Origin of the sequence: Martelella alba (assembly GCF_006516955.1) — a bacterium.
Lineage (GTDB): Bacteria > Pseudomonadota > Alphaproteobacteria > Rhizobiales > Rhizobiaceae > Martelella > Martelella alba.
On the sequence record NZ_VHLG01000003.1, the window covers coordinates 110,285 to 167,601 of the forward strand.

A 57,317-nucleotide genomic window follows, 5' to 3' on the forward strand; every position below is an offset into this window, starting at 1 on the left:
CAGCACGCAGTCCGCCTGAGCTTTTTGTTGCAGGGAGCGCCCGGGCGGGGAAGCGGGAATGGCTGGCCATGATTCGAAAACGTCCTGACTTGTTGAAATGCGGCGCAATGGCGATTGCGCGAAAACGGTCTTACCAATGAATGGCGGAGACTTCAAAGCCGTTCGTGGCAGATCGGTTCGGACAATTTAGGGCAGAAAATCCGGCCTGAGACGATTTGACGCTGCAAATGGCGGCACGCTATGGCATAATTGTGACGGAGGACGTGAAATCAGGATCGCTGGAGCCGCCACAGACGCATGACAGAAGGCAGGGGATGGCCTTTCTGTGCTATATGCTGTCTGGGCCTGCTGACCCGGATACCTTGCTAGCAGTCATATGGCGATCCCGGTTTGATTGAGGTCAACTGAAGGAGGGAAAGATGATCGTATTGCGCCGGGCTTTTGCCGCCGTCGCGGGATTGGTCTGTCTTTCGGCAGCGGGATTTGCGCGGGCCGCGCAGCCGAAGCCATGGGAGACGGATCTTCAGCCGGCTGCCTCACCGATCATGCATCAGATCCGCTGGTTCGAGCATTATACGCTCTGGTTCATCGTGCCGGTGGTGCTGTTCGTGCTGGCGCTTTTGGTGTTCGTTATTTTGCGTTTTCGCGCCGGACGCGGTCATGAAGCCTCGCGGACCAGCCATCATACCGCGCTGGAAGTGGCCTGGACGATCCTGCCTGTGGTGATCCTCGTTTTTCTTGCCGTGCCCTCCTTCAAGCTTCTGGATGATCAGCTGATCATGCCGGAAGATCCCGGCCTCACAGTCAAGGCAACGGCGACGCAATGGCTGTGGTCTTATGATTATCCAGACATCGAGGATGGCGATATTTCCTATTCCTCCTATCTGCTGGCCGATGATCAGCGCGCGAAATATGGCAAGGAAAACCGGTCCATCTACCCGCGTCTGCTGGCGGTGGATAACGAGATGGTGGTGCCGGTCGGCAAGACGGTGCGCCTGCTGGTGACGGCCGCACCCACCGATGTGATTCATTCTTTCGCCATGCCTGCCTTTGGCATCAAGATTGATGCCGTGCCGGGGCGGCTGAACGAGACCTGGTTCCGTGCGGAAGCGGAAGGGATCTATTACGGACAATGTTCCGAATTGTGCGGCAAGGACCATGCCTTCATGCCGATAGCGATCCGCGCGGTGAGCGAGAACGCGTTCGAAAACTGGACCTTGGCGGCAAAGACGGATATCGATGCCGCCAACAAGGCGCTGATGGCGTCGATCAACAGCAAGAAAGGCGAGGGCCAGGTGCTGCTCGCCGACAGCGAATAGGTGTGCGGGAGGCGAGCATGGCAGGAACAGACATGACCGGCGATCACGCAGCCGACCACAAGCCGTCCTTTTTCAAGCGGTGGTTCTTTTCGACCAACCACAAGGATATCGGCACGCTTTACCTGATTTTCGCGATCTGTGCGGGCATTATCGGCGGCGCGCTGTCGGTTGCCATGCGCATGGAGCTGCAGGAACCCGGCATCCAGATCTTCCACGGTCTGGCGTCGATGCTCTACGGCTCCAGCGGCGATGCTGCGATCGATCAGGCCAAGCACCTCTACAACGTCTTCACCACGGCCCATGGGCTGATCATGATCTTCTTCATGGTCATGCCGGCGCTGATCGGCGGTTTTGCCAACTGGATGATCCCGATCATGATCGGCGCGCCGGACATGGCCTTTCCGCGGCTCAACAATATTTCCTTCTGGCTGCTGGTTCCCGCCTTCTTGCTGCTGATCCTGTCGATGTTTGTTGAAGGGCCGGCGGGCGGTTACGGTGTCGGCGGCGGCTGGACGCTCTATCCGCCCTTTTCGACAACCGGGCAGCCGGGGCCAGCGGTCGATCTGGCGATCTTCGCGCTGCATGTGGCCGGTATTTCCTCGATCCTTGGCGCGATCAATTTTATCACCACGATCCTCAATATGCGCGCGCCCGGCATGACACTGCACAAGATGCCGCTGTTTGCCTGGTCGGTTCTGGTAACAGCCTTCCTGCTGCTGCTGTCGCTGCCGGTGCTGGCGGGCGGCATCACCATGCTGCTGACGGACCGGAATTTCGGCACCACCTTCTTCTCACCCGATGGCGGCGGTGATCCTATCCTCTATCAGCATCTGTTCTGGTTTTTCGGTCACCCGGAAGTCTATATCCTGATCCTGCCGGCCTTCGGCATCATCAGCCAGATTGTCGCCACCTTCTCGAAAAAGCCGGTCTTCGGTTATCTCGGCATGGCCTATGCCATGGTGGCGATCGGCGCGGTCGGCTTCATCGTCTGGGCCCATCACATGTATACGGTTGGCCTGTCGCTGCAGACCCAGCGCTATTTCGTCTTTGCCACCATGGTGATTGCGGTGCCGACGGGGGTGAAGGTGTTTTCCTGGATCGCCACCATGTGGGGCGGCTCGATCTCCTTCCGCGCACCGATGGTCTGGGCCATTGGCTTCATCTTCCTGTTTACCGTTGGCGGTGTCACGGGGGTGCAGCTGGCCAATGCCGGTCTCGACCGTTCGCTGCATGATACCTATTATGTGGTTGCGCATTTCCATTACGTGCTGTCGCTCGGCGCGGTCTTCGGCATCTTTGCCGGCTGGTATTACTGGTTCCCGAAGATGTTCGGCTACATGTACAACGAGCGGCTCGCGATCGCCCATTTCTGGATCATGTTCATCGGCGTGAATCTGGTTTTCTTCCCGCAGCATTTCCTCGGGCTTTCCGGCATGCCGCGGCGCTATATCGATTACCCGGATGCCTTTGCCGGCTGGAACTTCGTGTCCTCGATCGGTTCCTACATTTCTGCCTTTGGGGTAATCGTGTTCCTCTATTGCGTCCTTGACGCTTTTTTGAAAAAGAGAGTGGCCGGAGCCAATCCGTGGGGCGAGGGCGCCACGACGCTGGAATGGCAGCTGTCATCGCCACCGCCCTATCATCAGTGGTCGGAGCTGCCGCGGATCCGGTAACGAAGACCATATACGGGGTTTGGGAGAGCCCTTTTTGAGACCGAGTTGAAGAGAAAAGAATGACGGTAATCGATAGTGACGCATCGCTGACATCGGCCGAGATCGGGTTTTCCGAGGCCTCACCGCGTGATTATTTCGCGCTTTTGAAGCCGCGCGTGATGTCGCTGGTCGTCTTTACCGCCTTTGCCGGTCTCTATCTGGCACCGGGCCACATCAATCCGGTGATCGGGCTGATCGCGATCCTCTGCATCGCCGTTGGCGCAGGAGCTTCGGGCGCGCTGAACATGTGGTACGACGCCGATATCGATGCGGTGATGAGCCGCACGGCCAAGCGTCCCATTCCCGCCGGACGGGTCTCGCGGCCGGAAGCGCTTGCCTTCGGCATTGCGCTTTCCTGCTTTTCGGTTGCGGTGCTGGGGCTTGCCGTCAACTGGGTTGCTGCCTTCCTGCTGGCCTTCACCATCTTCTATTACGCCGTGATCTATACGATGTGGCTGAAGCGCTCGACGCCGCAGAACATCGTCATCGGCGGTGCGGCCGGTGCTTTTCCGCCCATGGTCGGCTGGGCCTGCGTCACCGGTAATGTCTCGCTCGACAGCATCATCCTGTTTTCGATCACCTTCCTCTGGACGCCGCCGCATTTCTGGGCGCTGGCGCTGTTCAAGATGCGCGATTATGGCGATGTCGGTATCCCGATGATGCCGAATGTCGTTGGTGAGAAATCGACCAAGCGGCAGATGCTGGTCTATGCTGTGCTGACGGCTGTTGCCGGTGCGGCGCCCGCCATGACCGGGCTTGCAAGCCCGGTCTATGCGATCTTCGCGACCGTCATGGGCGCCTATTTCGTTTATGCCACCGTCAAGGTCTGGCGGATGCCGGAGGGGGACGAGAAAATGGTGCCGGCCAAGAAGCTGTTCGGCTTCTCCATCTTTTATCTCTTCACCATCTTCCTCGCGCTGATCGCCGATCGCGCGGTGATGCAGTTTGTGATGTGAGGGCACATGGTCGAAACCGTCCGGCTGAACGAGAATCAGAAAAAGGCCCGGCGCGGGCGTAATATCGCGCTGGGTCTGGTTCTGGCCGGGCTGGTGGCGCTGTTCTACATCATCACCATTATAAAATTCGGACTGACGTAAAAGGGGAATGTGCAGCCAGGGAGGAGAGAATGGCTGGAGAGACACCGGAAGAGGGCATGAAGGGCCGCAATCAGGCGGTGGTTTTCCTGTGTCTCGTCTTTGTCTTCGGCATGGTCGGCATGAGCTTTGCCGCGGTTCCGCTCTACCGCATCTTCTGTCAGGTCACCGGCTATAACGGCACGGCCCAGCGGGTCGAGCAATATTCCAACACCATTCTCGACAAGCGCATCCGCGTGACCTTCGATGCCAATGTGGCACCGGGCCTCGACTGGTCGTTCACACCGGATCAGAAATCCGTGGATCCGCGTATCGGCGAGACGGTCCGGGTCTCCTTCACCGCCGTCAATCGCGCAACGGCGCCGGTCACTGGGCAGGCGATTTTCAATGTCACGCCGCTGTCAGCCGGGGCCTATTTCAACAAGGTCGAATGTTTCTGTTTCACCGAGACGGTGTTGCAGCCGGGCGAAACACTCGACATGCCGGTGGTTTTCTTCGTCGATCCGGCGATTGCCAGCGCGCCGGAGACCAAGGATATCCGCGTTCTGACACTGTCCTACACCTTTTTTGAGCATGCAGGTACCACGAGTGCTGCGGCAAAGCCGGAGCGGTCGGCGGCGGCACTTTGAGAGAAAATGCGCGGGGGGATTGAAAGGCCGGGAAATTCAACGCACTCTGCTTTTTTAAGGGAGAGGCAGGAGAAGAGGGACGGGGACAGATGGCTGAGGCAAAGAACCACGACTATCACATTATCGAGCCGAGCCCGTGGCCGCTCGTCGGCTCCATCGGCGTGTTTCTGACCGCCTTTGGCGGTGTCTGTTTCATGCGTTACCTGAGCGGCAGCTCGTTCAAGCTTCTGGGGCTGGAACTGGCGCAGCCCTGGATCCTGCTGATGGGGATCGTCGTTGTCGGCTATGTCATGCATGGCTGGTGGTCGGATACGATCCGCGAGGGGCAGGAGGGGCATCACACGCCTGTTGTCTCGCTGCATCTGCGCTATGGCATGATCATGTTCATCGCCTCGGAGGTGATGTTCTTCGTTGCCTGGTTCTGGGCCTTTTTCGATGCCTCGTTGTTTACCGGCGAAGCTATTCAGGCGGCGCGCGTCGAGGCCACAGGCGGCACCTGGCCGCCAGCGGGCATTGCGGTCATCGATCCCTGGCATTTCCCGCTTTACAACACCATCGTGCTGCTCTTGTCGGGAACAACGGTCACCTGGGCGCATGGTGCGCTGCTGAAGGGCGACCGCAAGGGCCTCATCCAGGGGCTGACGCTGACTATTCTGCTCGGCGTTCTGTTTACCTGTGTGCAGGCCTTTGAATATTTCGAAGCGCCGTTTGCCTTCAAGAACTCCATTTATGGCGCAACCTTCTTTATGGCGACCGGCTTTCACGGGGCGCATGTCATCATCGGCACGATCTTTCTGTTCGTCTGCCTGATGCGTTCACTCAACGGAGCCTTCACGCCGGAGAAGCATTTCGGGCTGGAGGCGGCAGCCTGGTACTGGCACTTTGTCGATGTCGTCTGGCTGTTTCTGTTTTTCGCCATCTATATCTGGGGCGGCTGGGGTGCGACGCTGGCGGAGACCGGACATTGACTGTTTGAAACCTGAAAGGTGAGATTGTGGAGTTTTCGGAAGAAAAATCGGCGGCCGGTGGGCGTTATGTCACCGTCGTCGACGGTCATGAGGCGGAGATGCATTATTCCCGCGCTTCCGAAAAACTGATCATCATCGATCATACCGGCGTGCCGGATGCGTTGCGCGGCCTCGGTGTCGGCGTGGCGCTTGCCGAACACGCCGTGGCTGAGGCGCGCGCCGGCGGCTGGAAGATCTTTCCGCTCTGCCCCTTCTTCAAGGCGCAGAGCCTGAAACATGCCGAATGGGATGATGTGATTTCCGGCGGGCCTGTCCGCAAACAGGCTTAAGGGGCGGGGCATGGCGGAGCATGGAACAGGAAAGCTCTCGCCATTTTCGACCGGCCTTGCCGGGCGCTGCCCGAAATGCGGCAGGGCCGGCATGTTTTCGGGCTTTCTGACGCTCAAACCGCGCTGTGAGGCCTGCGGGCTTGACTATGGCTTTGCCGACAGCGCCGATGGTCCCGCCGTGTTTGTCATTCTGATTGTCGGCTTCATCGTTATCGGCCTGGTTCTGTGGGCGGAGGTCACCTATCAGCCGCCACTCTGGCTGCATGCCGTCATCTTCCTGCCGCTGGCCGTGCTTCTGTCGCTTGGCGGCCTGCGGCTTGCCAAGGGGCTGCTGATTGCGCTGCAGTTCCATCACCGGGCGGGCGAGAGCTGGCGGGACGATGGCCGTTAGCCTGGTCCGAAGCCGGTTCTGGAAGGTGGCCGGGCTGGGACTTGCCCTGATCGCCTTCGTGTCGCTGATCCTGCTTGGCAACTGGCAGCTTCGCCGTCTCGCCTGGAAGGAGGATCTGCTCGCAACGATCGAGGCTCGGCTTGCCGCCCCACCGGTGCCGCTGGCTGATATCGAGGCCATTCATGCGACAGGCGGGGATATCGAATATCGCCCTGTCACGGTTTCCGGCACTTTCGAACATGATGGCGAGCAGGACTATTTCGCCACATATGAAGGCCAGTCAGGCTATTACATCTACACGCCGCAGCGGCTGGCAGATGGTCGCGCCATTTTCGTCAATCGCGGCTTTGTCCCCTTCGATCGGAAGAACAGAGCCAGCAGGGCGGAAGGCGAGGTTTCAGGTCCGGCCATCGTGACAGGTCTGGCGCGGGGAGCGCCGCAACGAAAGCCATCCTTCCTTGTGCCGGAAAATGATCCGGCACAGAATATCTTTTACTGGAAGGACCTTGCGGCCATGCGACAGGCTGCGGGGCTGGATGCGGCTGAGACCGTGCCCTTCTTCATCGATGCCAATGATGCGCCAAATCCGGGTGGCCTTCCGGTTGGCGGGGTGACGCGGATTTCCTTTCCCAATGATCACCTGCAATATGCCATCACATGGTATGGACTGGCCGTCGCGCTCGCTGTGACTGTCGCGCTTCTATACGGGCGGGGACGGCGGTCCTGAACGGTTGTTTTCACCCGGTCTTGCGTCTAAATGTGTCTGCGAACGGGGTTGTCCCCGATTGAGCATTCAAGCCAGGCAGGTCCGATGACAACATCAGCCGAAAATCCGGCGCTTACCATTCGCCTTTGCGGCCCGCGCGGTTTCTGCGCCGGGGTCGACCGCGCCATCCAGATTGTGGTGCTGGCGCTGAAGCGTTATGGCGCGCCGGTCTATGTCCGCCATGAGATCGTGCATAATCGCTATGTGGTCGAGGGGCTGGAGCAGAAGGGCGCAATCTTTGTCGAGGAGCTTGATGAGATACCGGCCGAGCACCGTGATCAGCCGGTGGTCTTTTCCGCCCATGGCGTGCCGAAATCGGTGCCCGCCGATGCGCAGACCCGCAATCTTTTCTATCTTGATGCAACCTGCCCGCTGGTCTCCAAGGTTCACAAGCAGGCCATGCGGCATGAACGCCTCGGCCGCCATGTCATTCTGATTGGTCATGCCGGGCATCCGGAAGTGATCGGCACGATGGGGCAATTGCCGCAAGGGGCGGTGTCGCTGGTGGAAACCGTTGCCGACGCCGAAGCCTATCAGCCGGAAGATCCCGACAATCTTGGCTATGTGACCCAGACGACATTGTCGGTGCAGGACACGGCGGAGGTGATTGCGAAACTCTCCGAGCGCTTTCCGAATCTGACGCCGCCATCGGCCGATTCGATCTGCTATGCGACGACAAACCGGCAGGAAGCGGTTTCGGCCGCCGCTCCGGGCTGTGACCTTTTCATCATTGTCGGTGCGCCGAATTCCTCCAATTCCAGGCGGCTTGTCGAGGTGGCGTCCCGTGCCGGTGCTGTGCGCTCCATGTTGGTGCAGCGTGCCTCAGAGCTTGATTTTGATGCGATCGGGCCGATCAAAACGCTTGGCATTTCCGCTGGCGCCTCGGCGCCGGAAGTGGTCGTGAACGAAATTATCGAGGCCTTCAAGGCACGTTTTGCCGCGAAGGTGGAGCTTGCCGTGACGACGGTCGAGGACGAGCATTTCCTCGTCAATCGCGAGCTGCGCGATGTCGAACTGACCGTCGATGATATGGCCTTTGTGAACGGAAAATAATCCTGTGGCTGTCTATACCGAAATCAACGAGGTCGATCTCAAGGACTTCCTCAAAGCCTATGAAGCGGGTGAGCTTCTGTCCTTCAAGGGCATTGCCGAAGGCGTCGAAAACTCCAATTTCCTGCTGCACACCACCAGCGCACCGCTGATTCTGACGCTGTATGAAAAGCGTGTCGATGAGGGCGATCTGCCCTTCTATCTCGGGCTGATGCAGCATCTGTCGGATCGCGGCCTGTCATGCCCGTTGCCGCTGCCGCGTGCAGACGGGGCGCTTTATGGCCGGCTTTGCGGCCGTCCGGCGGCGCTGATTTCCTTTCTTGAAGGCATGTGGCTGAGAAGGCCCGGCGCTGAACATTGCCATGAGCTTGGCATGGCGCTGGCGAAAATGCATCTCGCCGGGCAGGATTTTGCCATCCGGCGCGAGAATGCCTTGTCGCTGAAGGGCTGGGTTGAACTGTGGGACAAGGCCGGCCCACGCGCCGATGAGATGCAGAGCGGGCTGGAACAGGAAATTTCCGAGGAGCTTGCCTTTCTTGAGGATCGCTGGCCGGTCGATCTGCCGGAAGGCGTGATCCATGCCGATCTGTTTCCCGATAATGTCTTCTTCATCGGCGACAAGCTTTCGGGCCTGATCGACTTCTATTTCGCCTGCAATGATTTTCTCGCCTATGATCTGTCGATCTGCCTCAATGCCTGGTGCTTTGAGAAGGATGGGGCTTTCAACGTCACCAAGGCGCGGGCGCTGATTTCCGGTTATCAAAGCGTGCGTCCGCTATCGGATGCCGAGGTTGAGGCCCTGCCGCTCCTGTGCCGCGGGTCGGCGCTGCGGTTTTTTCTGACCCGGCTTTACGACTGGCAGATGACGCCGCCTGGCGCCTTCGTGGTCAAGAAGGATCCGCTGGAATATCTGCGCTATTCGCGCTTTCATCGCTCGGTTGCCCATGCCAGCGAATACGGGCTGGAGTGATCATGAAAGAAGTCGAGATTTTTACCGATGGCGCCTGTTCCGGCAATCCCGGTCCCGGCGGCTGGGGCGCGATCCTGCGTTATGGCGAGAAAGAGCGGGAGCTTTTCGGCGGTGAAGCGGAGACCACCAATAACCGCATGGAACTGATGGCGGCGATTGAATCGCTGAAAGCCCTGAAAGAGCCCTGCAAGGTCGCGCTTTATACCGACAGCGTCTATCTGAAGGACGGGATTTCCAAGTGGATCCATGGCTGGAAGAAAAATGGTTGGAAAACCGCCGCAAAAAAGCCGGTCAAGAATGTTGAGCTCTGGCAGGCGTTGGAGGAACAACGAAACCGGCATGATGTCGATCTGCACTGGGTCAAGGGCCATGCCGGCCATGACGAGAATGAACGCGCTGATGAGCTGGCGCGCAAGGGCATGGAGCCCTACAAGAAATAAGCGGGTCGGTGTGATCTGTTGAAACGGACGGTGCGGGGGCACTGTCGGGGGAGGAACTATATGATACTGCATTGCGTTTTCATCCGCTTCAGGCCGGAAATCGACCGGGCTGCGAAGGCGGAGATCTATCATGAGATCGAGATGCTGGGGCCGCTTGTTCCCGGCATGATCGGGGTCAAGGCCGGCGAGAATGTCTCACCGGAGGGGCTCCATTGCGGCTATGATGATGGTTTCATCGTCACCTTTGAAGACGCCGCCGCCCGCGATGCCTATCTGGTGCATCCGGCGCATAAGGAGGTCGGTGCAAAAATCGTTGCCGCCGCCGTCGGCGGCACGGCCGGTCTTCTGGTGTTCGATCTGAAGGCCTGATCAGGCAAGGCTGCGGGCAAGCATCCGGCCCAGCGGCAGAAGCGCAAACCGCCAGGATAAGCGGATGGCCCTGAAGCCGAACCAGGCGGCCCCTGCCAGCCAGGTCAGGAAGGTCGCGCTCCATCCGGCCGCCGCCGTCACCCAGCCGAAACCGGCAATGGCGCCGGAGCCGAGCAGGGCCAGTACCGCGCGGAACCTCTTGCTGAAGCCGGAGGATAATTTGCCAAGCTTGGCAATATCGGCCGGTTTGTCGGCAATCTTCAGCACGTCGGTCCCGGCGCGCACACCGTTCTTGGTCATCACCGTACCGAGTTCTGTTGCGGATTTCTGCATGGTGGAAAGCGGTGCAGCATTGAAGGCACCAGTGGCCACCTTGCTGGCGCGCGAGAAATCTCCGGCCTTCAGCAGCGGCAGCGTCTCGCCAAGCGCCTTGGTGTTGACGGTTCTGGTGGAAAGCCGCGCAAAGGATTTCAGCAGCGATTTGTTGATCTTGCCTGCCTTGCCAGCCGCCTTGATGGCGGCAACGCCGAGCCGTGGCGGCGAGGCTGTACCCACCGAGAGCATGACCGCGCCGGTCATCGTCAGGCCGGCAATGGACAGGCCGAGGATCAGCGGGTCGAAATGTTCGCCATTGAGATAGGCCTCGCCCTGCATGAGAATGTCACGGACATCGCCGATAGTGGTGAAATCAAGCGCTACTGCGCCTGCAAGCCCTGCTGCGCTGTCGGCCTTGCCGGTGATCGCGCCGTTCCAGATTTCGCCGAGCTGGTAGGAGAGCCCGCTTTTCCCCGCCGTTTCGGTGTCAACCCGGTCGAGAAGACTGCCGGGAAGCATGACATCGCGTTGGTCTGCCAGATCAACAAGGCTTGCCGCAAGGTCGGTGTCGCCGTCCTGAAGTGCCGCGTCAATGGCGGTTTCATAATCGGCGGGCGTGAGGCGGGCCAGGCGGATATCGGCGAATTTCACCGGATCCTCACGCGCGGCAATGAGCTGAAAGGTCTCGATCCCGTTGGGGACGACATAGGGTGCGGAAATCACAAGAACGGCGGCAAGTCCGGCTGCCAAGCTGCGCTTGACCTTTGCTGTCCGTAGCGTTTCTCTGATGGATCGCACTGTCATGCGTGGCCCGTCGATTGCCCCTGTCCCTTATTCAAATGTTATAGGCAAAAAGCGGCGGGCTTGCCAATGGCGACGGCGGCCCTTCTTCACGGGCCGCCGCGTCTCATTCAAAGTTGGCCGAGAATGGTGGCAGCGGCCGAAACCGTTGCCTGGCCGGAATTTTCCTCGACATTCAGCTGCTTGACCACGCCGTCTTCAAGCAGCATGGAGAAGCGCTTGGAGCGGATGCCGAGTCCGCCGCCGGAAAGGTCGAGTTCCATGCCGATGGCCTTGGTGAAGGCGCCATCGGGATCGGCGAGGAAGCGGATCTTGCCTTCACCGCCGGTTGCTTTCGCCCAACCGCCCATGACGAAGGCGTCGTTGACGGAAATCACGGCGATTTCATCAACGCCGCGTGCCAGGATCGCATCGTAGTTTTCCAGATAGCCCGGCAGGTGGTTCAAAGAGCATGTCGGGGTGAACGCGCCCGGCACGGCAAACAGGACAGTCCGCTTGCCCTTGAAAACCTCGCTGCTGGAAAGCTTGACCGGCCCGTCTTCGGTCTTTTCCATCAGCGTGACGTCGGGAAGAGTGTCTCCAATTGCGATTGCCATCGCTTCAATCCTTTTCGGTTATGAAAAACTGCTGAGCGGAGTCTAGAATTGCGTCCTGCTAAAAACAAGCGGGCATTCGCGGCGATCTCGTGTCATTCCTTTGCTGCGGTTACAACACCGATGATCGGGCCGAGCGGAAACAGCCGGTCGTTGCGGCCGAGCTCTGGCGCATAGAGGCTCGAGATCGTGCCATCGAGAAACAGCGCATTGTCGCAGCCAAGGTCATCGCGGAAGACGAGCGCGAAATCGTAAAAGCGTACCGCCTGGCGCGAGATCACAAAGACGAGCTTGCCATCGGCATTAACGCCGACGCCATTGCGGCGCTTGAAGCTGTCGCTGTCAGGCAGAAACCGCGGGTGAAGCTTGCCGTCAATGACCAGCATCGGACCTGATTGCGTGGCAAAATCGGCTTTGAATCCGGAGGCAAGATAGGCTCGGGTTTCCTCGACCACGGCCTTGCCGCCGCCAAGGGCAAAAACACCGTTTGGCAGCAGATGAAAATTGCCATAGCCTTTGCGTGTCGAAGCGGGTTTCGACTGAACGCCGTTTTCGACATAGAGCCCGATCGGCTTGCCATCATCGTCAAACATGCCGCCATTCATGGCAAAGGCGAGCTCAAACCCTTGAGACGAAAGCACTTTTTCGACATTGTTGAAAGACCGATAGGGCATGCCTCCGGCGTCGAGACTGAAAAGCCTGATATCATCGCTTGCCGGATCAAAGGTGCAGACGATGTAGTCAAGGCCGTTGTAGCGCTCATTGTCGCATGCCGCCTTGGCCGGTGTGACACCGACTAGCAGCATGGTCAGAAAGCCGAGCCATCCCGCCAGCCATGCCGATTGGTTGAAGTGCCAGGTCCTCGCCATGCGATCGTCCCTCAGGCCCGGATTTCAGTTCTGTTGCGGTGCTTGCGTCAGCGAAAACGCAGCTTCCATCGCCCGTCCGTCGCTCTTGGCAAGCAGTTGCCATGCGCCATCATCAGCCTTGAAGGGGGAGGGGATGTCGGTGAGTGGTATCGTGACGCGATATTGGCCATCATCACCCCATATGCCGTCTGGCGCTTCGATGACAAAGCCTTTCGAATTGGCGAGGATAAGCTGAGGTAGCGTTGCGTTTCCGGCGTTCGGCATCACCAGAGCGATGGCGATGGAACTGTCCTTAAGCGTTGCGCTTTTCACCGCAAAATCGGCGGAGGGGTTTTCCGGAAGGGTGCTCCTGGCGGCAGCCATGATGGCCTGCAGCACCGGCGTTGCGCTGTAGCTTTCGCTGTCCGGCGCAATGTTGAAATCGGCCTGGAAGGGAATGCAGATATCGTGACAAAGCCCCAGAAAGACAGAAACATCAAGGGATGGCAGCGTGCCGGCGTCAGCGGTGAGTGTCAGCGGAAAGGTGACCGGTGCGTTATAGCCCATATCCCAGCCGCCGGCGATATTGAGTTTTTCGGGGACGGGGAAATCGATCTGCTGAAGCGCAGCGCCGTCGCTGCCGGTGACTGTCACGCTGGGCGGAATGCCGCTGTCGCCCGGCTCGCGCCAATAGGTGATCCAGCCGGGCTCCGGTTCAACCTGCAAGGCGGCACGGATCGTGCCGTCCTGTTCCGGCGGTAAAACGATAATTCGCGCCCTTCCGCCAGCATCCGAGACCCAGTCGGTCGGTGCGGCAAAAGCAGGTGCGGCTGCGGCTAAACACAGGCAGAAGGTCGAGGATAAGCGGAGGACAAGATTTTTTTTCATCGCGATCGTTTACAGTGCACTTTTGTTTTCTGCCACTCTGTGTGCATTATTTTAAGGACAAATTGAGTTGAACATCGCGTGAGGCACGCCATACTTTAAGATATGAGCATTTCAAATAACCCAAAGAGAAACGGTCTGGAGGCGCATGTGCTGACAAATTTGACGACCCGACGCGAACGCGGCCCCTTCGACGGCCAGTTTCTCATCGCGATGCCACAGCTGGAAGATGATAATTTTCAGCGCAGCGTTGTCTATATCTGCGCCCATTCACCGGAAGGAACGATGGGCTTTGTTCTCAATCGTGTACTTGATGTCTCTTTCTCGGAGGTCCTGGCCCAGGTCAAGCTGATGGATGGTGATCAGGCGAAGGGTCTGCCGCGTCATATCGCGGATTTCAAGGTTCAGTTTGGCGGCCCGGTGGAGCGTGGCCGCGGCTTTGTGCTGCATTCGGATGACTATGCCTGCGAGACGAGTATTCCGGTGAGTGACGATCTGTGCCTGACGGCAACGCTGGACGTATTGCGCGGCATTGCCGAGGGGCGGGGACCTGAGCGGGCCGCTCTCTATCTCGGTTATGCCAGCTGGGGAGCGGGACAGCTGGAGGCGGAAATCGCCAATAATGACTGGCTGACCTGCCCGGCAACCGACAGCATCATTTTTGATGATGATCTTGACAGCAAATATGAGCGTGCCCTGCTCACCATGGGGGTTGAGCCCTCACTGCTTTCAAGCAAGATCGGCCACGCCTGAAGCCGAACTCCTTGCAGCCGTTCAAGGAACCTGCGCGGCAGGAAATGCGTTTTGTAAACGTATTCTTGCGGCACGGGCGAACCTGGGGCTCCGGCAATGCCGCGCGAGGGGTAAGCGAGGAGCAATGAAACTTTTTTCCTGTGACCATTGCGGTCAGACGGTTTATTTCGACAATCAAAACTGTGTTGCCTGCGGCCATCGCCTGGGGTTCGATCCTCAGGAGATGCGCATGCATGCACTGGAAGGTGAAGCGGAGGCACTGTGGCGGAGCCGGTCTGTTGGCGGGGGCCTGTTCCGCTTCTGCGCCAATGCCGGTGCCGGGGTGTGTAACTGGCTGGTTCCGTGTGAGGGGGCTGACGTCTATTGCCATGCCTGCCGCCACAACCGGCTGATGCCCGACATCGCCACAGCAGAAGGGCTGACGCGCTGGAAGCAGATCACCGCAGCCGAGCGGCATCTGTTTTACTCGCTGATGCGTTTCAGAATTCTAACGCCAACGCTGGCAGAGGAGCCGGACGGCGGTCTGGTTTTCGATTTCCTTGAGGATAGCGTCAGTCAGGATGGCTCGGTCACGCCGGCCATGACCGGCCACGATAACGGCGTGATCTCGCTGCGAGCGGCGGAAGCGGATGACGTTATGCGGGAAATCGCCCGCAACCAGATGGACGAGCCCTATCGCACGCTGCTCGGGCATTTTCGCCACGAAGTCGGGCATTATGTATGGGACAGGCTGGTTCGCGATCGCGATGGCTTTGCCGGATTTCGCGCCGTCTTCGGCGATGAACGCGAAGACTATTCAGCCGCGCTTGAGCGGCACTATCAGCATGGCCCGCAACCGGGCTGGCAGGAACATTTTGTCAGCGCCTATGCGACGACCCACCCATGGGAGGATTTCGCGGAAAGCTTTGCCCATCTCTTGCATATCGTTGACACGCTGGAAACGGCGCAGGCTTTCGGCCTGTCCGTTGATGGCGCTGAAGCGCCCATGGGGGACCCCTATCTCTGTCATGATGCGGCCAGTCTGGCGGCCGCGTGGGTGCCGCTGACACTTGCCATGAACGCCATCCATCGCAGCATGGGTGAGAATGATTTCTATCCCTTCGTGCTGACGCCGGACATTGTCGGTAAGCTTGACTACATCAGCATGCTTCTGCCGAAAGCAGCATAGGCGCAGGCGCGGCAAGACAATGCCGCACAAGACGCGGTACCGCGCGCTTCAGCCCTAATGATACTCCGTTGCTTTGTCTGCACGCGCTTGCGACTGGAAAGCCGCGATCCTAGTCCTTTCGCGGCTCAGCCGGTCAGCACGTCTTGCTGTGGCTGAGGCGTTATTCCGCTGCGTGATAGCTGTCGCGGTCACGCAGCAGGCGCAGGGCCTGGCTGGCGCGGACGGCGGGGCCATAAAGCGGCCCCTGGGCAAAGGCGCAGCCGGCGTCTGACAAGCCGCGCGCCTGCGTCTCGGTCTTCACATCAAGAATGCTGACGCGGATGCCCATCTTCTCCGCCAGTTCGACAAAGGCCCTGGTCAGCTCGTAACTGTCCTCGGTTTCCCGGTCGAAAAGCCCATGGTCCACCCGGACAAAATCAAAAGGAAAACCATTGAGGAAGGACAGCGAGCCATAGCCGTTTCCGAACCGGTCAAGGCCGAGGCCGATCCCGATGGCACGCAGCTGCTCGAGCGAACGGCGGGCCTGTTCCGGCGCTTCAAGGATGATGTTTTCCGGCATGGTCAGCATGAGCTGGCGCGGTGACAGGCCGGAACGGCGAACCATGCTTTCAATCTCGTTGAGCGTGCTGGTCCGCAACATATCCTTGGTTGCCAGATCGATCGAGACAAAGGCTCTGGCGCCCGGTATCGCACCTTGAATGGCCGCCAGATCCGCCAGCGCCTGTTTCAGGGTGAAAAGAATAAGATCCGGCATGAGGCCAGCCTCGGCGGCCATGGTTTCAACTTCGCCGGCGGCAATTTCGCCGCGGCGCGGATGCTGCCAGCGCAGCTGGCATTCAAAGCCTGCAACGGCGAAACTGTCGAGCCGGACAATGGGCCGATAGAGCACATTCATCTCGCTGCGTTCAATGGCATGGCCGAGATCGGTTTTGATCTGCAGGCGTTCCGCGCCGAACATGCGGAAGGAAGGCTTGAAAGTCTCGACCCGGTTGCCGCCGGCGCGCTTGGCGCGGTACATGGCAAGGCGGGCATCCTCAAGGAAGCTCTCGGCATCTTCATGCTCGTCATGCCAGGAGGCAATGCCGATCGAAGCGGTCAGCTGGATGTCACGCTCGCCGAAATAGACCGGCATGGCAATGGCGGCGGTCAGTCCGTCGGTGAATTCGGCGATCCGCACCGGATCATTTTCTGACAGGAGGATGATTGCGAAACTGTTGCCGGAGAGGCGGGCCAGCGTGTCTTCCGGCTTCATCAGCCGCTGCATGCGCCGCGTGAGCGCGATCAGAATATTATCGCCAGCAGCGATACCAAGCGTGTCATTGATGTCGCTGTAGCGGTCAATATCGGCAACGATAACGGTTGGCTGAAGTGAAGAGACGCTGTCGGAGATGGTCATGACGGATTTCAGCCGGTCCAGGAAGACAGGCCGGTTGACGAGGCCGGTCAGATTGTCCTGCACAGCATCTTGAAGCAGGCGCTGGCTGCTGGCCTTGAACTCGGTCAGATCGGTCAACGTGCCGACGCAGCGCACGACTTCGCCATTTGCGCTCAGCACCGGCCGGGCGCGGATCAAAAGCCAGTGATAGTGGCCGTCATCGGCGCGGATGCGAAACTCCAGTTTCAGCCGTCCGCGCCGCCATTCCAGGAGCATGTCCAGCGTGGAGCGGAACATGTCGCGGTCATCGGGATGCAGCAGCGGCAACCAGGAGCGCGCCGGCCCGCTGAGCATGCCTGCAGTCAGGCCGAGCTTTGTGGAGAAATCGGGTTCCGTGACAATCCGGTCGCGGGCGACATCCCAGTCCCAGACGGTGCCATCGGCGCCGATCAGCGCCAGCGCCTGACGTTCGAGATCGGAAAACAGCCCGGACTGGTAGGCGCCGCCGGCAAAGGCATGCTGCATCACCGTGAAGCCAAGCAGCAGCACGATCAGCACAAGGCCACCGTCAAGGGCAGGCTGGACAATGTCATTGTCAATGCGCCCTGTCACCGTCAGCCAGCCGGCGAAAAGCCAGGCGATGATCAGCGCCCAGGCGGGCATTAACAGGATGGCGCGGTCATAGCGGCGGGCGCTCAGATAGATGATCAGCATGGTGCCGAGCGCCACGGTGGTGGCAAAGGAAATCCGGGCGATGCCGGTGGCAACAGACGGATCGAAGATGGCGACGCCGAAAAGCGCCATCACCGCCAGGCCCCAGGCTGCAGTCGCATAGCCGAGATGGACATGCCAGCGCGACAGATTGAGATAGGTGAATAGGAAGACAACAAGGCTGAACGCGACCGCCACATCCGCTGAAGCGCGCCATATTCGCTCATCCGTTGGTGTTAACGGTATGAGCTTTTCGAGAAAACTGAAATCGATGGCGACGTAGAGCAGCACGGACCAGGCCAGCATGGCCGTCGCAGGCAGCATGGATGTTCCCTTGACGACAAAGAGGATGGTCAGGAAAACCGCCAGAAGCCCGGCAATGCCGAGAACAATACCGTGATACAGGGTGAAGGCGTTTTCGGTATCCTTATATTCATCCGGCTGCCAGAGATAGAGCTGCGGCAGGGTCGGGCTTGCCAGTTCCGCTACGAAGGTGACGACCGAACCGGGATTGAGCGTGATCCGGAACACATCGGCATCGTCGCTGTCCTGCCGCTCAAGCGTGAAGCCTTCACTGGGCGTGATGGCAACCACGCGTTCCGAGCCGAGATCCGGCCAGAACAGGCGAGAGCCGGGCAGACGGAAATGCGGGGCAACGATAACCCGGTCGATCTGCTCGTCAGACACATTGGCCAGCGAGAACACGGCCCAGTCACCCAGATGGTTGCCATTGGTTGCGCGAACCTCGATACGGCGCCGGATACCGTTCGGATCAGGCGCGGTAGAGACCTGGAAGGTTTCGCCCTGATTGTCATAAATATCAACATTGTTGGTGAGATCGATCGCCACATCTCCGCGCGATACCTCGACCGGCTCGGCAGCCAGTGCTGCGGTTCCTTGCAGGAAGATAACCGCAAACAGCAGAGTGACCAGCACAAGCAGTCTGGAACGAAGCGTGGGGCGTGGCGTCATGTCTGGCTTTCGGTCCCTTTTTTTGTCTTGTTCCAGTCGTCGGCGAGAAGAGCATAAAGATGATGATCTCGCCAGACACCATTGATACGCAAATATTCGCGTAGCAGCCCTTCCTGATTGAAGCCGGCTTTTTGCAGCAATCGGGCGCTGCGTTCATTGGTTGGAATGCAGGCTGCCTCGATCCGGTGCAATCGCATTTCGTTGAAGATGTAAGGTATTACAAGGCTGAGTGCGGCAAACATGTGACCTTGGCCGGCAAATTCTTCGCCCATCCAATATCCAAGTGTGCATTTCTGCGCCACGCCGCGCTGGATGAGGCCGATGGTAATACCACCAGCAAGTGTTTCGGTTTCCTTCAGGAAGATGAAAAGCTGAATGCTTGTATTGGCATCGAAATCGCGGTTTACACGGTGAACCCGCTGGCGGAAAGCGGGTTCGGTCATGTCCTGCACATTCCACAGCGGTTCCCATGGCTGCAGGAAAGCGCGGCCGCGCGTGCGCAACGCGCTCCATTCAGCAAAATCCGATACACGCGGCAGGCGCAGAAAATGCGTATTCGAATGCAGTGCGAAGCTGCGACGTCTGAGCGCCTTCGGGCTTAGAAACGGCTGCAGCATCGGATCACTTCCGCTTGCGCGGAAGGCTCCCCTTCACCGGCGTCACTGACGTCTTTGCGCACTGCATACCCGTTTCAAAGCCCCGCCGATGCCTTCCTTCGTTCCCGGAACGAAAGATTGTGGATGATGTCATCAATCGGCGCGAGCTGCCCGATCGGACCGATCGCGGAAATCGTCGGACGCGTGTCGTAAAAGGTGCGGCCGGCAAGGTCGGTGAGGCGACGCGGTGTGATATTCTCCAGCCGCATCATCATTTCCTCATTCGGGATCGGTCGTCCCCAAAGCATGATCTGACGGGCGATCTGGCCGGCACGGGCGGCAGCACTTTCCTGGCCCATCAGCAGCTGCGCGCGGATCTGGGCGCGGGCGCGGTCGATCTCCGAACGGTCGACGCTTTCGGCGACGCGATGCAATTCGTCGATCACGACCGGCACCAGTTCGGTCAGCTGTTCTCCGCCGGTGGCGGCGTGAACGGCGAAGACGCCCGAATCGGAAAAGCCCCAATGGAAGGCGTAGACCGAATAGCAGAGGCCGCGAATCTCACGTACTTCCTGGAACAGGCGCGATGACATGCCACCGCCGAGCACATTGGCCAGGATCTGTGAACAATAGAAATCATGGGCGTGATAGGCGGGACCCTCGAAGCCGAGAATCACCTGTGCATCGGAAAGATCACGCGAAATACGAACATCACCGCCGGTATAGGAAGCCTCTTCCATGAAGGGCGGCGTTGCCGGCTGGCGCGGCAGGCTGTCGAACTTGATCTCGATCTCACGGACGAAGGCGTCATGATCAATCGCGCCAGTGCCGACGATGAAAACGCGGTCAGTGGTGTAATTGCGGGCCATGTAGCGGCGGATATCGTCAGGCTGGAAGGCCATCACCGTGTCCGGTGTGCCGAGGATCGGCCGGCCAATCGTCTGATCGCGGAAGGCAGCACCGGCAAAATTGTCGAAGACGACATCGTCAGGAATATCATTGGCAGCGCCAATCTCCTGCATGATGACGTTTTTCTCACGCGCCAGCTCTTCCGGGTCGAAGAGGGAATCGGTCAGAATATCGGCAAGGATGTCCACCGCCAGCGGAAGGTGATCCTTCAATACGCGGGCATAATAGGACGTTGTCTCCGTCGATGTCGCGGCGTTGACCTCTCCTCCGACATTTTCGATCTCCTCGGCAATCTGCCTGGCAGAACGCCGGTTCGTTCCCTTGAACGCCATATGTTCGAGCAGGTGGGCGATACCGTGCTCGTTTTCAAGTTCATTGCGCGCTCCGGATTTGATCCACGCGCCGAGAGCGACGCTTTCGATATGCGGCATGTTCTCGGTTACGATCGTCAACCCGGATGGAAGCCGGGTGTACTCTACGGTCATGCGTACCTGCTTTCCTCGTTATGAACGTCCGACCCGCGCGGACGCACGGATATAACTCTCGACCTCTTCGAGGTTCGGGGAAAGGACATGGAACTGCTCCTCCCTGTCCATCAGATCAGCAAGCCATGACGGAAGCGCCGGGTCAATACCGCAAGCGGAATTTACTGCGGCCGGGAATTTTGCGGGATGGGCGGTGGAGAGCACCACCATGGGGTTTTCGGAGCGCATATACTGGCGTGCAACGTAAAGACCAACGGCTGTATGCGGGTCCGCGAGATAGCCCGTCTCCTTCAGCGTGCGGGCGATCTCCCCCTTCACTTCATCTTCACCGGCGCGGCCGGCGGCAAAGTCCTTCCGAATTTCTGTCAGGGTATCGGCTTCGATGTCAAAGGCGCCTGATTGTTTCAGGCTTGCCATGGCGCGGCGAACCGCATCGGCATCACGACCGCCAGCTTCAAACAGCAGTCGTTCGAAATTGGACGAGATCTGGATATCCATCGATGGCGAGGTGGTCGCGGCGACACCGCGCATCTCATAACGGCCGGTGGCAAGCGTGCGCGCCAGAATGTCATTGGCATTGGTTGCGATCACCAGGCGGCCGACCGGCAGTCCCATGCGCTTGGCAACATAGCCGGCAAGGATATCACCGAAATTGCCAGTCGGAACGGTGAAATCGATTTCGCGATCCGGTGCGCCAAGCGAGAGCGAGGCGGTGAAATAATAGACGATCTGGGCCATGATGCGGGCCCAGTTGATCGAATTCACTCCCGAAAGCTTGATGCCGGTGCGGAAGGGCGCGTCATTGAACATCGCCTTGACGAGGTTCTGGCAATCATCGAAATCGCCTTCAATCGCCAGAGCATGCACATTTTCGCCTTTCGAGGTCGTCATCTGCCGCTGCTGGACCGGAGATACCTTGCCATGCGGGAAGAGGATGAAGATATCGGTGCGCGCGCTACCGGCAAAGGCATCGATTGCCGCCCCCCCGGTATCACCGGACGTGGCGCCGACAATGGTTGCGCGCTCGCCACGCTCGGCAAGCACATGATCCATCAGCCGCGCCAGAAGCTGCATCGCCACATCCTTGAAGGCGAGCGTCGTGCCGTGGAACAATTCGAGGATGAAGGTGTTTTCACCGCTCTGGACGAGGGGCGCGACGGCTGCGTGACGGAAGGTCGCGTAGGCATCGTCGATCATCGCCTTCAGCACGTCATCGGCGATTTCACCATCGATGAAGGGCTTGATGACGGCAAAGGCGATCTCACAATAGGGCCTGCCGCGCAGCGCCCGGATATCTTCGGCAGAAAACTGCGGAAAATGCTCCGGCAGATAAAGGCCGCCATCGGTGGCAAGGCCTGCGAGAAGCGCATCGGAAAACTTCAGTGAGGGGGCTTCGCCCCGCGTTGAAACATATTCCACGGACAACCCCTTCGTGCTTGCCACGTTTACCTGATCCTGCCTAACTGGTGCCGCTTTTTTCCTGCTGCTACCATGTGAGATCTGGTTTTGGTAACGGTCTTACGCCTGTAATGCGAGAGACAATCGATTTTTGCTGCGGGCGCTGATATAGACCAAAGCGGATTGGGTTGAAAAGCCCTGCTTACCGGAATGAACCGATGAAAGGGATGTTTGTCGTGCCAAGTCGCTCCATGAGCCGTTTCGCGGCGGTGCTGGTCCTTCCAGCACTTGTGGCCTGCTCCACCACGAAACAGGCTGAACCTGAAGCCAAACCTGCCGAAACCGTTACGGCTGGCGTCAACCTCACGGCGCTGGCGCGCATCTGCCCGCCGGTCATGCTTGATGATGACCATGCCTTCATCCGGGTCTATTCCCCGGCCAGCTCGTCCAAGCCTGAGGATCTCGTCTATCAGGTCTCGCTGGGGGCCTATATCCGCAGCTGCGATGTTGCGCAGGCAGGCGAGGCGCTTTCGCCCAATATCGCGGTTCAGGGCCGCATTGTCGGCGGCCCGAAGGCGAAGGCCGGAACCATCAATGTTCCGATCCACGTTGTGATGAAGGACAGCAAGACCACCTTCTATGACCAGGTCGTGACGCAGCCGGTGGACTTGCCCGCCGACACGCTGTCGACGCAGTTCATCTTCAAGAAGACAGATCTGTCATTGCCGCCGACCGCCGGGCCGCTTGCCCGCATCTATGTTGGCGTCGGCAAGTAATCCTCTTCATTCAGGACCATCAGACAGCGCATTTCCGGTTTCAGATGACGGCCGGAAATGCGCAATGTCGTGACGCTGCGGGTGGCCCGGACCCGCTTCAGCCTTTATGGATCCGCTCACCGTCATTGTCGAAATAAGGGCGGAACGAACCCTCCGGCAGCAGCCGGGCCGGGTAAGGTAGCAGCGAATCAGGGCGCGAGCGCAGGTCGGGTCGGTAATGGCCGCTGCTGTTGAGCCATCTGATCAATACACCGTCCTTGAACTTCATTTCGCCGGCATAGAGCGCCTTCTTGCCGTGGGAAATGGAGACGTGACCGCCGACAGCCGTGTTCTCCTCACCCGGTTTGATATCTGCATGGTGGCGGCCAACAAGCACGGTGTTGGGCCGGTCCTCGGGGATGACGAAGATATAGTGGCGATCAGCCCTGATCTGTCTATCGGGATAATGGATCGTGTATTTTCCATCGGCCTTGCGCAGCTCGGCGATCCTGTCATCAGGTGCTTTTGCCTGCCTGGTTTCGACATGATCCGGCGATTTGTGGACGCCAAGCGAACGCGCCTGTTTCGCGATCAATTGAGACAGGGCCTCTCTGGCTGCCGGCTCCAGACGGTTCAAGACGTTCCGGGCGGGGTTTTGCGGGCAGGTTTTCAGGCCGTCCAGCCGGTTGTCCATGAGAGATTTTGTCGTTGAAACCCTTTCAATCGGCATATCTGTCATCTCCTAAGGTGCTTCGGAAACGAGGATGATAGCTGTGAAAGAGCTATAAGATATTTTGAAATGCCTATGATGGCATTTTCCGGTAACAGCGCCGGCCGGCCTGACCGGCGCTGATCCTGCCTAGAGCGTGCCCGACCATTCCAGAAGAGCCGTGGCGACGGCCGGAAGGTCACTCATGCGGGCAATGACGGTTTCGGCGCCAGCATCGGTCAGCCGGTCAGCATGGGAAGGATAGGTGTGAGAGCCGCCGGTGAAGCCGACGACGCGCATGCCGGCTGCCTTTGCGCCCATGACACCATGTACCGAATCTTCGATCACCAGTGTCTTCTTCGGGTCGGCGCCCATCTTCTCGGCGCCGAACAGGAAAATATCCGGCTTTGGCTTGACCCGGTCGGGGCCAAGGCTTTCGGCAGAAAAAATATTCGGCTGGAACAGGTCGATCAGGCCAACCTTGGTCAGCATCATGTCGAGGCGTTCCAGTGTCGAATTGGAGCAGATGCAGCGCGGCTCTGAAAGCTGTGAAACCGCCTCGCGAATGCCTGGTATGGCTTTCAGTTCGCGTTTCAGCCGTTCATCGAGAATAGTATAGGACTGGTCAATCAGGGTTGCCTGCAGCGGAATGCTGGCTTCCTTTTCGACGGCGAGCAGAATGTCGCGCCAGGTCATGCCGGCGAAGCGTTCGCCGATCTCTCCGGCGGTAATCGGATAACCAGCTTCTGTCAGCAGTTTCGATTCCACCTGTGCGGCGAGAAATTCCGAATCCACCAGAACTCCGTCGCAGTCGAAAATGATCAGATCAAAGCTGCTCATGCAAAATCCGCTTTCGTTGGAAAATAGGGCCAGAACTGAGCGTTTGACTACATGAACCAGGGCCAAAGGACAATGCGCGAGCCGTGCCAATCGTAAAGCCCAGTCATGCGGGATGCGTTTTTCTCATGCCGCATTCAGGCTTTGGTAACCAAGTTCAACGACATTCATGTGCGTAAATCAGTGTCGAGTACGAGTTGAGGCGAGTATCTTATGGTTCCGGTTACGGCCCTTTCCGCGCATGTCAAAAATGCATCCAGCACCTCGTGGATCGATACGATCATCAAGGGTGATTGTGTTGCCGCGCTCGAAGCACTTCCCGACCATTCGGTCGATGTGATTTTTGCCGACCCGCCCTATAATCTGCAGCTTGGCGGCACGCTTCACCGGCCGGATCAGTCGAAGGTCGACGCTGTTGATGATGCCTGGGACCAGTTCGCCTCTTTCGAGGCCTATGACGCCTTTACCCGCGCCTGGCTTCTGGCCTGCCGCCGTGTGCTCAAGCCCAGCGGCACGATCTGGGTGATCGGCTCCTATCACAATATCTTTCGCGTCGGCGCCATGTTGCAGGATCTCGGCTTCTGGATCCTCAATGACATTGTTTGGCGCAAGACCAATCCGATGCCGAATTTCAAGGGCCGCCGGTTTCAGAATGCCCATGAAACCATGATCTGGGCTTCCCCCTCGGCTGATGCCAAGGGCTATACCTTCAACTATGATGCGATGAAGGCCGCCAATGACGATGTGCAGATGCGCTCCGACTGGCTGTTTCCGATCTGCAATGGCGGCGAGAGGCTGAAGGGCGAGGACGGCAAGAAGGTTCACCCGACCCAGAAGCCCGAAGCGCTTCTGGCACGCGTTATCCTGTCATCGACCAAGCCGGGCGATGTTATTCTTGACCCCTTCCTCGGCTCCGGTACCACCGCAGCCGTTGCCAAGCGGCTCGGCCGCCATTTCGTCGGGATCGAGCGCGAGCAGACCTATATCGACGCAGCGCGTCAGCGCATCGATGCGGTTGAGCCGATGGCAGCCCCGATGCTGAAGCCGCTGCCGGGCAAGAAAGCGGAACCCCGCGTTGCCTTCGTCACGCTGGTGGAAAGCGGTATGGTGTCCCCGGGCCAGGTTCTGGTGTCAGCCAATGGCCGCTATCGCGCTGTGGTGCGTGCCGACGGTACGCTTGCAAGCGGCGCCGAGGCCGGTTCGATCCATCGTCTCGGGGCCAAGGTTCAGGGGTTCGATGCCTGCAATGGCTGGACCTTCTGGCACTTCGAAGAAGGCGGTGAACTGTTCCCGATCGACCGTCTGCGCGCGGAAGTGCGCGCACAGATGGCTGCGGCTTCGCTTTAAAAGATATCCCTGCCAGCCGCGCCAAAGTTCATGACCTCCGAACCACGCACGGCCGACGCTCGGGCCCGGATCAATCCGGGCCCGATGTCTTTTTCAAACAACATGATTGGTTCAGTAGCGGATGCCGAGCGCCGCGAAATCACGTTTCAGCGTGGCCGCATCGGTGAACTGTACTGCCTGCCAGCCGGCGGCCTTTGCGCCCTCGACATTGATCAGCGTGTCATCGATGAACAGGGTCGCTGCCGGATCAAGATTGAAGCTTGCAGCATGATGATCAAAGATGTCGCGGTCGGGCTTGACCATGCCGATTTCGCCGGAGACGGTGATGCCGCGCGACAGTTCCAGGAACGGATAGCGTTTGCGGCATTCCCTGAATGTGTCGGGCGCAAAATTGGTCAGCATGGTGATATCCCAGCCCGCAGCCAGCAGAGCCTTTAAAATCTCGACGCTCTCATCATAGGAATAGGGCAGCATTTCATGCCAGTATTTGCGGAAGGCGCGGATATTGTCCTCTTCGTCAGGAAAGGCGGCAATGGCAACCGCTTCGGCCTCGCTCCACGGCCGGCCGCGATCCTGCTCGTGATTCCATTCATGGCTGCACACATTGGCGAGAAACCATTTGCGCTTTTCCTCATCCGGAATGATGTGCTGAAAGGGCAGGGTGGGGTCGTAATGCACCAGCACCTTGCCGATGTCGAAAACGATGTGGCGGATTTCGGTTGTCATTTCACACGTCCTTACTGGTCACACGACCTTGCTGGGCCCTGAAAATATCCGGAATGGCCTGGGTGATCGCCTTTTTCATCACGCTTGGCAAGGCCTGATCAGCGATATCGCGGGGCGAAACCCAGCGACCGCCTTCGACATTTCGACGCGGGGTTGCCGCGTGGAAAACCGAAAGCCGCAATTCGAAATGGGTAAAGACGTGGATGACCTCGCCGCAGGACACCCAATTGGCGGCAAACGGGGCGGCGGTTTCGTCGGTTTCGCCGTCACGGCGTGAATTCCACGCCGTCGTCGGCACCTCATCCATGCCGCCAAGCAGCCCGCTCGCAGGCCTTGTCTTCAGCAGGATCGCGCCATCGGGGGCAATTGCGACGAAGGCGGCGCCGCGCCTGACCGGACGTCCGGCCTTTTTCGCCTTCAGCGGGAAGCGTTCGGGATCGTCGATCTTCAGCGCCTTGCAATCGCCGTTCAACGGACAGAGCGCGCAGGCCGGGCGCTTCGGCGTGCAGATCGTTGCGCCGAGATCCATCATCGCCTGGGCAAAGTCTCCGGGGCGGGTTCCAGGCGTGATTTCCGCTGTTTTCGCGCGGATGTCGGGCTTTGCTGCCGGCAGAGGCGTTTCGATGCAAAAGAGCCGGGTCACGACCCGTTCAACATTGCCGTCGACCACGGGCTCGGCCCGGTCGAAGGCGATGGCGGCAATGGCTGCGGCGGTATAGTCGCCAATGCCCGGTAATGCCTTCAATCCGGCAAATGTATCGGGGAAGGTGCCGCCATGGTCGCTTGCAAGCGTTTCAGCGCATTTCTTGAGATTGCGGGCACGGGCGTAATAGCCAAGCCCTGCCCAGGCCGCCATGACGCTGTCAGTCTCGGCTGTGGCCAGATCGCCGACGCGTGGCCAGCGTTCCAGGAACTTGGCGAAATAGGGTTTCACCGCCTGCACAGTGGTCTGCTGCAGCATGATTTCAGACAGCCAGACATGATAGGGATCGGGGCGGACGCCGCTGGCCTTGTCACCGGGGCTGACCCGCCAGGGCAGGATCCGGTGATGGCGGTCATACCAGTCGAGGAGCTTATGTGCGATGGCGTTCATGAAGGGCTCAAGCGTTTCCTTTTGTGGCAAAACGCCTTATGTATTTTGCGATTTTGATGGCGAAGCCATGGTTTCGCCGGAATGTGAGGAATGATCGGGGTGATGAAGCACGGCCGCAGGGATAATGTCAATCAGATCGCCGATGTGGCCAACGCGCTCATCGATCCCATACTGGCGCGCCGTGCCGGCATCAGCACATCATTGCTGAACGCCTGGGAAGAAATCGCCGGCGACGCCTATGCCGATTATTCGCGGCCGGAGAAGATCGTCTGGCCGCAACGCTCTCAATCCTATGACGACACGTTCCGCCCCGGCACGCTGACGATCGCCTGCGAAGGCGCCCGCGCCCTGTTTCTGTCACACGGTCAGGACGAGCTGATCCACCGCGTCAACGGCTTCTTTGGCTTTGCCGCGATCGACCGCATCCGCATTGTGCAAAAGCCGGTGCAGCCGGCGGGGCCGCAGCGTCGCAAGCTCCAGCCGCTTTCGCGCGTAGAACGGATGAAACTGGACGAGAGGCTGGCCGATATCGAGTCGGATAGGCTCAAGGCGGCGATCCTGCGGCTTGCAACGGGTGTCAAGGATGAGGAGCGGCGGCGGAAAAAGACGGAAAGCAAAGGGCGGGGGCTTACGCCCCGTAAGCTGACATGACGGTCACGCATCTTTGAAGATCGTTGTTCGGCAAGCACTTGTGCGCTGGCAGATTGACCGATACGCAACAAAAAGACCAACCTTACTGACGAGAGACATGACATGCCTGAAATTCAGATGACGAAGCGGACGCTTTTGGGCGGCCTTGCCATGGGCAGCCTTGGAACCGCTCTTCTTTCGACCGGCGGTACGGCCTTTGCCGAAGATGTGAAGCTGCCGGACAGCATCGGCAAGGTTGATATGGCCGAGGCGCTGAAGCCGGGGCCGCTGCCGGAAATTGCCGAAGGTGACGAGAATGCGCCGGTCAAGATCATCGAATATTATTCGCTGACCTGCCCGCATTGCGAAAACTTCCAGAAGGTCACCTATCCGGCGATCAAGAAGGATTACATCGACACCGGCAAGGTCTATTATCTGTTCCGTGAATTCCCCTTCGATCCGCGCGCCATGGCTGGCTTCATGCTCGCCCGCTGCGCCCCGAACGGCAAATATCTGCCTTTCGTCGATCTGATGTTCTCGCAGCAGCGCACTTGGGCGACGGCCGAGGATGGGTCGGCTGCGATGCTGCAAATGGCCAAGCTTGCCGGTTTTACACAGGAAAGCTTCCAGGCTTGCTTGACCGATCAGAAACTTCTCGATGATGTGAACACCATCAGAGATCGCGCCGAGAAGGAATTCGGTGTCAATGCGACCCCGACCTTCCTGATCAATGGCGAAAAATATGCGGGAGACATGCCGGTTGACACAATGTCAGCCCTTATTAACAGCATGCTCTGAACACGCGTCAGTCACAAAGCCGGCGCGCGGACGATATCGTGCGCCGGTCTTCAAGGCGGCAGTGGCCGGTACGGGCCGGTCTGCCAATGGGCCCGTCTTTTCTCTTCCCGAAACAGCAATCGCGCAATTTCGTGACCCCGCCTTCCGGCAGCGCCCCGAGATGACAGGGGCAGGACGGTCATGAAATTCAATCGGCTTCGCCTTGTCGGCTTCAAATCCTTCGTTGAGCCCAGCGAGTTTGTGATCGAACCGGGGCTGACCGGCGTTGTCGGTCCCAATGGCTGCGGCAAATCCAATCTGGTTGAAGCGCTACGCTGGGTGATGGGCGAAAATTCCTACAAGAATATGCGCGCTTCCGGCATGGATGACGTGATCTTTTCGGGCTCGGGCAACCGCCCGGCGCGCAATTCCGCCGAAGTCGGCCTTTCGCTTGATAATTCCGATCGCACCGCGCCTGCCGCCTTCAATGACAGCGACGAGATCCAGGTCTCGCGGCGCATCGCCCGCGAACAGGGCTCGGTCTACCGCATCAATGGCAAGGAAGCGCGCGCCAAGGACGTGCAGCTGCTGTTTGCCGATGCCTCCACCGGCGCGCGTTCGCCCTCCATGGTCGGGCAGGGGCGGATCGGCGAACTGATCCAGGCAAAGCCGCAGGCGCGCCGCCAGCTGCTGGAAGAGGCAGCCGGCATTTCCGGCCTCTATTCTCGCCGTCACGAGGCGGAACTGCGCTTGCGCGCGGCCGAAACCAATCTGGAACGGCTTGACGATGTAACGGCGCAACTTTCAAGCCAGATCGACAGTCTGAAGCGCCAGACCCGGCAGGCCACACGTTTCAAGGCACTTTCGGCTGATATCCGCGCCAATGAGGCGATCCTTCTGCATCTGCGCTGGTCGGATGCCAAGGCACAGGAAGGTGAGGCGGAAAGCCTGCTTAACCAGTTAACGGTGAATGTTGCCGAAAAGGCCAACAGGCAGATGGAGGCGGCCAAAAACCAGGCGGTCTCCGGCCTTGCCATGCCGGAATTGCGCGAGGCGGAAGTTGCCGCCGCCGCCGCCATGCAGCGCCTTGAAATTGCACGCCGCCAGCTGGAGGAAGATGCCGGGCGGGTGATGCGAAGGCGCGACGAGCTTTCCCGCCGGCTTGTGCAGCTCAATGAGGATATCCGCCGTGAACAGGCGATGATCGACGACAATGCGGCGATCCTTGCGCGGCTGGCGCAGGAAGAAGCCGAGCTTACCGAGGAGATCGGTTATTCCGGCGAGGCGCTGGAGGAGGCCCGTTATGCCATGGAGGAGGCTGCCGCCGCACTGGCGGAAGCCGAACAGCGTTTTTCCGCACTGACGGCCGAGCGCGCCGAGGCCCAGGCAATCCGAGCGGAGCGGGAGAGGGCACTGGCCGATCTTTCGGCCAGGCGTCAGCGGCTCGATCAGCAGCTTCAGCAGGGCAAGGCTGAACTTGCCGCCATTGCCGAGCGGATTTCTGGTCTGCCGGATCCGCAAGAGCGTCGCGAAGCGCTGGAAGCGGCGCAATTTGCCGAGGAAGACGCACATGCGGGCCTTGAGGCGGCGGAGGCTGGGCTTGCTTCGGCGCGGCAACGTGAAATTGTCGCCCGTGTGCCCGTCGAGGCGGCAAAGGCAAAGCTTGCTGCAATCGAGACGGAAGCAAAGACGATTGCCGGTATGCTGGCCGCCAGCGCGGCCTCGGGTGCATTCACACCGCTTGCCGAGCTGATCAGCATTCGTCCGGGCTTCGAGACGGCGCTTGGGGCTGTGCTCGGCGATGATCTGGAATCACCGCTTGACGCCTCGGCGGCAGCATTCTGGCATGGCAATGGCGCGGGCGATGATGATCCGGCTTTGCCTGCAGGCGCGCAAAGCTTTGCCGATCTGGTCGAGGGGCCGGATGCGGTGCGCCGCCGCTTACGCCAGATCGGTCTCATCGAGGATGGGCAGGGTGAGAGGCTGATGGCGGCGCTGAAGCCGGGCCAGGAACTGGTGACGGCAAGCGGTGCTGTCTATCGCTGGGATGGCCATGTCACCGGTGCCGATGCGCCGAGTGCGGCAGCGCTTCGCCTGTCGCAGCGCAATCGCCTGGCAGCGCTCGAGACGGAGCGCGACGAGGCTGAAATCGCTCTGGAAGAGGCAGCGGGCCATCAGGATGATGCAGCTCAGGCTGTGGTCGCGGCCGAACAGGGCCTTGCGGCCGCGCGTGAGCGGCTGCGGGCGGCGTCGAGAATGACGGCGGAAGCACGGCTTGCGCTCGGCGAGGCAGAAAAGGCGGCGGGTGATCTGTTGCGACGGCGCGATGTTGTTGCCGAGACGGTCAGCCAGATCACCCTTCAGGCGGAGGATATGGCCGCGCGGATGGAGACGGTGGCAGAAGCGCTGGAAGAGGCCGGTGATTTCTCCGTGCTGGAGCAGCGCCTGACGACTGTCCAGGCCGAGGTGATGGGTTTGCGTGGCGCTCTGGCCGAAGCGCGGGCGCGCCATGACGGGCTGATCCGTGAAAATGACGCGCGCAGACGCCGCGTCGCTTCAATCGCGCAGGAACGGGCAAGCTGGCAGAACCGGGCGAAAAGCGCTGAAAGCCAGATTGCGACGCTGAAAGCGCGGTCTGAAGAGGCGCATGAGGAGCTGGAACAGCTTCAGGAGGCGCCGGAGGAGATGGAGGAGAAGCGCTATGGGCTGACGCGCGAGCTCGAAAAAGCCGAGAAAGCGCGGCGCGATGCCGCTGACCGGCTGGCCGAAGCCGAGAAGAAACAGCGCGAAGCGGACCGGACCGCCGCCCAGGCGCTCTCCGAACTGGCCGAAGCGCGTGAGAAGCGCGGCCGTGCCGAGGAGCGGCTGGTATCTGCAAGGCAGCGCCGTGAAGACAGCGAAGCGCGCATTCGCGAGGCACTTGAGGTGCCGCCCCATGAGGCTTTCCGGCTGACCGGTCTTGGTCCCGATCAACCGATGCCGGAACCGATCGCTGTCGAACGCGCGCTGGAACGGCTCAAGGTCGAGCGTGAGCGGCTTGGGGCTGTCAATCTGCGCGCTGAAGAAGAACAGGCCGAACTTTCGAAGGAATTTGAGCTTCTCGTCAGCGAACGCGATGATGTGATCGATGCAATCCGCAAGCTTCGCGGTGCGATCCAGAGCCTCAATCGAGAGGGTCGCGAGCGGCTTCTGGCCGCCTTTGATCAGGTCAATGAACAGTTTCAGCGCCTGTTCACCCATCTTTTCGGTGGCGGCACGGCGGAACTGCAGCTGATCGAATCCGACGATCCGCTGGAGGCTGGACTGGAAATCCTCGCCCGGCCGCCGGGCAAGAAGCCGCAGACAATGACGCTTCTGTCCGGCGGGGAGCAGGCACTGACGGCCATGGCGCTGATCTTCGCCGTCTTTCTCACCAATCCGGCGCCGATCTGCGTGCTGGACGAGGTTGATGCGCCGCTCGACGATCACAATGTCGAGCGCTACTGCAATCTGATGGAGGAAATGGTGAATTCGACCGAAACCCGTTTCGTCGTCATTACCCATAATCCTATTACCATGGCGCGGATGGACCGGCTGTTCGGCGTCACCATGGCCGAACAGGGCGTCTCGCAACTGGTTTCGGTCGACTTGCAGACTGCCGAGCGCATGGTCGAGCAGGACCAGCCGCAAGTGCTCAATATATAACGATTTTCGAGTTCTTTATTACTTGTAATGCCGCCATGCTCTTCGGTGGCGGGGCGTCTTGCCGGATCGTGTATCCGACCGCGCATCGTGCAATCACGTCAGCCGACACGTCAGGAACGGTGGTGCCGTGCAGGTCACGGGGCCTTGCTCGTCTGCGCTTTAACAAGGGAGAGGAATGAATGGCGATTTCACCAAACCGCTCTGGTTCATCCAGTGGATACGCAACAGGAAGTGACAATGCGGCAGAGCGTCCGCCAACGCCGCCGCCGCGGTCACCGCCGATCAACCTGCAGGACCCTCCGGCGAATCGTGAGGAGATGCGTGAACGCCTTGATGCCGCCCGGGAAAGGGCCGAATCTCTCAGAAATGCGCTTGAGAAAACAGGAAAAGATGATGAGAAGTCGGGCAAATAATGCCCTGTCATCGTCATGGTAAGGCCGGCCTCGGTGGTTAATCCCGCCAGGGCCGGTCGTCTCAGTGGGCGAATTACTGCGCTGCCGGGGTCCAGGGATCGAGCGCGTCGATCTTGTCCTGGCGGCGCTGATCGGGTGATTTCGACCAGTCACCGCCGAAGGCGGCTGATTCCCAGGAGCCATATTCAGGGTTGGGAAGCATGATCCAGTCATGACCCCAATGATCGGCGGAGGCGTCAAAGAAGGCCTGGCGCTCTTCCAGTGTGCCGTCCGCCTTGTCGGTGAAGTCGCCGAGATTGTCGCCCATCAGCAGAACGACGCGATAATCCTTGGCAACATAGTCGATGCGGCTTTCCTTGGCAGAGGTCCATTCTTCCTTGTCACCGCGCAGCAGCACGGTGTCGACATTGCCGCCCATCGGAAAGCCGAGCTTTTCGAGGTTGGCGACCGTGCCGTCTTTCTCGATTGCCTTGCGGTTGGAAACGTAGAAAATTTTCACGCCCTTGCTGTCGGCATAATTGAGGAAGTCGAGTGCGCCGGGCACTGCCTTGGAGGTCTGGCTGTTAACGTAGTCGGTCCATTCCTTTGAGGAGTAGCTGGTACCGCGCGCGACCAGCGAAGCTTCGTAATTGCCGTTGTCGAGCATGGTTTCGTCAAGGTCGGTGACAATGGCGACCGGCAGATCGGCATAGCCTTCAGGCTCCTTGTCGGCGACAGCCGTCCAGCTTGTATCGGCCAGCGCATCATCAAGCTGCATCTTGGCGAGTTTGAAGATCTCGCTGACGGTGGCCTTGTATTCGACGGAGGTTTCCATCCACACGGTCGCGTTCAGAAGGTCGTTCTGGGGGACGGTGGCATCCTGCGCCGATGCTGGGGCTGAAAAGGCAAGAACTGCGAGTGTGAGCGAGGTGGCGAGACCGGAAAGAACGGTCGCCGAGCGGAGGGTTGGCCTGGACATTAAATTTCCCCTTACTGGAGTCTGGTATTATTAAAGATGACAAGTTTGTGACAGTGTTTCCGTCACGTCAAGCGGTGCCTGACGGTGCCAAGATGGTCAGTCGCGGGCATGCGTCCGGCAATGGCATGACATTGGTCTTTCGGGGGAGGAGGGAAAATTTCCCTGCAATACCAATTCTCATTTCGGCCATGATGCACTAACGTCGGCGCAAAAGGGTTGAATGGCATATCCGGCGGCAGGGCTTCCGGATCGGGCGGTCATATGGCGAATTGGGTTTTTGGTTTCGGTGCTTCCGAAACGGATGGACGAATCATCGATCGAGACAGGCTGGGCGGCAAGGGCGCCGGGCTTGCCGAAATGGCGTCACTTGGCCTGCCTGTCCCGGCCGGGTTCACGATCATTGCCGATGTGTGCCAGTATTTCTACGATCATGCCAAGACTTTTCCCGATGGTCTGGCAGACGAAGTCGTCTCGGGGATCGCCTCTATCGAGCAGATTGCCGGGCGCCGATTCGGTGATTTCAAGCAGCCATTGCTCCTGTCTGTGCGCTCTGGTGCGCGCGTTTCCATGCCCGGCATGATGGATACGGTGCTCAATCTCGGACTGAATGATGAGACGGTTCAGGCGCTTGCCGCCGACACGGGCGATGCGCGATTTGCCTGGGACAGCTATCGCCGCTTTATCCAGATGTATGCCGATGTGGTGATGGGGCTGGATGCGGAATTTTTTGAAGAACTGCTCGAGGAGGCGGTTGAAGCCTTCGGCCATCAAAACGATACGCAGCTTTCGGCAGCAGAGTTGAAAGAGGTCACCGAGCGCTACAAGACGCTTCTGGAAGACGAGCTTGGAGAGAGCTTCCCGCAGGATCCGATGCAGCAGCTGTGGGGGGCGGTTTCGGCTGTCTTTTCCTCCTGGACCAGCGCGCGCGCCACCACCTATCGGGCGCTGCATTCCATTCCTTTTGAATGGGGAACGGCGGTCAATATTCAGGCCATGGTATTCGGTAATCTCGGCAATGATTCCGCCACTGGTGTCGCCTTTACGCGCAACCCCTCGACCGGTGAGAAGTCGCTCTACGGAGAGTTTCTCGTCAATGCGCAAGGCGAGGATGTGGTTGCCGGTATCCGCACGCCGCAAAGCGTTACCGAGGCAGGCCGCATCGCCTCGGGAGGCGAAAAGCCGTCTCTGGAAAAGCTGATGCCGCCCGCCTTTGGCGAACTCGTCAAGGTGGCCAGCCGGCTGGAGCGCCATTATGGCGACATGCAGGACCTCGAATTCACCATTGAGCGCGGACGCCTGTGGATGCTGCAGACGCGGGCGGGCAAACGCTCGGCCCAGGCGGGCATGAAGATTGCGATGGATCTGGCCGATGAGGGGCTGATTACCCGCGAGGAAGCGATTGAGCGGATTGATCCGGCAACACTTGACCAGATGCTGCATCCGACGATAGCGCCGGAATATAAGGGCAATCTGATTGGCAGCGGCTTGCCCGCCTCACCGGGCGCGGTTACCGGACAGATTGTGTTTTCGGCCGAAGAGGCGATCGCGGCCGATGGCGAGGGGCGCAAGGTCATTCTCGTGCGCACCGAAACCAGCCCGGAAGACATTCACGGGATGACCGTTGCCGAAGGCGTGCTGACCACGCGTGGCGGAATGACCAGTCATGCCGCCGTCGTTGCCCGCGGCATGGGTGTGCCCTGTGTCACCGGAGCCGGCACGATGCGGGTCGATCGCCATGCCAATATTCTCTATGGTCTGGGCGGTGTTGCGCTTCACGCTGGCGATCTGATCACCATTGACGGGGCAACCGGCAAGGTGATCAAGGGCCAGGCGCCAACACAGAAACCGGCGCTGTCGGGTGATTTTCGCCGGTTGATGGAATGGGCGGATGCGGCGCGGCGGATGAAGGTGCGCACCAATGCCGACACGCCGGGCGATGCCCGGGCCGCGCGTGAATTCGGCGCCGAGGGTATCGGGCTCTGCCGTACCGAACACATGTTCTTCGATGGTGAACGCATCCATACAATGCGGCGGATGATCCTGGCCGAGACAGCGGAGGGGCGGAAGCAGGCGCTCGACCAGCTGCTGCCGATCCAGCGTGGCGATTTCGAGGCGCTGTTTGCCATCATGCATGGTCAGCCGGTGACGATCCGCCTGCTTGATCCGCCATTGCATGAATTCCTGCCCAAGACCGATCGCGAGATGGAGGATGTCGCCGTTGCGCTGGATATGGAAACGCCGGCGCTGAGGCAGCGCATCGACGCGCTTTACGAGTTCAATCCGATGCTGGGCCATCGCGGCTGCCGGCTGGCGATTTCCTATCCGGAGATTGCCGAGATGCAGGCCCGCGCCATCTTTGAGGCCGCCGTTGCGGCGGCACGGACCACCGGCGAGCCGGTTGTGCCGGAAATCATGGTGCCACTCGTCAGCCTTCGTGCCGAGCTTGACTATGTCAAGGCGCGTATCGACGAGGTTGCACACCGGGTGATGGAGGAAAGCGGCATGGAGATCAGCTATCTGGTCGGCACCATGGTGGAACTGCCGCGTGCCGCGCTCAGGGCGCATGAGATTGCCGAAACAGCGGCCTTTTTCTCGCTTGGCACCAATGATCTGACCCAGACCACATTCGGCCTGTCGCGCGATGATGCGCCGGCCTTTTTGTCGACATATCAGAAGAAGGGCATCATTGAGCGCGATCCGTTCATCTCGCTTGATTTCGATGGTGTCGGTGAGCTCATGCAGCTGGCGGCTGAGCGCGGCCGTCAGACGAAGCCGACGCTGCAGATCGGTATTTGCGGGGAGCATGGCGGAGATCCCGCCTCGATCAGCTTTTGCGAAGGTCTCGGGCTCGATTATGTGTCCTGTTCGCCCTTCCGTGTGCCGACGGCAAAACTTGCCGCCGCCCAGGCTGCTATCCGCCAAAGAAGACGTTGAGCCGCTTCAGTTGCGTTTGGCCAGGCGGTAGTGACTGGTAATGGAAGCCTTGCCGTCGGTAACGACCGCGCCGGTTTCGACAAGTGCTTCCAGATGGGCGAAAACCGACATGGCTGCAGCCCCATGCAGTGCCTTGTCCGTCGAACGGTAAAGCACTTCGACCATTTCTGCGATCAGGCCGTCTCCGGCCTCAAGCCGGGCGAGAATGGCCCGTTCACGCATGCGGCGATGCGAGCGGATACCACGGACAAAGCTGGCCGCGTCCTCCACCGGGCCGCCATGGCCGGGGAGGTAACGGCTTTCAGTGCGTGCCAGAAGCTTTTCCAGCGACATCATATAATCCGTCATCGAACCATCGGGCGGGGCAACGACGGTGGTCGACCAGGCCATTACATGGTCGCCTGAAAAAAGAATTGGCGTGCCAAGAAGGGCAAAGGCGGCGTGATTGGCGGTGTGACCCGGCGTCAATACCGTTTCCAGCACGTATTTGCCGCTACCGATCCGGCTTCCATTCTTAAGTAGAATATCGGGAATGAGTGCCATATCGGCACTTTCGGCAAAGGCATTGGTTTCGCCCTGATGCAAAGGCCGCGCCGCGCGGTGGCCGCCTTCGGCGGCAATCGGCGCCCCGGTGATGGCCTTCAGGCGGGCTGCGAGCGGGGAGTGATCGCGATGCGTATGGGTGACGGCGATGTGGCTGACGCGGCGGTTGCCAATGGCTTGCAGGAGCGCTTCAAGGTGGGGTTCGTCTTCAGGTCCGGGGTCGATGACCATCACCGTCTCGTCACCGATGATGTAGCTATTGGTGCCGGTGAAGGTAAACGGCGAGGGGTTATTGGCGGTGACCCGGACAATCCCGTCTGCAATGGCAACAGGCTCTTCATGGCGGGGCGCGAAGCTGCGCTCGAAGATCGGCTCGGTCATGACCATCCTTTCAGCGGCTGTGGTCTGTCTTATGAAGGTGCGTTGCGGCAGAAATCAAGCTTTCGCGAAAATCCTTTATACAAGTTATGGACCATGGGGCTGGCGGGGCCGAATTTCTGTCACAAAAATCCGAATATAGATTGTCGTGCCCTGGAAGCTTTGCTAAGAGGCGGCAATTGACGCGACCCGATCGCGAAATGGTATTGGGGTGTAGCCAAGCGGTAAGGCACCGGTTTTTGGTATCGGCATGCGCTGGTTCGAATCCAGCCACCCCAGCCACCTCTGTTGTCAAGTTATTGAAATTATTTGATATTCACTGCGTATTTCGGTGCATGTGTACCGCAGTGTCGCACAGGGCGGCAGCAGGCTGCTGCTTCAAATCGTCCTGCGATTTGTAGACGCCTTCCTGCTTGAAAGCGAGGCAAGAAGCCTGCCGGATCACTTGACGCTGGCGGGGAGTGCAAACCGGAGCGCTCTCGGCAGACAGGCGACATAGATGCTGGAATGGTCTTCATCTGCAATGCGTTCGGTGCGAAGCGTGACGCTGTCCGGATAGGCCTTGCGGCAGCATTCTGACAGAAGATCGATGTTGCCGTTCATCCGGCGTCGCTGCCTGAGGCGAGCATGTTCCCTGGTGCGCTCTGGCGTCTCCAGTCGCTGCCAGGGCGCGGGTTCAGTTTCCCAGCCACCGGCTGCGAGGAAAAGCCGGATCGGTCGTTGCGGCGAAGCGGGGCGGTTGGCGAGATGTGAGAAGATGCGCTCGCTATCCCACCAGATGGATGGGCTGACAGCGATGTAGCTCGAAAACAGCTTGGGTCTCGTCATTGCCTGTTCAACGACAAAATATCCGCCAAGTGAATGGCCAAGGATCGTTTCGTATTCGCTACGGACCGGGAAATAGCTGCGGATGACCGGTTTCAGCCTGTCGCGGATGAAGGCAACAAAGGCCTCCTGTCCGCCAAAGGTGAAGGATGTGCCTTCATAAAAGGCATCGTCAGTCGTGCCTGCGGTGAAATCGAGATGGCGGCGTTCCTGATTGTAATCTTCTGTCTCCGGATATCCGATGCCGACAATAATGGCAGGTTCAACGCCAGTGGCTTCGGGTCTGCGGGTCAGCCGTTCCAACACCTGCACCACAAGCGCGAAATCTGCATTGGCATCAAGCATGTAGAGAACAGGAAAGCCCTCAGACGGCGCGGCTTGCCGGGGAATGCTGACGAAAATCTCGTATTCCAGATTTGCATCAGAATGCAGCCGGAAGCGAAGACAGTGCCCCTGGCGCGACGGGCTTGCCGCACTGGATTTGACGTCGCCCTCCGGCATTTGTGTCAGTGAAGATATTCGTTCGTTCAAGGTCATTTCTCCACTTGCCTCCAGAGCCGGGGTTGCAGACTGGCTGGTGTTATTGCGTCAAGCGCCTTCGTTGTTGCATGAATAGCCAGAACAGAAAGCGGATCGGGATGTTCCAGCTTTGAGGCAGGCGGGTACCAACAGGGGGCGAGCGAACCCTGCTGGTCTTTGGTAGAAGGGCCGGGGCCAAGCGCGCTTCAGGCATTTACCACTGATATTTCAGTGTCGCATAGACAGACCGGCTGGTGCCGTAGAAGCAGCGGGTCGTATAGGTGCACGATGCCACATATTCTTCGTTGCCGAGATTGGTCGCGGTGACGTTGAGTGTCAGTCCCTCATATTTCGGCCATCTAGCGCCGAAGTCATAGTCGATGCCGGCATCGAACAGCGTGTAGGCGGGCACCTGGAAGCTGTTTTCCTGGTCCCCCCAGGTCTCGCCGGTATAGCGAATGCCCGCGCCGATGCCCAAACCCTCAAGCGGACCACTGAAGAAGCTGTAATGCAACCAGGCGGAGGCTGCGTTCTGAGGTACGGCGGCGGGGGCATTGCCGACAAGAGCAGCTGTGGCGCTCTTCGTGATTTCCGGATCTGCATATGTGTAGGCAAGCGTGATATCCCAGCCGGAATCAAGCGCCAGCTTGCCTTCCAGTTCTATGCCTTTCAGCTCGATCTCGTCAGTCTGGACATAGTAGCCGCTATAAGTCGGGTCGGAGCTGAGTGCATTCTTTTCGGTCAACTGATAGGCCGAGGCCATGATGTAGCTCTTGGCATCATCAAAGGGCTGATATTTGACGCCGACTTCATATTGCTCGCCTTCCACCGGGTCGAGCGTGGTTCCCCCTTTGGCGCTGTAGCCGAAACCTGACGGCGGCTCAAAGGAGGTTGAGTAGCTCGCATAGGGAGCGATGCCGTTGTCAAACAGATAGGTCGCTCCGAGACGTCCGGTAAAGGCGTGGTTCTCATTTTCTGTAGATGACGTCACCCCGGTTGAAAGGACCGTGCTGTCATTGGTGATGTCGTAATAGTCGTAGCGGCCACCCAGAGCGACAGTCAGGGCGCCGTAGGCGATCTCGTCCTGCAGGTAGATACCGGCCTGGTTGGTGACCTGATTGGTGTCGGTCGAATAGGCTGGGTCGGTGATGGCCTGACTGTAGTCCGGGCTCAGATAATTGATCGAAGGGGCCTTGCCTTTGCCGAACAGCCTGTTGGCATCAATATAGCTGTAATCGAAGCCGAACAGGCCAGTGTGATCGAGCATGCCGGTCGAAAAATCAGCCTCAATCTGTGTATCGACAGCAAGGGTATCTGCATGTTCTTTCAGATGCGATACGCCACGGCTGAGCGTCGTGCCACTGCTGCCCGAATAATAGAGCGAGCGGTGTTCTGTATCGATATGGGTGTAGCGAAGGTTCTGCCGGAAGGTGAAGACGTCATCGAATTCGTGTTCGAATTCATAGCCGGCTGAAGTCGTCTGACGGGTAAACTTGTCGAAGTCGGAATCGCCGATATTGAAGTCATAAGGGATATCAGGATAGTCGCCATTCGGCAGGACAGTCCCAACGGCTGGCAGGTATCCCGGATAGTTGCTTGACGGGTCGTCGGTGTAGCTGAACTGCAAGGTCAGGCTGGTCGCATCATCCGGTGCGATTTCAAGTGACGGCAGCACCGAAACGCGCGAGGAATCGACTCCCTCGATATTGGTTTCGTTATAGCGCCCGGATGCGACGAAGCGATACCGGTAGATGCCGTCCTCGTCGATCGGTCCGCTGAGGTCGATACCCGATTTGATGTAATCCTCATTGCCGATCGTGGTGAAGACCTCACCGCGTGCTTCTTCGGTCGGTTTTTTGGAAACGAGATTGACCATGCCGCCGGGCGTCATCTGACCATAAAGAACGGATGCCGGTCCCCGGACAACCTCGACACGCTCAATATTATACAGATCAATGGTCGGCTCGGCGTAGGAAATGCCTTTCAAAATGCGGAGGCCGTCAAGATACTGAACGAAATTCTGATAGCCCCCGAACCCGCGCACCGGCACGATGTCGTAACGGTCATTGGGCCTGAGTTCAGCCTGAACACCGGAACTGTAAAGAAGCGCCTGCTGCACCGAGGTTGCATTGCGTTCCTCGAATTCCTTGCGGGTAACGACGGAGACGGATTGCGGCGTCTCTATTAGCGGCCGGCTGGTTTTCATGGCAGCGTCGGAAGATTTGGCGACAAAATCAGCACCATCGTCGGATGAGCCGTCGACGATGACGGAAACCGGTGCCAGTTCCGTTGTATCTTGGTCCTGTGCCCACAGCGGGGCCGCAGAAAGAAGCGTTGCCAGGCTTGCACTTGCCGCGAATGTGATTGTTTTCGTTGTCGAGATACTCATCAATACCCCCGTTGCACACCGATCGAAGCCGCAGCTGGAACGGTGTTACGCCATAACTTGATTGTAAAATTCATATTTTATATAGAGGATTTCAAAGCCCGAAATCTACAGATCGTATTTTTGCAAAAGCCCCAATTCATTTTGCAAAACAACCAGAGCCGGCTGTTAGGACAGACCATGCAAGACCGAACAGTTCCGTTTGAGACAGAAGACTTTCTCGCGCATATGCGGCGCGCCAACGGCTCTTTCAGACTTCTGAAGCGCTCGACTGCGGGCGACAGAGCCTTTGACGGCCACTACGGTCACGAAAAGCTTCGCGACGGTCTGAGTGTCTTGCATTCCGACACGTTAAGCCTTTGCGAAATGGAAACGGAGTGCGAACTCCCGCCTCACCTGAGTATCAAACTGTTCTTTGCAGGTAACGTAGAGGCGAAACTGGCCGACCATAAATTGCCCATGCCGACACGTCCGGACAGCCGCCGGGACTGGGAGCCAGTCGGCGTCGTATGCGCACAGAACGAACCCGTCAGGTTCTGGCGCCGCGTGAAGAAGGGCGATCGGATCCGCAAGTTCAACATATCGATCCTGCCAGAATGGCTCGCATCGGGTGATGTCTTCAGGGACCAGTCCGCCGCCGCTATCGCCGCATTCAGCCAGACGCATCTGGCTCTCAGTCGCTGGCGCCCGAGCCCGGCTGCCATCGCCTTTGCCGAACAGGCGATGCGGGGTCCTGTCGCAGAACCACATCTCCACCGGCTGCAGGTGGAGAGCTGCGTGCTGATGATCATCGCCGAGGCTTTCCACGCTTTAGGCGGTGAAAATCTGGCGAGGATTACCCGCGCCCGGCTCAGTCCCAGTGAAAGCATAAAACTGGGACGGGCAGAAGAAATGATTGTCGAGGCATACGGGCATTTGCCAGGCGTCGAGGAACTGGCCGCACATGCCGGAGTGAGTGCCAATACGCTGCAAAGGCTGTTTCATGCCGCCCACGGCATGACGGTTTTTCACTATATGCGAAAAACCAAGCTGGAGCAGGCGCGTATTCTGCTGAACCGCGGAGAGGTGACCATCGCCCAAGCCGCATTTACGGCCGGATACAGCTCCACTGCCAATTTCTCGACAGCCTTCCGCCGCCATTTCGGCTTTCCCCCAGGCAAAATCGGCTAGGTGATTTTCAATCGCATCAAGCTTCGATTGAGAAATAGAAAATGTCTGCCTTTTCAAGCGATAAATGCGGTTGAAGCTTGTCCGCACGCAGGACTGCTTTTCCTTTAATGAATTTTGCATGTATATATGTAAAAAAAAGAAAATTTACAAACAATTTTCAAAATAATATAAAAATTTAATTAAATAATTAAATATTGAATGATATTTAATAAAAATATTACCTGTCATGGTTGGGTGCAACGGAGTTTCAACCATGAAACAGGCCAAAATCGCAGGCATTCACAGCAAGATTAAAATTTTTGTGTCCCTTTCAATTCTGATGTTTCCCTTCATGCCTCAGTCCGGTTTCGCCCAGGCGACCGGACCAACGATTGTCGGGTCGAGCGTTGCGGCACTGGCTCAAAGCATGGCTTCCATGAGCAGTGCGCAGAAAATTGCTGCGATTCGTGCCTTCATACAAGCTAACCCGAATGTTCCGGTGGCGACCCTTGCGGCGTCGCTCGTTGCTGCTGCCGGGGTAACCCCCGGTCTGTCCGCGTCCGTCGCGGCTGCCTTTGTTCAGGCGGTGCCAGCGCAGCAACGTGCGCAGGTTGCCATTGCTGCTGTGAATGCCGTTCCGGCTGGCGGCAAGGCAGCAGTGGCAGGTGCCGTGGTTGCGGCTACGCCTGCCGGCGCGGCACGGAATGCTGTCGCCAATTCGGTAACGGCATCGGTTAACGCGGATACAACCCTTTCCACCAGTACCAGATCAGGCATTGGCGGAAGTATTAACGAGGCTGCGTCTGGAGGAAGCACGAACGACGTACAGTCGGCTTCACCATCCTGAAATTATGTTTCCAAAAGGCAGGGAAAGTTGTGAGTGTTGCTGCCCTGCCTTTGCGGTGTTGAAGCCGATGATGCAAGGAAACGATCGGCGAGGGGGCTACCTCGCCGATCGTATCGGCCTTCAAAGTCGCTTTGTCCCTATGGGCATTCTGCCATACGATCGCTATTCGTGACGGAAGCTGGCGCCTGCCATCCTTTCAGACAACGCTGGCAGCAAAGTTTCATCCATTGGCAATCGTGCCGGGATCGGCTGCGAACGCCGCGGCGGCGCTTGGGGGGGGGGAGCCGTTCACTCAGCGTTCTGAGGGCAGTTTCATGGTCTGCCAGGCGGTATAGGCCGCGCGCACTGTTTCCAGCTGGGCCGTATGCCCCTGAATGAAATCGTCGCCATAGATCGATTCATCTGGATATTCAGTGATCAGTGTCAACGGCACTCGCTGGCGCTGATTGACGGCAAACATCACCGGAAAACCGTTGATTACCGGCCAGTCGGGCTGGCCGGTATGTGCCGTGTAGAGCGCGATATGTGCCTGACTATAGGCGACGAGAGCCGCGTTTTGCGCCAGTCTGGCCGTGATGTGGTCCATCAGTGCTCTGGCCTGATGTTCCCATTCGCGATGGTGGCGCATGATCAGGAAAAAGCCTTTCGGCAAGGTCCACATGCCGAAACCGCGCGGCACATAGCCGCAAAGCGGCCGGGTCCATTCATGGGCTGGATAGCCATGCAGATTGAGGTGAAGCTGTGCGCCGCTCAACGCTTCCGCGCGGAAGCGAATTTCGGTTTCACCCGGCATTTCGGCTGTCCGATATTCGAGATCGTCGCCAAAGGCGGTATAGCGCGCGGCATGGTGCATATGCGCCGGATTATTTGCGCGTAAACGCCAATCGACCTCATAACCGTCGGGATTTTCCAGCGGTGAAACGGTGAAATGGGCATTGTCGCGGGTGGCGAGGTCCAGACCGGCACGTAGGGCCCCGGCAATGCCGGTTACCTCGTTTGGATGCTGTCCTCCACTAACCATGACCGGGCGATCGCTGCCCTTGACATATCGGGCACAGACAGGCCTGCCTGCGCGGGAGCGTGCCGAGAAGGGCTCGCCGGCAATGGTCGCCAGCGTGTGCCTGACCCGTTCTGCGGTAAACGGATTGCGGGCCGTGGCGACTGGTTCCATCAGATCGCTGCCGCTCTCATGTCGGGTGAAATTCCGCGTTTCGACCCGAATGGAAAGCGGTCCCTGCGCCTGCAGGATTTCGGGCACGATCTGGCCGGGGCGCAGACTGCGATCACCAAGCGGTCGGCCTGATTTCAGCTGAAACATCTCCAGAAGCGAAAAATAGAAATCCTCATGCAGGCATTCCCTGAGACTGATGATGGCATCGCGCGGTGAGAGTGTCAGCCATTCATCCTCAAAGGGCAGGGTGGCGGTGATGTTGAGCTCTTCGAAATAGGGTTCGCTCTGGCCCCAGTCATGGTTCCTCAGCGCCTCCATCGTGCGGGCAAAGAGGCATTCGAAATCCGTCTCCAGTCTCTCTCCGGCAGCACCATCTGTGCTGAGCCAGCCGGTTGGCGAGAGAACCTCTTCGCCAGCGAAATCCTTATGCAGGCGGTTCGGTGCGTAGACCTTTTGCGTTTTCTCCGTCCCGTCATGCCAGATCAGCGTGACGGTGTAAAAAAGCCCATCTTCCGCCGATGCGGGCGTGAATTGCATGTCGACGCCTTGAAACAGGCCGGCCAGAGGGTAGGCTTCAAGAAGAAAGCGGTTGGCCGGTGCCTTTGCATGCGTCGGATAGCTAATCCGGGCCTTTGCGAGCCTTTCGGTACTGACCTCCTCACGGAAGAAATGAACGAGGGGTTTATAGGCGCTGCGGATACGCGCCGTTATCCCCTTTTCCGCCAGCGCTACTTCTGTCGCTCTGCGGGTCTTCGTGTCAGCAAACAGCCAGGCCGAGAGTGTTTTTGCACCGCTTTCGCCATGACGGGCGATCAGGGTTTGCGTGGTCGGAGCAAAAGTATTTTCGTAAAGTATTGTCACAGGGATGCCTTTACAGCAGGGTCTCGCAGAGCGTGTGGCCAGGCGGCTTGAGGCCCATAATGGTCGCCATGATCGCCAGGCCAGGGCGCACGCCGACCCTCCCGGACGTCTGGCGACAGCTTTGTCCCGTAGCGAGGATATCACTACATGCGGCTTCTGGCACGGTTTTGATCGCTTGTGGCCGGGCGATCAGTGGCGTGGGCTTTCATGCCGCATCAGGTCGGTTTTTGAACGTGATGTGTGTGGTTCGCAGAAATTGACGCAGTATGCTGTGTCTTCCGCACAAACCAGCGAAAATCAACCGGTTTGCGCACGAAACGGAGGTTCGTGAGGCGTCGACGCTTGATTCTGCGCTGCGTTGCTGCGTAACATCATCGGCGGATAGAGATTCTGAATTCTCTAATGTCGTGTAGCTTACCCTTATTTTGATACGCTTCAATGAAGCTGGAGACGTTGCAGTTGCTGACAGATGACCTTTTTTTGACTAATTGGTAAAAACGATGCTTCTAGATGATCTCAACGCCCGGTTTCTACGAGAGTTTTCAGCTGTTGCGCAGACAGGCTCCATTCGCAAGGCCGCGCAGGAAATGAACATCGTTCCATCAGCGATCAGCCGCAAGATTTCAGATCTGGAAGCGCGCCTCGGGGTCAAGCTTCTTGAGCGGCGGCCAAATGGGGTGATGCTGACACGCGCCGGAGGTCTGGTCCTGAAATATGCTGCACAGCTGACAGATGATCAGGCAGAGTTGATGGAACAGCTGAGCCTGTTTCGCAATACCGAGATAAAGCCTGTCCGCATCGCCTGCAGTGAGGGCTTCATAACCGATCTTCTGGAAAAGGGGATGGGCGACATTCTGAAGACGGCGTCCGGGCTCAATATTCAGGTTCTGCGCATGTCCTCGCCGGAAGTGCAAAAGGCGCTTGTTGACGGGGTTGTCGATATTGGCATTGCCTATGCCGTTTCGGACCATCCGATGATGCGCACTGTTGCCTCGGCCCGCCAGCCGCTCTGTGCAATCTTTCCAAGCAGCTCGGACTTTGCCCGGCGCGCCAGCATCAATTTCGCCGATATTGGCGGCCTGCCGCTCGCTCTTGTTGAGGAAGGACACCCTGTTCGTTTCCTGCTGTCGCGGGTTGCGCGGGAGGAGAACACGGTGCTGGCACCGCAGATTGAGTCGAATTCAGTCGCTCTTCTGACGAATTTTGTTGTTGCAGGCATGGGTATCACCTTCCTGCCGCAAAGCATTGCCGAGGTCGCGTCGATGCGCTCGCGGATCGTTGCCGTGACGGTGAACAATGCCAAATTCGCCCAAACGGAAGCGCGCCTTCTGGTGCGGGCCCGGCGCAGACTGGAAAATTCCGTGGAAACTGTCGTCAATATTTTGATGACGAATATGCAGACATTCGCGCATGACTGACGGCGCCCGCTTGCGTGGTTGCCGCAATGCAAGAGGGCGCTATTTTCTCGCCAAACCGATACGCAGAGCAGGGAAGCGAGGCTATCGGGCGATACCGATTAATCGCCCGATACTCTGGTCTCAGTTCAGCGGGCTGCGGGTTTCGACCATGCTGGCCAGCCAGCTGGATCCGTAGGGGATGGCCTCGTCATTGAAGTTGAAATAGGGCGAATGCAGTCCGGCACTGTCACCATTGCCGACATTGAGGAATGTTCCCGGACGCTGTTGCAGGAAGTAGGAGAAATCCTCGCCACCCATTGTTGGGTTCAGCTCGCCATTGACATTGTTGTCTCCGGCGATTTCGCGGGCTACGGCCAGAGCAACTTCCGTTGCTGCGGGATCATTTTTGGTGACCGGATAGCCGGGCGTGAAGGTGAAGTCGATCTGTACATTGGCGCTGACGGCGATACCGGCGCAGATCTCGCTCAAACGTCGTTCGGCAAGTGCCATGACTTCATCATTCAGCGCGCGAACCGTTCCGAAAATCTCGACCGTTTCCGGAATGACATTATTGGCTGGTGAATCGGTCTTCATGCTGGTCAGCGATACAATCACAGAATCCAGCGGATCGACATTGCGCGAGGAGATCGTCTGGCAGGCCAGAATGATCTGTGCCGCGACGGGCATGGGATCGATACATTTATGCGGGTGCGCTGCGTGCCCGCCCTTGCCGGTGATCTTGATCCTGGGCGAACCGACTGCAGCCATGAAGGGGCCGGGACGGGTGCCGAACTGACCGACCGGAATGCCGGGCATATTATGCATGCCGTAGATTTCATCGACGCTCCAGCGTTCCAGAAGGCCATCCTGCAACATCTCACGGGCGCCGAAATAGCCTTCTTCACCGGGCTGGAAGATCAGCACGGCCTGGCCAGCGAAATTGCGCGTTTCCGACAGATATTTGGCCGCGCCGAGAAGCATGGCCGTGTGTCCGTCATGGCCGCAGGCATGCATGACGCCGGTATTTTCCGAGGCGTAGTCAAGACCGGTCAGTTCGGTGATCGGCAGCGCGTCCATGTCAGCTCTCAGGCCGATCGATTTACCCTTGCCGCCACGACCTTTGATGATGCCGACGACGCCGGTCTTGCCGACATTTTCAACCACTTCATCACAGCCGAAGCTGCGCAACAGTTCGGCGACCTTGCCGGCGGTTCTGGTCTCTGTCAGCCCCAGCTCGGGATGCGCGTGAATGTCGCGGCGCCACTCGGCGATTTCTGACAGCATTTCGGCAAAACGGTTCTTGATTGCCATTAGATAACTCCATGAAGTTTATTTTTTAAATCGTTCGCTCAGCTGACAAGCACGTAGTGGTCGTCGGCGACCTTCTCGTAGACGCTGGGTTCCGGCTTGTGGTCTGGCGGGAAAACGGGGGAGGCGATCGGCTTGTAATGAAGATCGCCGCGCAGCTTTCGCTTCGTCGGATCGGCAATCGGAACAGCTGAAAGCAGGGAGCGGGTATATTCGTGGGTCGGATTTTCGAAGATGGCCGCGCGCGGGCCGATTTCGACCAGGCGGCCGAGATACATGACGCCGACCTGATGGCTGACGCGTTCGACAACTGCCATGTCATGAGAAATAAACAGGAAGGAGACGCCGAGATCGTTCTGCAGTTCCATCATCAGGTTCAGGACCTGTGCCTGCACCGAGACATCCAGTGCCGAAACCGCTTCATCGGCAATAATCAGCTTTGGCGTCAGCGCCAGCGCCCGGGCGATGGCGATGCGCTGGCGCTGGCCGCCGGAAAGCTCGTGCGGGAAGCGATGCATGAAGGAGGGCGGGAGTTTCACCCGCTCAAACAGTGATGCCACACGCTCCTTCAGCTCGGATCCGCTGGCGATGGCATAATTGCGGAACGGCTCGGCCACCTGATCAAAGAGCTTCATCTGCGGGTTCAGGCTGGCGAAGGGATCCTGAAACACCATCTGCATGTCACGTCGTGCCAGATGCATCTGCGTTTCATTGAGGTCGAGAATTTCCTGGCCGTCAAGACGGACGCTGCCATCGGTCGGATCGACAAGGCGCAGGAGTGAGCGTCCGCAGGTGGACTTGCCGCAGCCGGATTCACCGACCAGGCCGAGCGTTTCGCCCGCCCGGATCTTGAAACTGACATCTTCCACGGCATGCACCCGCGCCCGGATCCCGCGCAGCAGGCCGCCGCGTAAATCAAAACGGGTCGTCAGATGGCGAACATCAAGCAGGATAGGCTTTTCTTCCTCAGCGCCTGCATCTTTGGCAACGGGTGCGGGCTTGCTCTGGTCCTGCCCGTCCGTTGCTGTCTGGTCGAGAATGCGCATCGGCTCGGGCCTGCTCTTGCCCTTCATCTCGCCAAGCCGTGGGACTGCGGCAAGAAGCGCCCGTGTATAGGGGTGTTCGGGGGCCTCGAAAATCTTTTGAACCGGCCCTTCCTCGACCTTGTTGCCGCGATACATCACCACCACGCGATCAGCCATCTGCGCCACGACGGACATGTCGTGGGTGATGAACATCACCGCCGTCTTCTTCTCTTCCTTCAGCTGGTTGATGAGCGCCAGGATCTCCGCCTGGATGGTGACGTCAAGCGCCGTCGTCGGCTCGTCGCAGATCAGCAGGCGTGGCTCACATGTCATCGCCATGGCGATAACGACACGCTGGCGCATGCCGCCGGAAAGCTCATGCGGATATTGGTCAAGCCGGCGTTCCGGCTCATTGATCTTGACCATATTCAGCAGTTCCAGTGCGCGGGCGCGGGCCTGCTTCTTGCTTAATCCGCGATGAACACGCAAACCTTCGGTCAACTGCCGGCCAATGGTGAAAACCGGGTTGAGCGAGGTCATCGGCTCCTGGAAGATCATGCCGATCTCGTTGCCGCGAATAGAGCGCATCTGCGATTGCGATGCCTGTGCAAGATCGACAACATCGCCATTGTTGCGTTGCAATAAAAGCTTGCCGCCGGCAATGGTTCCGCCGTCATATTCGATCAGCCGCATGAGTGACAGCGAGGACACGGATTTGCCCGATCCGCTTTCGCCCACGACGCAAACGCATTCACCGGCTGCGATCTCAAAGCTGAGTTCTTCAACGCCAAGAACGGTTCCTGCCTGGGTCTGAAATGTCACACGAAGATTGCGGATGGACATAAGGTCCTGATCCGAAACAATATTTTTCGTGGGGTGATCGGTCCGATCTGCGGTGAAATCCTGTTCTTGCGGCATTCACTCTCTCACTGTGAGCGTTCTCGATCACAAGGAGTGCGTCAGAAAGGACCCCACCGCTTACGTGGTGGCTCAACTTTTTAGGATGGTCATTGCTGCGCCGAGAACCCCTTGATCCCAGCTTTATTGTTGAAGCGATGTTGTTGGTTTCATCACAAAGAGGAAGCAGTGCATATAAGTACACGGTGTTGCCGTGGCGGCAACGCTGTGTACTGGAAGTTTTTACTTCCGAAGATGCCCGTGGTTACGAATATTCGTCGTCGTACATCGGGCCTTGGTTCGCAGCGACTTTGCCATGCCGGCAATGAAGGCCCTGTGACAGATACAAAATATAAGCCAAGGCCGACATTCATCATTTCGGGTTTCACATGCTGAATGATCAATGCTGGCGGATAAGGGGAACGTTATGAATAACCGAGCAACGCTGTTCGTGGGGGGGGCCGCTCTTGCTGTGCTCTTCTCGACAACGGCAATGGCTGCACAGGCAACCGATGGCGAAGTAAAGCTTGCTTTCAGCCAGGCGCCGTCCATCATGAACCCGTATCTTTCCGGTGGTACGAAAGATCTTGTCGCCTCCAGCATGGTGCTTGAGCCGCTGATCCGGTTCAATCCGCAGGGCGAGATGGTTCCGTGGCTGGTTACGGAAATTCCGACCGTCGCCAATGGCGGGATCTCTGAAGACCTTCGCAGCGTCACCTATCATCTCACTCCGGATGTCAAATGGTCCGATGGCACCGATTTCACCGCGGATGATGTGGTTTTCACGGCAAAATACTGCATGGATCCCGATGGCGGTTGTGCGCAGCTTTCGCATTTCGAGGGCGTCGAAAAGGTCGAAGCGGTTGATCCGTTGACGGTGAAGGTCACCTTCGATACGCCAAAGCCCTATCCCTATTCGGTTTTTGCGACCTATGAATCGCCGATTCTCGAAGAAAAGCAGTTTGCCAACTGCACGGGTGCGGCCGCTCCGACATGCGCCGATCAGAATTTCCAGCCCAATGGCACCGGTCCCTTCATCGTCACCGAGTTCCGTCCGAATGACACCATCACGCTGAAGGCCAACCCGAATTACCGCGACCCCGACAAGCCGCATTTTGCCAATGTCATGCTCAAGGGCGGCGGTGATGCGGCCTCTGCTGCACGCTCTGTTCTGCAGACCGGCGAATTCGATTATGCCTGGAACACCCAGCTTGCGCCGGATGTTCTCGCCAATATGATCAAGGGCGGCAAGGGTACCAGCGAAGTGGCCTTCGGCAGCCTTGTCGAACGTCTGCAGATGAACCAGACAGATGCCTCGCCCAGTCTCCCGGCCGATGAGCGCTCCACGACCGCCCATCCGAACCCGGTCACGGGTGATCTGGCCGTGCGCAAGGCGCTTTCCATGGCGATTGACCGCAATATCCTGGCCCAGATCGGCTATGGCAAGGCGGGCGTTGCCACCTGCAACTGGGTCCCTGCGCCCGAGGCCTATGTGAAGCCAGACAATGACTGGTGCCTGACCCAGGATATCGAAGGTGCCAAGAAGGTGCTTGAGGATGATGGCTGGGTCGACAGCAATGGCGACGGCGTTCGCGAAAAGGATGGCGTCAAGCTGAGCATCCTGTTCCAGACCTCGACCAATGGCGTGCGCCAGGACTTCCAGTCCATCATCAAGGAATGGTGGTCGGAGATCGGTGTTGAAACGGAACTGCGCAATGTTGATGGCTCCGTCTTCTTCGGCGGTGATCCCAATTCGCCCGACACATTCCAGAAATTCTATGCCGATGTCGAAATGTATGCCAACAACTTCCCCGGCATCGATCCGGCTCAGTATGTTGCGCAATATACCTGTGACAAGATCCCGCGTCCGGCAACCGGCTGGCAGGGCGAGAACATCAATCGCTATTGCAATGCCGATTATGATGCACTGGTGAAGGAACTCGGCCAGACTGCCGGCATCGAAGCACGCGGCAAGATTGTCCAGCAGCTCAACGCCATGCTGACGAAGGATTCCATGGTTCTGCAGCCGCTGGTCTATCGCGGCACGCAGTCTGCCAAGTCGAATACGCTTGGCGGTGTGGAGATCAACGGCTGGGATTCCGAACTCTGGAATATTGCCGACTGGTATCGCGTCCAGAACTAAGCGGTGGACCGATCACACCGGGGCGGCGCCTGACACCGCCCCGGTGTGGATCATCTGGAACGGGATCTGGGCTCAGCGCCGTTCCCGTTCGAAGATTTCAATAACAAAATATTGAGGCGCCGGGGCCGTCGCGGTCCTGGTGTCGCCGATACGCGAACCCGCGAAACCGGGCGTTTTCCCGCTTTGCCTGTTTCCAACGAGGCCCCGCCTTATGTTCAACTACACCCTTCGCCGCTTGCTGGTCGCGATACCGACGCTGCTGTTCATCAGTCTGGTGATCTTTCTGCTTTTGGATCTGGCGCCCGGAGACCCGCTCGCCAACATGCCATTGACCATTCCTCCCGAGGTCAAGGAAAAGATGCGGGCAGCCCTCGGGCTCGATAAGTCGGTCTGGGTCCGTTATCTCCTCTGGCTCAAGCAGTTTTTCTGGATCGAACCGCTCCACGTCTTTAATCAGCTCTTCGGCACGCATTTTGCCGAGCACGCCCAGCGCATCGTGTCCTGGCAGACGCGCAGCCCGGTCGCAGACATCATTGCCCAGCGTTTGCCGCAAACGCTCTGGGTGGTTGGCCTTGCTTATGTGGTTGGGACGCTGATCGCCTTGCCGATCGGCATCATCTCCGCCTATCGGCAGTATTCGATGTTTGATCAGGTCGGCACTTTCGTTGCCATGGTCGGCTATTCAATTCCGCCATTCTTCTCCGGCGTTGCGGTGATCATCATCTTCTCGATCTATCTGCAATGGCTGCCTTCGGTCTATGACACGACCCTGCATGTGACGAACTGGAGCACCTTCGTGCAGCAGCTGCGTCAGATGATCCTGCCGGTTATGGTTCTGGCGCTGCAGATTACCGCGCAGATGAGCCGCTTCATGCGGGCATCCATGCTCGACAACCTGCATCAGGATTATGTCCGCACCGCGCGCGCCAAGGGGTTGCGCGAAAGGAGCGTGGTTCTTGTTCACGTGCTGCGCAACTCGATGATCCCGGTTGTCACCGTGATCACCATGAGCGTGCCGCATGTCTTCGGTGGTGCCATCATCACCGAGCAGGTGTTCAAGGTGAATGGTATCGGCCAGCTTCTGATTACCTCTATCCAGGCCAATGACCTGCCCATGGTTCAGACGCTGACCTTCATCTTTGCCATCCTTATTGTCCTTTTCAACATTGTCGCCGACGTTCTCTACGGCGTCCTTGACCCGAGGATCCGCTATGACTGAGCTGGTTCATTCCTCTGACCTCAAAGACGAGGCACCGTCATCACAATGGGCGGATGTGTGGCATCAGTTTCGCCATCATCGCGGCGCCATGGCAGGTGCTGCCATTTTCGCAATCATTCTGATCGGTTGTCTCCTGGGGCCTTATATCTGGCCCTACAGTCCGACCAAGGTGGATATTCTGGCGCGTGATTCCGGCATGTCATGGGCTCATCCTCTCGGTACGGATCAGCTGGGCCGCGATCTTCTGGCGCGCCTGATGGCCGGCGGCCGCATCTCACTGGCCGTCGGGCTTGTCGCGATGTTCCTGTCGCTGGTGCTGGGGACCCTGATCGGCGTTCTTTCTGGTTATTTCCGCCGGCTGGATGGCATATTGATGCGCGTGACCGACCTGTTCCTGGCGCTGCCGCTGCTGCCGTTGCTGCTGGTTATGGTGATGCTGTTTCGTGGTGCGCTCAGTGCGGCTTTCGGGCCGGCTGCCGGCATTTTCCTGCTGATTGTGACCGCCATCGGCGTGACCAGCTGGATGCAGACTGCCCGCATCGTGCGCGGGGATGTTCTGGCATTGAAGGAGCGTGAGTTCATTCTGGCGGCGCGTTCCATCGGTACGCGTCCGGGCAAAATGATCATCCGCCATCTGCTGCCGAATGTTTTGAGCCCGATCATGGTGTCGGCAACACTCGGTATTGCCACGGCGATTATCACCGAATCGTCCCTGTCCTTTCTCGGGCTGGGCTTTCCACCAGATTTTCCGACATGGGGCCGCCTGCTTTATGATGCGGTCGACCAGATCCAGATCCATCCGATGCGGGTGATCCTGCCCGGTGTGGCCATTTCGCTGACGGTGCTGTCGGTGAACTATCTCGGCGACGGATTGCGTGATGCGCTTGATCCGAAAATCCGGGGGCGCTAGCAGGCAATTCGATCCGCAGTGCTAGCGCCTGTCGCGTAGAACAACAATACCGCTGGCAATGATGATGGCGCTGCCCAGAAGCGAAATAGCGTCAGGACGCTCGCCCAGTATGAGAACACCGAGAACAAGAGCAAAGAGCAGGCGGGAATAGCGGAAAGGGGACACGGAAGCCATGCGTCCCGTACGCATCGCAAGTGTCAGGCAGCAATAGGCGAAGGCGCCGAAAAGCAGGGCAATGCTCAGAACGCTCCATGTCATGGGCGCAGGCATTGTCGCGCCGCCCGAGAAAAGCAGCAGGATCATGCCGGCGATTGTCAGCATGGAAAAGCCGAGAACGCCGATTTGTGCTGTCGACATGGATACGGGGGCTGCCCGGGTTGCCAGATCGCGGCCGGCAAATCCGACCGTTCCCAAAACGGCAAAGATTGCGCCTGCGCGAAAGCCCTCAAGGCCGGGCCGCAGGATCAGCAGGACGCCCACAAAGCCAGCAAGGATGGACAGCCATTTCCGGGCTGTCACCTGTTCGGAAAAGAACAGAATGGCGCCAAGGGCGACGATCGCGGGCGTCGCCTGTAAGATGGCGGATGCGTTGGAGAGTGGCGTCAGGGCCAGCGCCAGGGCATAAAACAGCCGGCCGCCAATCTCGCAAACTGAGCGCAGGAACATGACTTTCGAGAAGACAGCGGGATGCAGAGCCCGCTCGCCCCTGTGGCGGGCAAAAAGGGCAAAGCCGAGTGTGCCGATGAGCCCGTAGATGATTGCGGCCTCGCCGACTGGAATATCTGTTGATGCTTTCTTCACCGCCAGATCTTCCAGTGCAAAGGCTGCCATGGCCACTGTCATAAAGAATGCGCCCCGCGCTTCAGCGGAAACGTGGTCCGGCACGGCCAGAAAGCGAGGAAGGGATAGGGCCATCAGTGGTCTCTGATCTGGATCGGAAAGGCTGCCAGGTTTTGGCACAGCCGGTATCCATGAATGGCATGGCTTTGTAAAGCAGTCCTTACTTGCTGCCATGTGCGGCCCTGGTTATTTCGGTCACGCATCGTCTTTCCGTGAGAGAAACTGCCCGGCAAAAGTCGTTGCAGGTTCTTCTTCCTGGAAGCGGAAACAAATGATCGGATAGCTTAATCGATCCGCCCCTTTTTCCGATATGCTTGTCACATCTGTTCTGTTTTCCGGGTTTCTTTGCATGGCCGCTTTTCTGGCAGGGAGATGACCTTATATGGCCCGGTTCTGCACGTTTGAGGAATGCTGTCGCGGATTGGGTGAAACTGGCTCCGACGCGCCTGTATCGATGTTTGTCTTTCGGTATGTTAGGCCTGAAAAGCGGCGGCATGTCAGGGAAACTGGCTAGCAAGACCGTTGCGTTCTGTGCTTTGTTGAGATAGCAGAAAACGCGAGAACAAACTGGGCGTAGGCTAATTTCGGGGAAGTAATTACAGGGGGAAAATGCTCGATGAATTCTGTTCATAATGTATCGGCTTTGAAGATCGATGTGTCTTCTGTCGATGCGTATCTTACCGAAGCCGCCAAGAGTGTTTCCGATACCAAAAGCATCGCCCCTGATATCGTCGCCGCTGCCCAGCTTTGCATATCTTCGTTGAAAGCAGGTGGTAAAATCATTTTCTGTGGCAATGGTGGATCTGCCGCTGACGCGCAACACCTCGCGGCCGAATTGATGGGGCGCTTCTTGATCGATCGGAACCCGCTGCCCGCCCTGTCTCTGACCGTTGATACTTCGGCCCTGACCGCAATCGGCAACGACTACGGATATGAGAAGGTTTTCTCCCGGCAGCTTCGCGGGATCGCCCAAAAGGGTGACGTTCTGTTTGGTCTTTCGACCAGCGGCAATAGCAAGAATGTTGTGGAGGCATTTGAGGTCGCAAAGGCGATCAATGTTCACACCATCGCTCTTACGGGTAAGAATGGCGGGAAAATGGCTGAATCTGCAAATGTTTTGCTTGCCGTTCCGCATGATCAGACGAACCACATTCAGGAAGCTCACATTGCTGTCGGTCATCTGATCTGTGCATTTGTAGAGGCTGAATTGTGCTCGCCCAAGCTGTAATTCTTTGTGGCGGTCTCGGCACTCGTCTGGGGGCGTTAACGGCATCCACGCCGAAGCCGATGCTGCCTGTGGCAGGTCGTCCGTTTCTTGATACGCTCATTCAGGAAGTGGCGCGTTACGGCTTTGACGAAATCATCCTGTTAGCCGGCCGATTCGGTGAGCAGATCGTCGAACGGTATGACGGCAGGCAGGTCTTGGGCGCAGTGCTCAAGGTTCTTGTCGAACCGGAGCCGCTGGGAACTGGCGGGGCGCTGCGTTTTGCGGCCGATCATCTCTGTCCGGACTTCGTTCTTCTGAACGGGGATACCTGGATCAATGCAGATCTGACCGTTTTTGCGCAGCGCTGGCTGGAAGAAAAGCGGAAAGATCCGGCTCTGTCTGCTCAACTGCTGCTACAATATGTCGACAGTCCCGGGCGTTTCGGCTCTGTCGAATTCGATCAAGGCCGGGTCACTGCGTTTCGTGAGAAAAATCCGGCTGCAGCCGCCGTTCCTGGCTATATCAATGCCGGTGTTTATTGTCTGGACCGGCGCATCGTATCCGATATGGCTGCAGACGGAGCCATTTCACTTGAGGCCGATATTCTTCCGGGGCTCGTTGAAACGGGGGCCGTGGTGGCCTTTCCGGCGCGAAAAGGCGCTTATTTCATCGATATCGGGGTTCCTGAGAGTTATGCCCAGGCGCAACGCGAACTTGAGGAGGAGAGGTGCAAGCCGGCTCTTTTTCTTGATCGTGATGGAACGCTGAACGAGGATGATGGCTACACCCACAAAGCGGAAGATCTGCGCTGGAAAGATGGCGCGCGCGAGGCCATCCGCTTTGCCAACGATGCTGGTTATTATGTGTTTGTCGTGACCAATCAGGCAGGCATCGCCCATGGCTATTACACGGATGCCGATGTCATCGCTTTTCATGCGGCGATGAAGGCATCGCTTGTCGAGATCGGTGCACATGTCGATGCT

At 58.5% G+C, this 57,317-nt stretch carries 50 protein-coding genes and 1 tRNA gene (1 of these 51 cut by a window edge); 31 read left to right on the forward strand and 20 right to left on the reverse strand.

Annotation, left to right across the window (positions count from 1 at the left end; genetic code table 11):
• Nucleotides 1–419 precede the first annotated feature (419 nt).
• The 13 genes from coxB to FJU08_RS07015 all read left to right on the forward strand — a co-directional run bounded on the left by coxB (nt 420) and on the right by FJU08_RS07015 (nt 10,037).
• Nucleotides 420–1,319, forward strand: coding sequence for a cytochrome c oxidase subunit II (gene coxB / locus FJU08_RS06955; protein WP_141148260.1), 900 nt, complete (start codon nt 420–422; stop codon nt 1,317–1,319).
• 17 nt (nt 1,320–1,336) lie between these two features.
• Nucleotides 1,337–2,992: a cytochrome c oxidase subunit I gene (gene ctaD / locus FJU08_RS06960; protein ID WP_141148261.1), complete on the forward strand. Its 1,656-nt coding sequence runs from the start codon at nt 1,337–1,339 to the stop codon at nt 2,990–2,992.
• 59 nt (nt 2,993–3,051) lie between these two features.
• Nucleotides 3,052–3,987, forward strand: coding sequence for a heme o synthase (locus FJU08_RS06965; RefSeq protein WP_141148262.1), 936 nt, complete (start codon nt 3,052–3,054; stop codon nt 3,985–3,987).
• 6 nt (nt 3,988–3,993) lie between these two features.
• Entirely contained in the window at nt 3,994–4,128 is a 135-nt protein-coding gene (locus tag FJU08_RS23190; protein ID WP_141148263.1) for a hypothetical protein, read from the forward strand.
• 29 nt (nt 4,129–4,157) lie between these two features.
• Entirely contained in the window at nt 4,158–4,754 is a 597-nt protein-coding gene (locus FJU08_RS06975) for a cytochrome c oxidase assembly protein (RefSeq protein ID WP_141148264.1), read from the forward strand.
• An 89-nt stretch (nt 4,755–4,843) separates the two neighbouring features.
• The gene (locus FJU08_RS06980) at nt 4,844–5,722 is read left to right on the forward strand and encodes a cytochrome c oxidase subunit 3 (RefSeq protein ID WP_141148265.1); all 879 of its coding nucleotides are present in this window, start codon (nt 4,844–4,846) and stop codon (nt 5,720–5,722) included.
• Between the two features lie 26 nt (nt 5,723–5,748).
• Nucleotides 5,749–6,051, forward strand: a complete 303-nt coding sequence (locus FJU08_RS06985) for a GNAT family N-acetyltransferase (protein ID WP_141148266.1) — start codon at nt 5,749–5,751, stop codon at nt 6,049–6,051.
• A 10-nt stretch (nt 6,052–6,061) separates the two neighbouring features.
• Nucleotides 6,062–6,442, forward strand: coding sequence for a DUF983 domain-containing protein (locus FJU08_RS06990; RefSeq protein WP_141148267.1), 381 nt, complete (start codon nt 6,062–6,064; stop codon nt 6,440–6,442).
• A complete protein-coding gene (locus tag FJU08_RS06995) occupies nt 6,432–7,169 on the forward strand; it encodes an SURF1 family protein (protein ID WP_141148268.1) in 738 nt (245 codons plus the stop codon). The genes FJU08_RS06990 and FJU08_RS06995 overlap by 11 nt, the downstream gene beginning before the upstream one ends.
• 84 nt (nt 7,170–7,253) lie before the next feature.
• Nucleotides 7,254–8,261, forward strand: coding sequence for a 4-hydroxy-3-methylbut-2-enyl diphosphate reductase (gene ispH / locus FJU08_RS07000; protein WP_141148269.1), 1,008 nt, complete (start codon nt 7,254–7,256; stop codon nt 8,259–8,261).
• Between the two features lie 4 nt (nt 8,262–8,265).
• Entirely contained in the window at nt 8,266–9,228 is a 963-nt protein-coding gene (locus tag FJU08_RS07005; protein WP_141148270.1) for a homoserine kinase, read from the forward strand.
• A 2-nt stretch (nt 9,229–9,230) separates the two neighbouring features.
• Entirely contained in the window at nt 9,231–9,668 is a 438-nt protein-coding gene (gene rnhA, locus FJU08_RS07010; RefSeq protein WP_141148271.1) for a ribonuclease HI, read from the forward strand.
• A 60-nt stretch (nt 9,669–9,728) separates the two neighbouring features.
• Complete coding sequence (locus tag FJU08_RS07015; RefSeq protein WP_141148272.1) at nt 9,729–10,037, forward strand: Dabb family protein; 309 nt, start codon at nt 9,729–9,731, stop codon at nt 10,035–10,037.
• On the opposite strand, the gene FJU08_RS07020 is transcribed toward FJU08_RS07015, so the two are convergent.
• From FJU08_RS07020 to FJU08_RS07035, 4 genes are all read right to left on the reverse strand, one after another.
• Entirely contained in the window at nt 10,038–11,102 is a 1,065-nt protein-coding gene (locus FJU08_RS07020; RefSeq protein ID WP_141148273.1) for a hypothetical protein, read from the reverse strand. It lies immediately after the preceding gene.
• A 161-nt stretch (nt 11,103–11,263) separates the two neighbouring features.
• Nucleotides 11,264–11,749, reverse strand: coding sequence for a peroxiredoxin (locus FJU08_RS07025; protein ID WP_141148274.1), 486 nt, complete (start codon nt 11,747–11,749; stop codon nt 11,264–11,266).
• 92 nt (nt 11,750–11,841) lie between these two features.
• Nucleotides 11,842–12,552 (reverse strand): phosphodiester glycosidase family protein, encoded by a 711-nt coding sequence (locus FJU08_RS07030; RefSeq protein ID WP_141148599.1) that lies wholly within the window; start codon nt 12,550–12,552, stop codon nt 11,842–11,844.
• A gap of 87 nt (nt 12,553–12,639) precedes the next feature.
• Nucleotides 12,640–13,482: a protein-disulfide reductase DsbD domain-containing protein gene (locus FJU08_RS07035; RefSeq protein ID WP_141148275.1), complete on the reverse strand. Its 843-nt coding sequence runs from the start codon at nt 13,480–13,482 to the stop codon at nt 12,640–12,642.
• Between the two features lie 102 nt (nt 13,483–13,584).
• Here FJU08_RS07035 and FJU08_RS07040 point away from each other — a divergent pair, with 102 nt between their 5' ends.
• Complete coding sequence (locus tag FJU08_RS07040; RefSeq protein ID WP_141148276.1) at nt 13,585–14,232, forward strand: YqgE/AlgH family protein; 648 nt, start codon at nt 13,585–13,587, stop codon at nt 14,230–14,232.
• Nucleotides 14,233–14,356: 124 nt separating this feature from the next.
• The gene (locus FJU08_RS07045; RefSeq protein ID WP_141148277.1) at nt 14,357–15,400 is read left to right on the forward strand and encodes a zinc-binding metallopeptidase family protein; all 1,044 of its coding nucleotides are present in this window, start codon (nt 14,357–14,359) and stop codon (nt 15,398–15,400) included.
• Nucleotides 15,401–15,560: 160 nt separating this feature from the next.
• Here the strand turns inward: FJU08_RS07045 and FJU08_RS07050 are convergent, their stop codons facing one another.
• The 4 genes from FJU08_RS07050 to thrC all read right to left on the reverse strand — a co-directional run bounded on the left by FJU08_RS07050 (nt 15,561) and on the right by thrC (nt 21,867).
• Nucleotides 15,561–18,458, reverse strand: a complete 2,898-nt coding sequence (locus FJU08_RS07050; protein WP_141148278.1) for an EAL domain-containing protein — start codon at nt 18,456–18,458, stop codon at nt 15,561–15,563.
• Entirely contained in the window at nt 18,455–19,075 is a 621-nt protein-coding gene (locus tag FJU08_RS07055) for a GNAT family N-acetyltransferase (RefSeq protein WP_141148279.1), read from the reverse strand. Before FJU08_RS07055 ends, FJU08_RS07050 begins: the two co-directional genes overlap by 4 nt.
• A gap of 74 nt (nt 19,076–19,149) precedes the next feature.
• Nucleotides 19,150–20,448 (reverse strand): M16 family metallopeptidase, encoded by a 1,299-nt coding sequence (locus FJU08_RS07060; protein WP_141148280.1) that lies wholly within the window; start codon nt 20,446–20,448, stop codon nt 19,150–19,152.
• Between the two features lie 18 nt (nt 20,449–20,466).
• Nucleotides 20,467–21,867 carry a threonine synthase gene (gene thrC / locus FJU08_RS07065; RefSeq protein ID WP_141148281.1) on the reverse strand — a complete coding sequence of 467 codons (1,401 nt, stop codon included), beginning with the start codon at nt 21,865–21,867 and terminating at the stop codon, nt 20,467–20,469.
• Between the two features lie 197 nt (nt 21,868–22,064).
• Between thrC and FJU08_RS07070 the strand changes: the two genes are divergently transcribed.
• Complete coding sequence (locus FJU08_RS07070) at nt 22,065–22,622, forward strand: hypothetical protein (protein ID WP_141148282.1); 558 nt, start codon at nt 22,065–22,067, stop codon at nt 22,620–22,622.
• A 97-nt stretch (nt 22,623–22,719) separates the two neighbouring features.
• On the opposite strand, the gene FJU08_RS07075 is transcribed toward FJU08_RS07070, so the two are convergent.
• Together FJU08_RS07075 and FJU08_RS07080 are read right to left on the reverse strand one after the other, a co-directional pair.
• Nucleotides 22,720–23,331, reverse strand: coding sequence for a hypothetical protein (locus FJU08_RS07075; RefSeq protein ID WP_141148283.1), 612 nt, complete (start codon nt 23,329–23,331; stop codon nt 22,720–22,722).
• Between the two features lie 129 nt (nt 23,332–23,460).
• The gene (locus FJU08_RS07080; RefSeq protein WP_141148284.1) at nt 23,461–24,150 is read right to left on the reverse strand and encodes an HAD family hydrolase; all 690 of its coding nucleotides are present in this window, start codon (nt 24,148–24,150) and stop codon (nt 23,461–23,463) included.
• A 210-nt stretch (nt 24,151–24,360) separates the two neighbouring features.
• On the opposite strand from FJU08_RS07080, the gene FJU08_RS07085 reads away from it, so the two are divergent.
• Nucleotides 24,361–25,494 carry a site-specific DNA-methyltransferase gene (locus tag FJU08_RS07085; RefSeq protein ID WP_141148285.1) on the forward strand — a complete coding sequence of 378 codons (1,134 nt, stop codon included), beginning with the start codon at nt 24,361–24,363 and terminating at the stop codon, nt 25,492–25,494.
• A gap of 111 nt (nt 25,495–25,605) precedes the next feature.
• Here FJU08_RS07085 and FJU08_RS07090 read toward each other — a convergent pair whose 3' ends face one another.
• Nucleotides 25,606–26,220, reverse strand: a complete 615-nt coding sequence (locus tag FJU08_RS07090) for an HAD family hydrolase (protein ID WP_141148286.1) — start codon at nt 26,218–26,220, stop codon at nt 25,606–25,608.
• Nucleotide 26,221: 1 nt separating this feature from the next.
• The gene (gene mutY / locus FJU08_RS07095; RefSeq protein ID WP_141148287.1) at nt 26,222–27,313 is read right to left on the reverse strand and encodes an A/G-specific adenine glycosylase; all 1,092 of its coding nucleotides are present in this window, start codon (nt 27,311–27,313) and stop codon (nt 26,222–26,224) included.
• Nucleotides 27,314–27,403: 90 nt separating this feature from the next.
• Here mutY and FJU08_RS07100 point away from each other — a divergent pair, with 90 nt between their 5' ends.
• The 4 genes from FJU08_RS07100 to FJU08_RS07115 all read left to right on the forward strand — a co-directional run bounded on the left by FJU08_RS07100 (nt 27,404) and on the right by FJU08_RS07115 (nt 32,817).
• A complete protein-coding gene (locus tag FJU08_RS07100) occupies nt 27,404–27,964 on the forward strand; it encodes a DUF721 domain-containing protein (RefSeq protein WP_235890615.1) in 561 nt (186 codons plus the stop codon).
• A 102-nt stretch (nt 27,965–28,066) separates the two neighbouring features.
• Nucleotides 28,067–28,741: a DsbA family protein gene (locus tag FJU08_RS07105; protein WP_141148288.1), complete on the forward strand. Its 675-nt coding sequence runs from the start codon at nt 28,067–28,069 to the stop codon at nt 28,739–28,741.
• Nucleotides 28,742–28,921: 180 nt separating this feature from the next.
• The gene (gene smc, locus FJU08_RS07110; protein WP_141148289.1) at nt 28,922–32,404 is read left to right on the forward strand and encodes a chromosome segregation protein SMC; all 3,483 of its coding nucleotides are present in this window, start codon (nt 28,922–28,924) and stop codon (nt 32,402–32,404) included.
• A 179-nt stretch (nt 32,405–32,583) separates the two neighbouring features.
• On the forward strand, nt 32,584–32,817 hold the full coding sequence (locus tag FJU08_RS07115) for a hypothetical protein (protein WP_141148290.1): 234 nt from the start codon (nt 32,584–32,586) through the stop codon (nt 32,815–32,817).
• 73 nt (nt 32,818–32,890) lie between these two features.
• Here the strand turns inward: FJU08_RS07115 and FJU08_RS07120 are convergent, their stop codons facing one another.
• Nucleotides 32,891–33,775: a 5'-nucleotidase, lipoprotein e(P4) family gene (locus tag FJU08_RS07120; RefSeq protein ID WP_141148291.1), complete on the reverse strand. Its 885-nt coding sequence runs from the start codon at nt 33,773–33,775 to the stop codon at nt 32,891–32,893.
• A 261-nt stretch (nt 33,776–34,036) separates the two neighbouring features.
• Here FJU08_RS07120 and ppdK point away from each other — a divergent pair, with 261 nt between their 5' ends.
• A complete protein-coding gene (ppdK, locus tag FJU08_RS07125; protein ID WP_141148292.1) occupies nt 34,037–36,709 on the forward strand; it encodes a pyruvate, phosphate dikinase in 2,673 nt (890 codons plus the stop codon).
• Between the two features lie 6 nt (nt 36,710–36,715).
• On the opposite strand, the gene FJU08_RS07130 is transcribed toward ppdK, so the two are convergent.
• Nucleotides 36,716–37,633 carry an MBL fold metallo-hydrolase gene (locus FJU08_RS07130; protein WP_141148293.1) on the reverse strand — a complete coding sequence of 306 codons (918 nt, stop codon included), beginning with the start codon at nt 37,631–37,633 and terminating at the stop codon, nt 36,716–36,718.
• 204 nt (nt 37,634–37,837) lie between these two features.
• On the opposite strand from FJU08_RS07130, the gene FJU08_RS07135 reads away from it, so the two are divergent.
• Nucleotides 37,838–37,912: transfer RNA gene (locus FJU08_RS07135), tRNA-Gln, on the forward strand.
• 159 nt (nt 37,913–38,071) lie between these two features.
• Here the strand turns inward: FJU08_RS07135 and FJU08_RS07140 are convergent.
• Nucleotides 38,072–38,986, reverse strand: a complete 915-nt coding sequence (locus FJU08_RS07140) for an alpha/beta hydrolase (RefSeq protein WP_181409777.1) — start codon at nt 38,984–38,986, stop codon at nt 38,072–38,074.
• Nucleotides 38,987–39,188: 202 nt separating this feature from the next.
• Nucleotides 39,189–41,363 carry a TonB-dependent siderophore receptor gene (locus FJU08_RS07145; protein WP_141148295.1) on the reverse strand — a complete coding sequence of 725 codons (2,175 nt, stop codon included), beginning with the start codon at nt 41,361–41,363 and terminating at the stop codon, nt 39,189–39,191.
• 57 nt (nt 41,364–41,420) lie between these two features.
• On the opposite strand from FJU08_RS07145, the gene FJU08_RS07150 reads away from it, so the two are divergent.
• Both FJU08_RS07150 and FJU08_RS07155 read left to right on the forward strand, forming a co-directional pair.
• The gene (locus tag FJU08_RS07150; RefSeq protein ID WP_141148296.1) at nt 41,421–42,530 is read left to right on the forward strand and encodes a helix-turn-helix transcriptional regulator; all 1,110 of its coding nucleotides are present in this window, start codon (nt 41,421–41,423) and stop codon (nt 42,528–42,530) included.
• Nucleotides 42,531–42,783: 253 nt separating this feature from the next.
• Nucleotides 42,784–43,356: a hypothetical protein gene (locus tag FJU08_RS07155; protein WP_141148297.1), complete on the forward strand. Its 573-nt coding sequence runs from the start codon at nt 42,784–42,786 to the stop codon at nt 43,354–43,356.
• Nucleotides 43,357–43,648: 292 nt separating this feature from the next.
• On the opposite strand, the gene FJU08_RS07160 is transcribed toward FJU08_RS07155, so the two are convergent.
• Nucleotides 43,649–45,388, reverse strand: a complete 1,740-nt coding sequence (locus FJU08_RS07160; protein WP_141148298.1) for a M14 family metallopeptidase — start codon at nt 45,386–45,388, stop codon at nt 43,649–43,651.
• Nucleotides 45,389–45,888: 500 nt separating this feature from the next.
• Here FJU08_RS07160 and FJU08_RS07165 point away from each other — a divergent pair, with 500 nt between their 5' ends.
• On the forward strand, nt 45,889–46,806 hold the full coding sequence (locus FJU08_RS07165) for a LysR family transcriptional regulator (protein WP_141148299.1): 918 nt from the start codon (nt 45,889–45,891) through the stop codon (nt 46,804–46,806).
• Nucleotides 46,807–46,926: 120 nt separating this feature from the next.
• On the opposite strand, the gene FJU08_RS07170 is transcribed toward FJU08_RS07165, so the two are convergent.
• On the reverse strand, nt 46,927–48,096 hold the full coding sequence (locus FJU08_RS07170) for a M20 aminoacylase family protein (RefSeq protein WP_141148300.1): 1,170 nt from the start codon (nt 48,094–48,096) through the stop codon (nt 46,927–46,929).
• 38 nt (nt 48,097–48,134) lie between these two features.
• Entirely contained in the window at nt 48,135–50,036 is a 1,902-nt protein-coding gene (locus FJU08_RS07175) for an ABC transporter ATP-binding protein (RefSeq protein WP_141148301.1), read from the reverse strand.
• Between the two features lie 406 nt (nt 50,037–50,442).
• Between FJU08_RS07175 and FJU08_RS07180 the strand changes: the two genes are divergently transcribed.
• The 3 genes from FJU08_RS07180 (at nt 50,443) to FJU08_RS07190 (ending at nt 54,287) form a co-directional block, all read left to right on the forward strand.
• Nucleotides 50,443–52,158 carry a peptide ABC transporter substrate-binding protein gene (locus FJU08_RS07180; RefSeq protein ID WP_141148302.1) on the forward strand — a complete coding sequence of 572 codons (1,716 nt, stop codon included), beginning with the start codon at nt 50,443–50,445 and terminating at the stop codon, nt 52,156–52,158.
• Nucleotides 52,159–52,369: 211 nt separating this feature from the next.
• Nucleotides 52,370–53,377, forward strand: coding sequence for an ABC transporter permease (locus tag FJU08_RS07185; RefSeq protein ID WP_141148303.1), 1,008 nt, complete (start codon nt 52,370–52,372; stop codon nt 53,375–53,377).
• Nucleotides 53,370–54,287: an ABC transporter permease gene (locus tag FJU08_RS07190; RefSeq protein ID WP_141148304.1), complete on the forward strand. Its 918-nt coding sequence runs from the start codon at nt 53,370–53,372 to the stop codon at nt 54,285–54,287. Before FJU08_RS07185 ends, FJU08_RS07190 begins: the two co-directional genes overlap by 8 nt.
• A 21-nt stretch (nt 54,288–54,308) precedes the next feature.
• Here FJU08_RS07190 and FJU08_RS07195 read toward each other — a convergent pair whose 3' ends face one another.
• Nucleotides 54,309–55,202 (reverse strand): DMT family transporter, encoded by an 894-nt coding sequence (locus FJU08_RS07195; protein ID WP_141148305.1) that lies wholly within the window; start codon nt 55,200–55,202, stop codon nt 54,309–54,311.
• 541 nt (nt 55,203–55,743) lie between these two features.
• Here FJU08_RS07195 and gmhA point away from each other — a divergent pair.
• Together gmhA and FJU08_RS07205 are read left to right on the forward strand one after the other, a co-directional pair.
• A complete protein-coding gene (gene gmhA, locus FJU08_RS07200) occupies nt 55,744–56,355 on the forward strand; it encodes a D-sedoheptulose 7-phosphate isomerase (protein WP_181409778.1) in 612 nt (203 codons plus the stop codon).
• Nucleotides 56,337–57,317, forward strand: the 5' portion of a protein-coding gene (locus FJU08_RS07205) for an HAD-IIIA family hydrolase (protein WP_141148306.1). It continues 267 nt past the right edge of the window; the window shows 981 of its 1,248 coding nt (coding positions 1–981); the start codon lies at nt 56,337–56,339; its stop codon lies beyond the right edge, outside the window. Before gmhA ends, FJU08_RS07205 begins: the two co-directional genes overlap by 19 nt.

What these genes read in the sequence shown, in the direction of transcription:
- coxB (WP_141148260.1), top strand. Translation starts at nt 420, where the DNA reads ATGATCGTATTGCGCCGGGCTTTTGCCGCCGTCGCGGGATTGGTCTGT.
- ctaD (WP_141148261.1), top strand. Translation starts at nt 1,337, where the DNA reads ATGGCAGGAACAGACATGACCGGCGATCACGCAGCCGACCACAAGCCG.
- FJU08_RS06965 (WP_141148262.1), top strand. Translation starts at nt 3,052, where the DNA reads ATGACGGTAATCGATAGTGACGCATCGCTGACATCGGCCGAGATCGGG.
- FJU08_RS23190 (WP_141148263.1), top strand. Translation starts at nt 3,994, where the DNA reads ATGGTCGAAACCGTCCGGCTGAACGAGAATCAGAAAAAGGCCCGGCGC.
- FJU08_RS06975 (WP_141148264.1), top strand. Translation starts at nt 4,158, where the DNA reads ATGGCTGGAGAGACACCGGAAGAGGGCATGAAGGGCCGCAATCAGGCG.
- FJU08_RS06980 (WP_141148265.1), top strand. Translation starts at nt 4,844, where the DNA reads ATGGCTGAGGCAAAGAACCACGACTATCACATTATCGAGCCGAGCCCG.
- FJU08_RS06990 (WP_141148267.1), top strand. Translation starts at nt 6,062, where the DNA reads ATGGCGGAGCATGGAACAGGAAAGCTCTCGCCATTTTCGACCGGCCTT.
- FJU08_RS06995 (WP_141148268.1), top strand. Translation starts at nt 6,432, where the DNA reads ATGGCCGTTAGCCTGGTCCGAAGCCGGTTCTGGAAGGTGGCCGGGCTG.
- ispH (WP_141148269.1), top strand. Translation starts at nt 7,254, where the DNA reads ATGACAACATCAGCCGAAAATCCGGCGCTTACCATTCGCCTTTGCGGC.
- rnhA (WP_141148271.1), top strand. Translation starts at nt 9,231, where the DNA reads ATGAAAGAAGTCGAGATTTTTACCGATGGCGCCTGTTCCGGCAATCCC.
- FJU08_RS07015 (WP_141148272.1), top strand. Translation starts at nt 9,729, where the DNA reads ATGATACTGCATTGCGTTTTCATCCGCTTCAGGCCGGAAATCGACCGG.
- FJU08_RS07025 (WP_141148274.1), bottom strand. Translation starts at nt 11,749, where the DNA reads ATGGCAATCGCAATTGGAGACACTCTTCCCGACGTCACGCTGATGGAA.
- FJU08_RS07030 (WP_141148599.1), bottom strand. Translation starts at nt 12,552, where the DNA reads ATGCTGCTAGTCGGTGTCACACCGGCCAAGGCGGCATGCGACAATGAG.
- FJU08_RS07035 (WP_141148275.1), bottom strand. Translation starts at nt 13,482, where the DNA reads ATGAAAAAAAATCTTGTCCTCCGCTTATCCTCGACCTTCTGCCTGTGT.
- FJU08_RS07040 (WP_141148276.1), top strand. Translation starts at nt 13,585, where the DNA reads ATGAGCATTTCAAATAACCCAAAGAGAAACGGTCTGGAGGCGCATGTG.
- FJU08_RS07045 (WP_141148277.1), top strand. Translation starts at nt 14,357, where the DNA reads ATGAAACTTTTTTCCTGTGACCATTGCGGTCAGACGGTTTATTTCGAC.
- FJU08_RS07050 (WP_141148278.1), bottom strand. Translation starts at nt 18,458, where the DNA reads ATGACGCCACGCCCCACGCTTCGTTCCAGACTGCTTGTGCTGGTCACT.
- FJU08_RS07055 (WP_141148279.1), bottom strand. Translation starts at nt 19,075, where the DNA reads ATGCTGCAGCCGTTTCTAAGCCCGAAGGCGCTCAGACGTCGCAGCTTC.
- FJU08_RS07060 (WP_141148280.1), bottom strand. Translation starts at nt 20,448, where the DNA reads ATGACCGTAGAGTACACCCGGCTTCCATCCGGGTTGACGATCGTAACC.
- FJU08_RS07070 (WP_141148282.1), top strand. Translation starts at nt 22,065, where the DNA reads ATGAAAGGGATGTTTGTCGTGCCAAGTCGCTCCATGAGCCGTTTCGCG.
- FJU08_RS07075 (WP_141148283.1), bottom strand. Translation starts at nt 23,331, where the DNA reads ATGCCGATTGAAAGGGTTTCAACGACAAAATCTCTCATGGACAACCGG.
- FJU08_RS07080 (WP_141148284.1), bottom strand. Translation starts at nt 24,150, where the DNA reads ATGAGCAGCTTTGATCTGATCATTTTCGACTGCGACGGAGTTCTGGTG.
- FJU08_RS07085 (WP_141148285.1), top strand. Translation starts at nt 24,361, where the DNA reads ATGGTTCCGGTTACGGCCCTTTCCGCGCATGTCAAAAATGCATCCAGC.
- FJU08_RS07090 (WP_141148286.1), bottom strand. Translation starts at nt 26,220, where the DNA reads ATGACAACCGAAATCCGCCACATCGTTTTCGACATCGGCAAGGTGCTG.
- mutY (WP_141148287.1), bottom strand. Translation starts at nt 27,313, where the DNA reads ATGAACGCCATCGCACATAAGCTCCTCGACTGGTATGACCGCCATCAC.
- FJU08_RS07100 (WP_235890615.1), top strand. Translation starts at nt 27,404, where the DNA reads ATGATCGGGGTGATGAAGCACGGCCGCAGGGATAATGTCAATCAGATC.
- FJU08_RS07105 (WP_141148288.1), top strand. Translation starts at nt 28,067, where the DNA reads ATGCCTGAAATTCAGATGACGAAGCGGACGCTTTTGGGCGGCCTTGCC.
- smc (WP_141148289.1), top strand. Translation starts at nt 28,922, where the DNA reads ATGAAATTCAATCGGCTTCGCCTTGTCGGCTTCAAATCCTTCGTTGAG.
- FJU08_RS07115 (WP_141148290.1), top strand. Translation starts at nt 32,584, where the DNA reads ATGGCGATTTCACCAAACCGCTCTGGTTCATCCAGTGGATACGCAACA.
- FJU08_RS07120 (WP_141148291.1), bottom strand. Translation starts at nt 33,775, where the DNA reads ATGTCCAGGCCAACCCTCCGCTCGGCGACCGTTCTTTCCGGTCTCGCC.
- ppdK (WP_141148292.1), top strand. Translation starts at nt 34,037, where the DNA reads ATGGCGAATTGGGTTTTTGGTTTCGGTGCTTCCGAAACGGATGGACGA.
- FJU08_RS07130 (WP_141148293.1), bottom strand. Translation starts at nt 37,633, where the DNA reads ATGACCGAGCCGATCTTCGAGCGCAGCTTCGCGCCCCGCCATGAAGAG.
- FJU08_RS07145 (WP_141148295.1), bottom strand. Translation starts at nt 41,363, where the DNA reads ATGAGTATCTCGACAACGAAAACAATCACATTCGCGGCAAGTGCAAGC.
- FJU08_RS07155 (WP_141148297.1), top strand. Translation starts at nt 42,784, where the DNA reads ATGAAACAGGCCAAAATCGCAGGCATTCACAGCAAGATTAAAATTTTT.
- FJU08_RS07165 (WP_141148299.1), top strand. Translation starts at nt 45,889, where the DNA reads ATGCTTCTAGATGATCTCAACGCCCGGTTTCTACGAGAGTTTTCAGCT.
- FJU08_RS07170 (WP_141148300.1), bottom strand. Translation starts at nt 48,096, where the DNA reads ATGGCAATCAAGAACCGTTTTGCCGAAATGCTGTCAGAAATCGCCGAG.
- FJU08_RS07175 (WP_141148301.1), bottom strand. Translation starts at nt 50,036, where the DNA reads ATGCCGCAAGAACAGGATTTCACCGCAGATCGGACCGATCACCCCACG.
- FJU08_RS07180 (WP_141148302.1), top strand. Translation starts at nt 50,443, where the DNA reads ATGAATAACCGAGCAACGCTGTTCGTGGGGGGGGCCGCTCTTGCTGTG.
- FJU08_RS07185 (WP_141148303.1), top strand. Translation starts at nt 52,370, where the DNA reads ATGTTCAACTACACCCTTCGCCGCTTGCTGGTCGCGATACCGACGCTG.
- FJU08_RS07190 (WP_141148304.1), top strand. Translation starts at nt 53,370, where the DNA reads ATGACTGAGCTGGTTCATTCCTCTGACCTCAAAGACGAGGCACCGTCA.
- FJU08_RS07195 (WP_141148305.1), bottom strand. Translation starts at nt 55,202, where the DNA reads ATGGCCCTATCCCTTCCTCGCTTTCTGGCCGTGCCGGACCACGTTTCC.
- gmhA (WP_181409778.1), top strand. Translation starts at nt 55,744, where the DNA reads ATGAATTCTGTTCATAATGTATCGGCTTTGAAGATCGATGTGTCTTCT.